The sequence below is a fragment of the Citrobacter sp. RHB21-C05 genome, assembly GCF_013889015.1.
Classification (GTDB): domain Bacteria; phylum Pseudomonadota; class Gammaproteobacteria; order Enterobacterales; family Enterobacteriaceae; genus Citrobacter_A; species Citrobacter_A sedlakii.
Window position 1 is genome coordinate 4,479,450 of sequence record NZ_CP057611.1, and the last position, 57,671, is coordinate 4,537,120.

48 protein-coding genes, 2 tRNA genes, 3 rRNA genes and 1 pseudogene (2 of these 54 cut by a window edge) are annotated in these 57,671 nt (G+C 53.4%); 14 read left to right on the top strand and 40 right to left on the bottom strand.

What is annotated here, in order from left to right:
- From fabY to yihU, 11 genes are all read right to left on the bottom strand, one after another.
- A protein-coding gene (gene fabY / locus HVX72_RS21275) for a fatty acid biosynthesis protein FabY (protein ID WP_042292459.1) crosses the window boundary here: on the bottom strand, positions 1–788 show its 5' portion. It extends 154 nt beyond the left edge of the window; the window shows 788 of its 942 coding nt (coding positions 1–788); it begins with the start codon at positions 786–788; its stop codon lies beyond the left edge, outside the window.
- Between the two features lie 44 nt (positions 789–832).
- Positions 833–1,270: a D-aminoacyl-tRNA deacylase gene (gene dtd, locus HVX72_RS21280; protein WP_181822237.1), complete on the bottom strand. Its 438-nt coding sequence runs from the start codon at positions 1,268–1,270 to the stop codon at positions 833–835.
- Complete coding sequence (locus HVX72_RS21285) at positions 1,267–2,139, bottom strand: virulence factor BrkB family protein (RefSeq protein WP_042292454.1); 873 nt, start codon at positions 2,137–2,139, stop codon at positions 1,267–1,269. The genes dtd and HVX72_RS21285 overlap by 4 nt, the downstream gene beginning before the upstream one ends.
- Entirely contained in the window at positions 2,133–2,732 is a 600-nt protein-coding gene (gene yihX, locus HVX72_RS21290; RefSeq protein ID WP_042292451.1) for a glucose-1-phosphatase, read from the bottom strand. The genes HVX72_RS21285 and yihX overlap by 7 nt, the downstream gene beginning before the upstream one ends.
- A 184-nt stretch (positions 2,733–2,916) precedes the next feature.
- Positions 2,917–5,661, bottom strand: coding sequence for an autotransporter outer membrane beta-barrel domain-containing protein (locus HVX72_RS21295; protein WP_181822238.1), 2,745 nt, complete (start codon positions 5,659–5,661; stop codon positions 2,917–2,919).
- 505 nt (positions 5,662–6,166) lie between these two features.
- The gene (locus HVX72_RS21300; protein ID WP_042292447.1) at positions 6,167–7,057 is read right to left on the bottom strand and encodes an aldose epimerase; all 891 of its coding nucleotides are present in this window, start codon (positions 7,055–7,057) and stop codon (positions 6,167–6,169) included.
- Positions 7,047–8,414: an MFS transporter gene (locus tag HVX72_RS21305; RefSeq protein WP_181822239.1), complete on the bottom strand. Its 1,368-nt coding sequence runs from the start codon at positions 8,412–8,414 to the stop codon at positions 7,047–7,049. The genes HVX72_RS21300 and HVX72_RS21305 overlap by 11 nt, the downstream gene beginning before the upstream one ends.
- A 102-nt stretch (positions 8,415–8,516) precedes the next feature.
- The gene (locus tag HVX72_RS21310) at positions 8,517–9,950 is read right to left on the bottom strand and encodes an MFS transporter (RefSeq protein WP_042292442.1); all 1,434 of its coding nucleotides are present in this window, start codon (positions 9,948–9,950) and stop codon (positions 8,517–8,519) included.
- Positions 9,951–10,019: 69 nt separating this feature from the next.
- Complete coding sequence (locus tag HVX72_RS21315; protein WP_181822240.1) at positions 10,020–11,030, bottom strand: alcohol dehydrogenase catalytic domain-containing protein; 1,011 nt, start codon at positions 11,028–11,030, stop codon at positions 10,020–10,022.
- Between the two features lie 32 nt (positions 11,031–11,062).
- Positions 11,063–11,950 carry an aldolase gene (locus HVX72_RS21320; protein ID WP_042292440.1) on the bottom strand — a complete coding sequence of 296 codons (888 nt, stop codon included), beginning with the start codon at positions 11,948–11,950 and terminating at the stop codon, positions 11,063–11,065.
- A 26-nt stretch (positions 11,951–11,976) separates the two neighbouring features.
- Complete coding sequence (gene yihU / locus HVX72_RS21325) at positions 11,977–12,867, bottom strand: sulfolactaldehyde 3-reductase (RefSeq protein WP_181822241.1); 891 nt, start codon at positions 12,865–12,867, stop codon at positions 11,977–11,979.
- Positions 12,868–13,038: 171 nt separating this feature from the next.
- Between yihU and HVX72_RS21330 the strand changes: the two genes are divergently transcribed.
- Together HVX72_RS21330 and HVX72_RS21335 are read left to right on the top strand one after the other, a co-directional pair.
- A complete protein-coding gene (locus tag HVX72_RS21330) occupies positions 13,039–13,935 on the top strand; it encodes a sugar kinase (RefSeq protein ID WP_042292434.1) in 897 nt (298 codons plus the stop codon).
- Positions 13,936–13,973: 38 nt separating this feature from the next.
- The gene (locus tag HVX72_RS21335; protein WP_042292431.1) at positions 13,974–14,762 is read left to right on the top strand and encodes a DeoR/GlpR family DNA-binding transcription regulator; all 789 of its coding nucleotides are present in this window, start codon (positions 13,974–13,976) and stop codon (positions 14,760–14,762) included.
- Between the two features lie 117 nt (positions 14,763–14,879).
- On the opposite strand, the gene typA is transcribed toward HVX72_RS21335, so the two are convergent.
- The gene (typA, locus tag HVX72_RS21340; protein ID WP_042292429.1) at positions 14,880–16,703 is read right to left on the bottom strand and encodes a ribosome-dependent GTPase TypA; all 1,824 of its coding nucleotides are present in this window, start codon (positions 16,701–16,703) and stop codon (positions 14,880–14,882) included.
- A 377-nt stretch (positions 16,704–17,080) separates the two neighbouring features.
- Here typA and glnA point away from each other — a divergent pair, with 377 nt between their 5' ends.
- The 4 genes from glnA to HVX72_RS21360 all read left to right on the top strand — a co-directional run bounded on the left by glnA (position 17,081) and on the right by HVX72_RS21360 (position 21,396).
- A complete protein-coding gene (gene glnA, locus HVX72_RS21345) occupies positions 17,081–18,490 on the top strand; it encodes a glutamate--ammonia ligase (RefSeq protein ID WP_042292427.1) in 1,410 nt (469 codons plus the stop codon).
- A 213-nt stretch (positions 18,491–18,703) separates the two neighbouring features.
- On the top strand, positions 18,704–19,753 hold the full coding sequence (gene glnL / locus HVX72_RS21350; RefSeq protein WP_042292424.1) for a nitrogen regulation protein NR(II): 1,050 nt from the start codon (positions 18,704–18,706) through the stop codon (positions 19,751–19,753).
- 10 nt (positions 19,754–19,763) lie between these two features.
- Positions 19,764–21,173, top strand: coding sequence for a nitrogen regulation protein NR(I) (gene glnG, locus HVX72_RS21355; RefSeq protein ID WP_042292676.1), 1,410 nt, complete (start codon positions 19,764–19,766; stop codon positions 21,171–21,173).
- A gap of 112 nt (positions 21,174–21,285) precedes the next feature.
- The gene (locus HVX72_RS21360; RefSeq protein WP_090050632.1) at positions 21,286–21,396 is read left to right on the top strand and encodes a YshB family small membrane protein; all 111 of its coding nucleotides are present in this window, start codon (positions 21,286–21,288) and stop codon (positions 21,394–21,396) included.
- Positions 21,397–21,448: 52 nt separating this feature from the next.
- On the opposite strand, the gene hemN is transcribed toward HVX72_RS21360, so the two are convergent.
- The 3 genes and pseudogenes from hemN to HVX72_RS22355 form a co-directional block, all read right to left on the bottom strand.
- Positions 21,449–22,822 carry an oxygen-independent coproporphyrinogen III oxidase gene (gene hemN / locus HVX72_RS21365; RefSeq protein ID WP_181822242.1) on the bottom strand — a complete coding sequence of 458 codons (1,374 nt, stop codon included), beginning with the start codon at positions 22,820–22,822 and terminating at the stop codon, positions 21,449–21,451.
- 187 nt (positions 22,823–23,009) lie between these two features.
- Positions 23,010–23,519 carry a Der GTPase-activating protein YihI gene (gene yihI, locus HVX72_RS21370; protein ID WP_042292418.1) on the bottom strand — a complete coding sequence of 170 codons (510 nt, stop codon included), beginning with the start codon at positions 23,517–23,519 and terminating at the stop codon, positions 23,010–23,012.
- A 112-nt stretch (positions 23,520–23,631) separates the two neighbouring features.
- Positions 23,632–23,884: pseudogene (locus HVX72_RS22355) on the bottom strand (hypothetical protein).
- 212 nt (positions 23,885–24,096) lie between these two features.
- Here HVX72_RS22355 and yihA point away from each other — a divergent pair.
- Complete coding sequence (gene yihA / locus HVX72_RS21375) at positions 24,097–24,729, top strand: ribosome biogenesis GTP-binding protein YihA/YsxC (RefSeq protein ID WP_042292415.1); 633 nt, start codon at positions 24,097–24,099, stop codon at positions 24,727–24,729.
- A gap of 333 nt (positions 24,730–25,062) precedes the next feature.
- Here the strand turns inward: yihA and polA are convergent, their stop codons facing one another.
- Positions 25,063–27,849: a DNA polymerase I gene (polA, locus tag HVX72_RS21380; RefSeq protein WP_060570967.1), complete on the bottom strand. Its 2,787-nt coding sequence runs from the start codon at positions 27,847–27,849 to the stop codon at positions 25,063–25,065.
- A gap of 363 nt (positions 27,850–28,212) precedes the next feature.
- On the opposite strand from polA, the gene HVX72_RS21385 reads away from it, so the two are divergent.
- Positions 28,213–29,148: an acyltransferase gene (locus tag HVX72_RS21385; protein WP_181822243.1), complete on the top strand. Its 936-nt coding sequence runs from the start codon at positions 28,213–28,215 to the stop codon at positions 29,146–29,148.
- A 12-nt stretch (positions 29,149–29,160) separates the two neighbouring features.
- Here HVX72_RS21385 and dsbA read toward each other — a convergent pair whose 3' ends face one another.
- From dsbA to HVX72_RS21400, 3 genes are all read right to left on the bottom strand, one after another.
- A complete protein-coding gene (dsbA, locus tag HVX72_RS21390) occupies positions 29,161–29,784 on the bottom strand; it encodes a thiol:disulfide interchange protein DsbA (protein WP_042292408.1) in 624 nt (207 codons plus the stop codon).
- 14 nt (positions 29,785–29,798) lie between these two features.
- Positions 29,799–30,785, bottom strand: a complete 987-nt coding sequence (locus HVX72_RS21395; RefSeq protein WP_181822244.1) for a serine/threonine protein kinase — start codon at positions 30,783–30,785, stop codon at positions 29,799–29,801.
- 76 nt (positions 30,786–30,861) lie between these two features.
- A complete protein-coding gene (locus tag HVX72_RS21400; RefSeq protein WP_012133952.1) occupies positions 30,862–31,131 on the bottom strand; it encodes a YihD family protein in 270 nt (89 codons plus the stop codon).
- A 69-nt stretch (positions 31,132–31,200) separates the two neighbouring features.
- Here HVX72_RS21400 and mobA point away from each other — a divergent pair, with 69 nt between their 5' ends.
- Positions 31,201–31,785 carry a molybdenum cofactor guanylyltransferase MobA gene (mobA, locus tag HVX72_RS21405; protein WP_181822245.1) on the top strand — a complete coding sequence of 195 codons (585 nt, stop codon included), beginning with the start codon at positions 31,201–31,203 and terminating at the stop codon, positions 31,783–31,785.
- Positions 31,767–32,306, top strand: a complete 540-nt coding sequence (gene mobB, locus HVX72_RS21410; RefSeq protein ID WP_181822246.1) for a molybdopterin-guanine dinucleotide biosynthesis protein MobB — start codon at positions 31,767–31,769, stop codon at positions 32,304–32,306. The genes mobA and mobB overlap by 19 nt, the downstream gene beginning before the upstream one ends.
- Positions 32,307–32,406: 100 nt before the next feature.
- On the opposite strand, the gene rrf is transcribed toward mobB, so the two are convergent.
- The 9 genes from rrf to pepQ form a co-directional block, all read right to left on the bottom strand.
- Positions 32,407–32,522: ribosomal RNA gene (rrf, locus tag HVX72_RS21415) — 5S ribosomal RNA — on the bottom strand.
- A 128-nt stretch (positions 32,523–32,650) separates the two neighbouring features.
- A 23S ribosomal RNA gene (locus HVX72_RS21420) occupies positions 32,651–35,555 on the bottom strand.
- A gap of 172 nt (positions 35,556–35,727) precedes the next feature.
- A tRNA-Ala gene (locus HVX72_RS21425) sits at positions 35,728–35,803 on the bottom strand.
- A 111-nt stretch (positions 35,804–35,914) separates the two neighbouring features.
- A tRNA-Ile gene (locus HVX72_RS21430) sits at positions 35,915–35,991 on the bottom strand.
- 69 nt (positions 35,992–36,060) lie between these two features.
- Positions 36,061–37,602, bottom strand: a 16S ribosomal RNA gene (locus HVX72_RS21435).
- Together the 16S, 23S and 5S rRNA genes with 2 tRNA genes alongside form the textbook arrangement of a ribosomal RNA operon.
- Positions 37,603–37,977: 375 nt before the next feature.
- Complete coding sequence (gene hemG, locus HVX72_RS21440; protein ID WP_042292697.1) at positions 37,978–38,523, bottom strand: menaquinone-dependent protoporphyrinogen IX dehydrogenase; 546 nt, start codon at positions 38,521–38,523, stop codon at positions 37,978–37,980.
- 11 nt (positions 38,524–38,534) lie between these two features.
- Complete coding sequence (gene trkH, locus HVX72_RS21445) at positions 38,535–39,986, bottom strand: Trk system potassium transporter TrkH (protein WP_060570174.1); 1,452 nt, start codon at positions 39,984–39,986, stop codon at positions 38,535–38,537.
- Positions 39,987–40,023: 37 nt separating this feature from the next.
- Complete coding sequence (locus HVX72_RS21450; RefSeq protein WP_042292704.1) at positions 40,024–40,638, bottom strand: IMPACT family protein; 615 nt, start codon at positions 40,636–40,638, stop codon at positions 40,024–40,026.
- The gene (pepQ, locus tag HVX72_RS21455) at positions 40,638–41,969 is read right to left on the bottom strand and encodes a Xaa-Pro dipeptidase (RefSeq protein ID WP_042292707.1); all 1,332 of its coding nucleotides are present in this window, start codon (positions 41,967–41,969) and stop codon (positions 40,638–40,640) included. Before pepQ ends, HVX72_RS21450 begins: the two co-directional genes overlap by 1 nt.
- A 189-nt stretch (positions 41,970–42,158) precedes the next feature.
- On the opposite strand from pepQ, the gene fadB reads away from it, so the two are divergent.
- Positions 42,159–44,348 (top strand): fatty acid oxidation complex subunit alpha FadB, encoded by a 2,190-nt coding sequence (fadB, locus tag HVX72_RS21460; RefSeq protein WP_181822247.1) that lies wholly within the window; start codon positions 42,159–42,161, stop codon positions 44,346–44,348.
- A 9-nt stretch (positions 44,349–44,357) separates the two neighbouring features.
- Positions 44,358–45,521 (top strand): acetyl-CoA C-acyltransferase FadA, encoded by a 1,164-nt coding sequence (fadA, locus tag HVX72_RS21465; RefSeq protein ID WP_042292712.1) that lies wholly within the window; start codon positions 44,358–44,360, stop codon positions 45,519–45,521.
- A 119-nt stretch (positions 45,522–45,640) separates the two neighbouring features.
- On the opposite strand, the gene fre is transcribed toward fadA, so the two are convergent.
- Together fre and ubiD are read right to left on the bottom strand one after the other, a co-directional pair.
- Positions 45,641–46,342, bottom strand: coding sequence for an NAD(P)H-flavin reductase (gene fre, locus HVX72_RS21470; RefSeq protein ID WP_042292715.1), 702 nt, complete (start codon positions 46,340–46,342; stop codon positions 45,641–45,643).
- A 40-nt stretch (positions 46,343–46,382) separates the two neighbouring features.
- A complete protein-coding gene (ubiD, locus tag HVX72_RS21475) occupies positions 46,383–47,876 on the bottom strand; it encodes a 4-hydroxy-3-polyprenylbenzoate decarboxylase (protein ID WP_181822248.1) in 1,494 nt (497 codons plus the stop codon).
- 179 nt (positions 47,877–48,055) lie between these two features.
- On the opposite strand from ubiD, the gene rfaH reads away from it, so the two are divergent.
- On the top strand, positions 48,056–48,544 hold the full coding sequence (gene rfaH, locus HVX72_RS21480) for a transcription/translation regulatory transformer protein RfaH (protein WP_042292718.1): 489 nt from the start codon (positions 48,056–48,058) through the stop codon (positions 48,542–48,544).
- A gap of 24 nt (positions 48,545–48,568) precedes the next feature.
- On the opposite strand, the gene tatD is transcribed toward rfaH, so the two are convergent.
- The 9 genes from tatD to udp form a co-directional block, all read right to left on the bottom strand.
- Entirely contained in the window at positions 48,569–49,351 is a 783-nt protein-coding gene (gene tatD, locus HVX72_RS21485) for a 3'-5' ssDNA/RNA exonuclease TatD (protein WP_042292721.1), read from the bottom strand.
- Between the two features lie 41 nt (positions 49,352–49,392).
- Positions 49,393–50,184: a Sec-independent protein translocase subunit TatC gene (tatC, locus tag HVX72_RS21490; RefSeq protein ID WP_042292723.1), complete on the bottom strand. Its 792-nt coding sequence runs from the start codon at positions 50,182–50,184 to the stop codon at positions 49,393–49,395.
- 2 nt (positions 50,185–50,186) lie between these two features.
- The gene (tatB, locus tag HVX72_RS21495; protein WP_181822249.1) at positions 50,187–50,753 is read right to left on the bottom strand and encodes a Sec-independent protein translocase protein TatB; all 567 of its coding nucleotides are present in this window, start codon (positions 50,751–50,753) and stop codon (positions 50,187–50,189) included.
- A gap of 3 nt (positions 50,754–50,756) precedes the next feature.
- Positions 50,757–51,011 (bottom strand): Sec-independent protein translocase subunit TatA, encoded by a 255-nt coding sequence (gene tatA, locus HVX72_RS21500; protein WP_042292727.1) that lies wholly within the window; start codon positions 51,009–51,011, stop codon positions 50,757–50,759.
- Between the two features lie 79 nt (positions 51,012–51,090).
- Positions 51,091–52,731, bottom strand: coding sequence for a ubiquinone biosynthesis regulatory protein kinase UbiB (gene ubiB / locus HVX72_RS21505; protein WP_042292730.1), 1,641 nt, complete (start codon positions 52,729–52,731; stop codon positions 51,091–51,093).
- Positions 52,728–53,333 (bottom strand): ubiquinone biosynthesis protein UbiJ, encoded by a 606-nt coding sequence (gene ubiJ / locus HVX72_RS21510; RefSeq protein ID WP_042292733.1) that lies wholly within the window; start codon positions 53,331–53,333, stop codon positions 52,728–52,730. The genes ubiB and ubiJ overlap by 4 nt, the downstream gene beginning before the upstream one ends.
- A 13-nt stretch (positions 53,334–53,346) precedes the next feature.
- On the bottom strand, positions 53,347–54,102 hold the full coding sequence (gene ubiE, locus HVX72_RS21515) for a bifunctional demethylmenaquinone methyltransferase/2-methoxy-6-polyprenyl-1,4-benzoquinol methylase UbiE (protein ID WP_042292737.1): 756 nt from the start codon (positions 54,100–54,102) through the stop codon (positions 53,347–53,349).
- 94 nt (positions 54,103–54,196) lie between these two features.
- Positions 54,197–55,624, bottom strand: a complete 1,428-nt coding sequence (gene rmuC / locus HVX72_RS21520; protein ID WP_181822250.1) for a DNA recombination protein RmuC — start codon at positions 55,622–55,624, stop codon at positions 54,197–54,199.
- Between the two features lie 139 nt (positions 55,625–55,763).
- Positions 55,764–56,525, bottom strand: a complete 762-nt coding sequence (gene udp / locus HVX72_RS21525; protein ID WP_042292742.1) for a uridine phosphorylase — start codon at positions 56,523–56,525, stop codon at positions 55,764–55,766.
- 261 nt (positions 56,526–56,786) lie between these two features.
- Here udp and HVX72_RS21530 point away from each other — a divergent pair, with 261 nt between their 5' ends.
- Positions 56,787–57,599 (top strand): dienelactone hydrolase family protein, encoded by an 813-nt coding sequence (locus HVX72_RS21530; RefSeq protein ID WP_181822251.1) that lies wholly within the window; start codon positions 56,787–56,789, stop codon positions 57,597–57,599.
- Between the two features lie 62 nt (positions 57,600–57,661).
- On the opposite strand, the gene metE is transcribed toward HVX72_RS21530, so the two are convergent.
- A protein-coding gene (gene metE, locus HVX72_RS21535) for a 5-methyltetrahydropteroyltriglutamate--homocysteine S-methyltransferase (RefSeq protein ID WP_181822252.1) crosses the window boundary here: on the bottom strand, positions 57,662–57,671 show its 3' end. 2,252 nt of this gene lie beyond the right edge of the window; the window shows 10 of its 2,262 coding nt (coding positions 2,253–2,262); the start codon falls outside the window, past its right edge; its stop codon occupies positions 57,662–57,664.

The following is a 57,671-nucleotide window of genomic DNA, read 5'->3' on the forward strand; positions in this document are numbered from 1 at the left end:
AGATCGCCGCTCAGTGAGCCGAGATCGGCTACCGCGCTGGGTCTGCCGCTGATGGGCTTGCTGTAGCGAATATGGGCGTCGGCAAGAATAATGGTGCCGCCGAGGTGGCGCTCACGCAGCATCAGCCAGATAAGCCCCCAACCGGTGAGTGTCGCCAGCGAAAACAGACTTCCGGCGAACAGCGTGTGGTGCGGGTTTTGATTGCCCGTCTCCGGCATGGTGGTAATGAATTTTTGCCCGGTGTACTGCTGAATACGTACGCCCATTTTCTCGCTTAGCGGGATATGTTCATACCAGGCCTGCTGTAGCTGTCCGCACCAGTCGCCGCGATGCAATATGTCATCGAGCGAAGCGACAGGCTTAATCATCAAAAAATGGCGTACTGGCGTGGTTTGCGGCGTGGTAATTTCGCCCTGATTCACAAAGCCCAGCTTGGCGAAGAAGTCGACCGCGTCCTCTCGAGCGCTACAGGTCACTCGCTTAACGCCCTCCTGACGCGCCACCGACTCCAGCGTCATCGCCATCAGCGTCCCCAGTCCTTTTTCCTGTACTGCGGGATCAACGGCCATAAAGCGGATAGAGGCTTCGTTATCGGCATTAATGTACAACCGTCCCACGGCAACCAAGTTACCGTCTTCATCCACGACCATCTGATGATGCGCCATCGCGTCCCAGGCGTCACGTTCGGAACCTTTTGGCTGATGCAGCGGTTTACGCAGCATTTCCCAGCGAAACTGATAGTAACGCTCTAATTCTTCTTCTGTTTGCGGTACACGAAGGTGATACATAGCCGTACTCTCTCTTGTTACCCGCGGCCACGCCGGAAGCTGATTCATACCTGAAGCCAGAACGTCACGGGACCATCGTTGACCAGCGCAACCTGCATATCCGCAGCGAAGCGTCCGGTTTGCGTGTTCATTTCCTGCTGGCGGCAGCGCCCGACGAAATAATCGTACAGCGCCTCAGCACGTTCCGGCGTTGCCCCTTTGGAGAACCCGGGACGCATGCCGCGTTCCGTATCGGCCGCCAGCGTAAACTGCGATACCACCAGCACGCTTCCGCCCACCTGCTGCACGTTTAAGTTCATCTTGCCGTCAGCATCGCTAAAAATACGGTAGCCCAGTACGCGCTCGCATAAGCGATTCGCTTTCTGCTCGTCGTCATCCTTTTCGACACCTAATAAGATTAAAAGTCCGTTGCCAATTTCACCCGTCACCTCTCCCTCCACGGTGACGCTGGCACGGGTTACGCGCTGAATGAGTGCAATCATGGTTGGTCTGCTTCTTCTTGTTCTGCGGCTTGTTTGAGTTTGCGGTATTCCCCGAGAGTGACAGTTATTTCCGCGCCAAGCAAGACGATACACCAGGTCCAGTATACCCAGACAAATAAAATCGGGATCACCGCCAGCACGCCATAAATGAGCTGATAAGACGGAAACATGGTGATATAAAGCGCGAAACCTTTCTTTCCTGCTTCGAACAGCACCGCAGCGACAAATGCGCCGACAACGGCATCACGATTGGGTACGCGCGTAGTCGGCACAATACTGTAAAGCAACCAGAAAGAGAGCCAGGAAAGGATCAGCGGGAAAATGCGCAGGACATCATCAATCACCGAATTGAGATCGCTTGCCCAGCGCAATGAAAGTAAATATGAGCTGATGGCAAGACTCGCCCCGGCCAGTAGCGGCCCGAGCGTCAGGATCATCCAGTACACGGCAAAAGAATAGACCTTTGGCCGCGTACGCTTGCTGCGCCAGATGGTATTGAGGGCGCTGTCGATGGCGTACATCAGCAGCAGCGCGGTAACGATCAGCCCACACGCCCCGACGGCGGTCATTTTGTTGGAATTCGCCACAAACTGTTCGATATAGCGCTGAATCACATCGCCTGTGGCGGGGATAAAGTTGGCAAAAACAAAGTGCCGGAGCTGAACGCTGACTTCGGAAAACATGGGAAAGGCGGCAAACAGCGCAAAAACAACCGCGATCAACGGCACTAAAGAGAGCAACGAGACGTAGGCGAGATTTCCTGCCAGCGTTGTCATATTGTCTTCATCAATGCGCCGCCAGAGCAGCTTTAGCCAGGCCCGGATCGGACGCGTATGGTGCCTGGCTTTTTGATGCGCGGTTTTTAGCATAACAGCGTCGCGAAATAATCAGGAATGGTGGATTTATCGGTCACCAGAATGCTGGTCATCCCAACCTGGTTAGCCCCTTCTATATTATCGGCGTTATCGTCAAAAAAGACCGCATCGCTCGCGGAAAATCCTTCCTGCTGGAGAACGTGCTGATAGATACGCGTTTCCGGCTTGCGCATACCGAGATCCTGAGAAAGATAGATATGATCCGCCGCCTGGCGAATCTCAGGGTACTCTTCCGGCCAGAACGTGGTATGCAGACGGTTAGTGTTCGACAGAACAACCACGCGATGTCCCTGCTCACGCAGTTTATGCATGATGTCGATCACCTCAGGCCGCAGCGCGACAAACACCGCTTGCCAGCCGTGAGAAAATTGCTCATAGCTCAGCGACAGTTCCATCTCCTGACACAGCGCTTCGGCAAACGCTTCGTCAGTGATTTCTCCGCGCTCATGCTGGTGGAAGACGTCTCCCATCGTAAAACTTTGCTTTAATGACGCCAGCGGTACACGGCTCAAATCACTCCATGCCCCTAACACGCGGTTGAAGTCGATATCGACAATCACATTACCTAAATCAAAGATATAGAGCATGTTCATCTCCTTACTCGCCGTGGATGAATAACTGTAGCGGGAAAGGCGAAGTTTGACTATCCGTCTGACTGGGAAGATCAGCGAAAAAAAAGGCGATGCATTTTCAGCATCGCCTCTGGTGACATCACCCGATTATCGGGCCTGTGGTTTCAATCTTTACAACGATTTATGGCAGCCTGTCGTATCAGAAAGTGTACTTCACGCCAAGCATCGCGGAGGTATCGCTGTAGCTGTTATCGCCCACCTGCTGCGCAACGTTACCCCAGACCTGCAGTCGTGGCGTCACCTGCCCTTCCACACCCACTTTTAGTTCGCCAATATTGCGCGTGCCGCTGATTTCATCCGTGATGGAGCCCATCTGCACAGCCTGGTTATTGGTATTGTGGATCCAGTTTGCCTCTACAAACGGCTGGAACTCACGCCCTTTACCGGCGTCTTTTTCCGCGTGCCCTTTCAGGTAAGCGCGAACGCCAAGACGGGTCATCAGATTGCCGTCAGTTTTATCTTTGACAACCGTTCCGTTATTTTCACGGTGGGTATCAGCCTGCACATCCATCCAGATAACCTGGGCTTTCGGCTGGATCCAGTAAGTTGCGTTCTCACTTTCACCGACCAGGAAGCTGTAACCGCCTTCCACAGACGCCGTGATACCGTCGGATTTGTAGCTTTCGCTGGCCAGATGGTCACCGCGAACGGTGTTATCGAACCAGTTGTACAATACCCAGCTGTCCAGGTAGGTGCCGGTTTTATCGGCTTCGTTCGCATACCAGGTGGCGTACAGGCCAACGCTATAACCGTCTACGGAACCGCGAGAGGCATAGCCTGTCTGGCTATTACGGGTTTTGCTTTTCTGGTTGGCATAGCCCGCCATCGCGCCGAGATGCCAGCGGTCAAGGCCGTCACTGCTCCATTGCGCCAGGTCGCCGCCAATTTGCAGGACGTAGCGGTTTGCCGTGGTTTTCAACTGCCCGCTGGCGTCGTCGAAGCGAGTATGACCGCCCTCGTTGCGCATCCACATACTGGTGACTTTTTCTTCTCCGGTCAGCACGTCGGTGTACTGCGTCTCACCCAGACGGTCGTGCAGTCGGGTGATAAACATCGTGTTGGCTGCGTAATTGTTCGCCAGATAGCTGCCAAATTCCGGACGATACTGGTGCTCAACCGGCGTGGGTTCAGGCGCAGGCGGCGTCGGTGGTGTTGGAGGCTCCGGCGGCTCAGGAGGGTCAACCGGATCGACCGGGTCTGGCGGTGTCGGAGGCTCTGGCGGATCGACCGGATCGGGATCCGGTTCTTCCGGCGGATCCACAGGCGTCAGCTCACTGGTCAGGTACCAGTCACTGGCTTTTTTCACCACATCGTAGTCATAAGCGCCCGCGACAATACGTCCGGCTTTGGTGAAGGTACCGTCAGAGTTCCCTGCGACCTCAACGATTTTGATACCGTCAACAGTCAGCTCGCCCATGCCGCCAATGTTGTTAATGCCGACGTTGGTATTGCCGGAGGTATCGCCCTGTACAATCAGCTTATCGGTAAATGAACTGTCGCCTTCCAGAACCGTGTTCAGTACCAGCAACGCGTTAGTACCAATATAGTTACCCATCACGGTCAGGGTCTTGAAGGTGGACTGATCGTCGCGGGATACGCCGTCAGGGCTGTAGCGCAGCGTCGCCTGATCCAGCGTCAGGTTAGTCAGCGTGGAGTCTTTGGTCATCGTCCACAGGCTGTCGCCGCCTTTCATGTTCAGGTTAACTTTTGACGTGGCGTCTACGCTGGACGAGCCGACGAACAGGGAAGTATCTGCCATATTCAGCGCCACGGTACCGCCATTGATGGCGTTGATATTGCCTTCAATATCAAACACGCCTTCGCTGTCAGTCAGCGCCGTTCTGTCGATGTTTAACCGGTCGGTCCTGAGATACGTATCGGCAATCTCCGGCACTGCCAGCGCCTGGCTGGCAATGATTGAATCAACGCCGTTGGCCTGAATCACATCGGCGCTGTCAGCCACTCTCAGCTTCGCGCCTCCCGCCAGATACACCGTACCCGGACGGATATTATCCGTGTAGGTACCTTGCTGTTCCGTAGAGGCGTAAATAGCGAATGCGTTGGTTCCCGTGGTTGAAATATCCACCCCGTCACCTAGCTGGATAAGGCCGCCCTTATTGGCGTAAACAGCATGCCCCGCTTTGGTGGTGGTAGAAATTTCAGAGTCATCGCCGATAAAGACATACGCATTACCTTTGGTGTTATGGCTTTTCCCTTGCAGAATATCCACAATCCCCATGCCGTTGGTATCTCTGTCCCGGTTACCGGCGTAAACAGCGTAGCCTTTACTGTCTGCCACATTCGCCGCAGTACCCGTGCCTGTGACTTTCAACACGTTTTTTCCGGCCAGGACAATAATGCTGTTTGCTCCCGCGTTCTGGAAGTTATTCGCCCGGACGGCAACGCCATCTTTTACCGCAATATTCGCAGATTCAGAGACATAAATCAGAGAGTCGTAGTTATTATTAAAATCGGACGCCGCATTAATGCCGTCAGCCGACGACCCCGTGGTTTCAATTGTTAAATTTCTGGCTTTAAAAAAGACCGCTTCGCTGTTGCCCCTAATCGCATCGGCAGCAGAACCGGACGTTTTAATAGTAATGTCTTTCAGACTTGGCGCATTCATGCCGTTCGTCTGTAGATAAACACCAAAGCCCCCGAGCGGGGATGTAGCGCCTGTCCCGGTGGTTGTGACGTTAATCAGATCGTAATCACCAAGGGGAGTAGCACCTGCGTAATAATAAAGTACGTTGTTATGGTCCAGCGTCAGCTCCGCGTCTGCTATCGGAACATGGCCGCCTACAGCAATAAGCGCAACGGCAATGCTTAATGCCGTCTTATTAAAAAGCGCGCTCTTTTTCAGATCTTTATTCATGGTTTTCATATTTCCACCTTTTCCTTAACGTTTGTTTTTACACGTACTCGTCAGGAATCAGGACTCCGTTTTCTAATGAAAATAACTGCTTGAAAAAACCAAAGGTAAAAGGACCGCGCTCTTTAAATTAAAGCGACGCCGAACTTAAAAATTTATGCACCTTACCTTTTACGGCATAAATATCTTTAATTAATCGGGCTGTCAATGGGTCTTAAATAACGTAAATTAATATTCAGGAGGATTTTTTCTTAATTATTTGCATTATTCCTGGGCGTTTTTTTAGCCAAAATAGAAACAACGTTCCTAAAGCCAAATCAGCAAATAAATCAAAGAGTAAAAAAAGCATTTTTTGTAAAAAGAAGGGCGTTTTAGGAGTAATGTTTTTGACACCAGGATAATTATCAAAATCTGATTTTTGTGATAAAAAACCGCCGGGACGGCGGCGATTTTTCAGTAGTGTCTTCCGGAATGCTTACGTTCAAAACGGCTAACAGGATTTATCCCCAGCGGAATGTCAGGCTTCGCCTTGAAACTGCCATCGGCTCTCAATCACCAAAGGTGAATCCACACAGACTAACTGCGGAGTACGGTTAATGCCATCAGGAGCCTGCGTAAGTGGATTGACACAGGTCGCATCTGGCTGTTTATCAAACACCACAAGACTCTGCGCAGCAGATGTCATCAAAATACTTAACTTTCCGGGCCATTTCAGTCTGACGTTTACCCCGGACGTAAAACCAAAACAGTCATCCCATGGCCCTTCACGTGGGGGGATTCTGTTGCCTGTTGGCAGTTCATCATCGCCAGGCTCTTCCTGCCAGTCTGGCTGGAAAAGAACCTGTAATTCTTCGTCTTCGCGATGAGACGTTAGCCGTTTAGCAAACCAGGGATGCCACCCGGCAGACGCCGGAAACGTTTCTGATGCTGTGCGAATTTCCAGACGCAAAATCAGGGCATCCTCTTCCAGAGCGAGCGTTTGCAAAACTTCGCCTTGCCATGGCCATGGTGAGCCAAGCAGCATAGCGAGTTTTAAGGTATCTGCGGTTTGCTCCATCACCTTCCAACAGGAATAACAAGCCATTCCATGCAGTGCATGGGGCGGTTTATTGGCAGGTAATGTATAACTCTGCTCACCCACATTTATCGTGGCGTTACCCAGCCGCCCTGCCCAAGGAACCATCGGGAAACAACCATACTGAAACGCTCTTCGTTGCGGTTCCCACTGGCGCAGCACTTCATATCCAAATGCCTGTAATGATGTCATTCTGGCACCATCATGTGGATAAACCTGTAGACGGATGTTTCCTTTGTTCAGCGTGATAACATCGCCTACCGGTCCTGGCCATAGAGCATCAAAAGCCTGTTGCAACGCTTGTTGATGCGCGTGATTGCATTTATTTTTCATGAACTTGTTCTCTGATATAGCGGTAAGAAGAAAATCGTTTCTTAGCGTCTTTTTTATTGGGTGAATGCGGCTTAATGAGCCAGACGCAAATAAAAGAGAGGGCAGAAATGGCAAAAAGGAACAGAGCAACATACCAGGGTTTGCCGTTCCCCATCGCCAAAAGAGTGGAGGCAATAAGCGGGCTCATTCCCCCCAGAATAGCTGAGAATTGATACGCAAATGAAAGCCCGGTGTAACGGACGCGGATACCAAACATGCGGGTAAATAATGTCGGCTGAACCGCAAACATCATCGTCGGGCCTAAGTTATAGCCCAGGATCATACAGCACCAGATAATAAGCGTACTCTTCGTGTCCAGCAGGAAGAAAAATGGAAACGCAAACAGAACGCAAAAACCCGCGCCAAACAGATACATTTTCCGCTGCCCAACGCGATCAGAGATCCAGCCAACCAGTGGGCAACACACGATGCCAATCGCCGAAGCAATAAGCATACCGGTTAAAGGGATATCACTTGATAAGGCCAACTGGCTGGAGATATAGACTATGCCAAAGGCATTGATGATATTGGACGAGACGCTCTCTGCCAGTCTGGCCCCCAGTGCCAGCATGATATTCCGCGGATGCTTGCGAAAGAGCTCAATGAGAGGCGGTGCCGATTTCTCAGACGAGGTCGCCGTATTATGCTTTTTAAAATCCAGTGTTTCTTCTGTATGTAGTCGTATAAACATGCCGACGATTAACATCACAGCGGATAACCAGAAAGGAATACGCCAGCCCCAGGAAAGAAATTGTTCCTGCGTCAGAAAATGATTACAGAGCGCAAATACGCCCGTTGCCAACATAATGCCCACCGATGCCGCTGTTTGCGGCAATGAGCCTAAAAACCCACGTTTATGTTGGGGAGCAGACTCAATGGTCATTAATGCCGCGCCACCATATTCTCCTCCCAAGCCAAATCCCTGAATCAGACGCAGAATCATCAACGTAACAGGAGCCCAAATGCCGATCTCCTGATACGTTGGGATAAAGCCGATCAAAAACGTCGAGCTATCGACAATGCCCAATGTCCAGATAAGCGTTATTTTTCGCCCAACTTTATCGCCGAAGTGGCCAAAAACAATGCCGCCTAAAGGACGCGTCAGAAAACCCACACCAAAGGTTGCGAAGGCCGCAATCAAACCAATAAAAGGATCGCTGTCAGGGAAAAACAACGGTGCAAAAACCAGTCCTGCTGCCGTACCGAAAATAAAAAAGTCGTACCATTCCATTAGCGCACCAGCAAAACTGCCAAGCACAACGCGCCTCATGGCTTTGCCAGATAACCCTTCTTTCGGTACCAGTAATTCTTTAGCCATAATTTTCCTCTCCGGGTCGGCGAGAAAGCTACGGAACAAACCACGTCAAAGGTGGAGAGCGTTATTTATAAGCGCGTCGACGCTGGCCGACGCGCCTGATAATTATTTCTCCAGTTCTGCCAGTACCTCGGCATCTTCGGCATCAACGTTAGTCCCAAGAGGTTCCCACTTAATCAGTACGCAGGTCAGGAATCCAAGGAATGGCACCATGGCCAGCCAGTAGAAAGCCTCTGTCTTCAAGGCTCCCCACAGCATAGGCCAGAAGATTAGCCCGGCAATCGCCCCTGTTCTCATGATGGCCCTTGCAAATCCTACCCCCGTCGGGCGGATAGTCGGTGGATACGAGAGCGTGGCGATCGTCATCCCTAACCCGCCTGGCCCTGCGGAATGGAAGAAAATAATCGCCCCCAGAAGGGCCAAAGAAAGCCAAGGATTTGTGGTTGCCAGAGTACCGAGTGCCAGCAAGGCAATGGTCACGAGTGCAAACCCGTACATTGATTGCAAGCGTGTTCCCAAACGCTGGAGGATCAGCGAACCAATCATCCCCCCGGTGATGCCACACAGAGCATTCACGACAGCGGAGCCCGTTAGAGCACCGGTTAACCCGCCGCTCAGAATACCGGCCAATGTCAGCGGTAAATAAACACCCACCGCGTTATACTGCCAGGCCTGCATTGTGGCAACGACGCAACCCAAGATGGTGCGCTTGCGATAGCGCGAGTTGAACAGAATGCCATATCCCCCACGCAGCTTATTTTCCGTCTTTTCTGAAGTCTGGTTCTGCATGAGTGAGGGTGCGGCGACGCGTGCCTGAACACCATAGCGTTTGGCCAGAATGTCGCAGGCCTCTTCATATCGTCCTACCCGCGCCGCCCACATCGCGGACTCGCCAATAAAGAAGTAGCGGAGGAACATGATAATGACGGCAAAAATAGCGCCAATGAAGATCCCATAACGCCAAAGCTGCTCTTCTGCAATGCCAGAGAGAAGCAGCGGCAACAGAACGAGATAGACCACCGTGGTGGAGACATACCAGGCCATTTGCCAGAGATTAACGGATGAGCCTGTTTTCTTCGACGTAGACCCGCGAAGTTCCGCAACTGCATTTGTCGCCAGAGGGAAATCTATTCCCAGGCCAAATCCCATAATTACGCGGCATACCAGCACCCACCAGATATTGGGGGCTATTGCTACCGCCGCTGCGCCTATCGTGCATAAACCCATTCCGATGATAAATGCGCGTTTTTGCCCAAAACGGTTTATTACCCGGTTGGCTAATAAACCGCCAATCAGCGCCGCAACTAAAACAGAGGCGTTAACGGTGGCGGCGAGGCCAGGGGAAATACCGAATTGCGCCGCGATGTATTTGTTACCAAATCCGACCATCGCAGCCTGATAAGCGTCAATGAGAATGCCACCCAGCGCGATAAAAATAACGCCAGCACTGGTATTGACTGCTGAATTTTTATTAACAATATCAATCACATCCTGAGGACGACTGATTGAATAAGGTGCAGGACTGGTGATGTCACTCATCGCAGTATCCTTTTTCATTGTTGTAGGGTGGCGCTGCTGTGATGCAGCGCCAGACAGAGGCTTAAGGTATTAATCTTCAGCAAATTGCAGCATGACTTTTATTGAGTCATTTTGCTGCGCACGTTCAAATGCTTTGGCAGCCTCGCCAACCGGGAACAGATCCGTCACCAGTTCACGGGTATCAAAGCGACCATCCGCAAGCCACTCAATCACGACATCAAAATCTTCCGGGATGTACATACCGGAATTGAGCAGATCGCGTTCGAAACGCTGCATCATCGGCAAAGGAATCTCACGAGGACCACTTGGTACGCCCATGCAGACGACCGTTCCACCCGCATAAACACGCGTACAGGCATCATTCAGGGTGGTCTGCGCGGCAACCACATCGATCGCCCCGGTGAAACGAACCTGTGGGTCAAGCTCACCTGGAGCCCAGACTTCTGCTGCCCCCAGTTTTTGTGCAAGCGCACGTTTAGCCGTATCCGGTTCAATGACGGTGATTTTCCCGGCCCCCATGATGCGCAGAGCCTGAACAATGGAAAGCCCGATTGTGCCTGCACCAATCACTAATACGCTCTCCAGCGAGGCTTCAGGCATACGATTGACGCAATGACGGGCACAGGCTGCGGGTTCAGCGAAGGCCAGAACTTTCAGGGGCAGAGAGGCAGGGGCGACATGGCAATTTCGGGCCGGAACAATATGCTGCGAGCGTGCAAAACCTGGTGCACGAAAACCCGCGACCTGCGGGGGTTCACAGAGATTGAAACGACCCGCTTTACAGGCACGGCATTCCATGCAAGCCATAATCGGATCGACTACGACATGATCGCCCGGTTTCACGTTCGTCACTTCACTTCCGACTTCCGTTACGCGTGCCGCAATTTCGTGCCCCGGCACAACAGGCGGTTTTGCGAACGGATGCCCCCCTTTCAGGACATGCAGGTCTGACCCACAAATACCATAGAACACCGGGGCAATGCGGACTTCATGGGGATTAAGCTGCTGGTGTGGCGCTTCGACATATTGGGTAGTGACTTTCCCAATATCAGAAAACAAAACCTGAGTAATTTTATCCATAATCATTCTCCAAATTCGTTATGAACTGGTGATTAGCGTTGAGTCATCCCTTCATCCACGATCTCCGCTAAACGTTGTAACCGTGGAACAGATACATCACGCAACATAGTTTGAGGATCCTGGGCGCCGATGACCGAAGCCCATACGGCACGCCCTGCAAGGAATCCGCTCGCGCCACCTTTAATTGCAATACGAACTGCGCGGCCAAATATATCCGCATCAACACCAGAGGAGAGAATGACCCATGGCATTTTCATTTGATCGTTCAGTTTTTGACACGCCGCCAGAAGCATCTGTTCGTCCCCTTTGCCGCCTAATGGCATCTCTGCTTTGTAGAGATCGGCGCCGGTGCCGCCTAACTCAGCCGCAGCAGCCACAATGGCGTTTTCCCTATCAAACTCCCAGCCACGACGCGGTGGACGCACGACGGGTTCAATAATGCTGACCAGACCAGCGCTGCGGCAGCGCTGTACGAATTCATTCACCATATCAAGACGCGCTTGCGCAGGTTCGTCTTCACGCCAAAGTACCAGCAGCTTCATTGCTTTTGCGCCCATTTTACGAGCCTGTTCGGGGTCAACAGCGGTATCAATTTCAACACTATCAACCGGTATACCATTGCCCGGTACGAAATGGTCAGCCGCTACGATCAGGCCACATGTATCCGCTACAGCCCCCTGCGCAACAATTTGATCGAGGCAGAATTGTTTATCAGCGAGAACAGCGGAAGCATAAGGAGACAGGATGCGCGTTGCCGCAACCTTAAAGTCCGTCAATACGCTATCGGCAACGGGTGTGGGATGTCCGGCTGCTGCAAACATCAGGCGCATCGCTTCACGCTGATCAACCGCCAGCATGGCGAATCCACCACCGGGGCGGGAAATATCTTTCAGCGTGTATGGGGTGTTATGGGAAGACATAGTAACTCCTGTGAATGTTTATAGCCTTAAAGTGAGTCCGGGCGGCCCGCCTGCTGACGAACCTGAGATAACAATGCGCTCCAGTCCTGACGACCCCTGCCGTTTTCGCTGGCACTGGCATAGTAGGTTTCTGCTGCTACGCCCATATTGAGCGGCGCACCTGTCTGATGAGCGACATCAACTGCGATACGCAGATCCTTCAACGCAAGATCCACCATAAATGCCGGACTAAGGTCTCCTTTCAGTACTTTCCCCGGCCATGTGGTAGTAAAATGTCCTTTGCCTGCGGCGGTACCACTCATCACCTTAATTGCCACATCGAGGCTTAGCCCCAGAGACTCACTAAGGACAGCGGCCTCTGCTGATAAGGCATTCAGTGCAATGCTCATGTAGTTATTGATAAGCTTCACGCGGATCCCCATGCCTGGGCCACCCGCCTCTACCAGTTCATTACCCATACACAGTAGAATGGGGCGCGCGCGTTCGACCTGCTCAGGTGTACCACCAGCCAGAATTAACAGTGTGCCGTCAATGGCGTTAACGGATGTCCTGCCAACAGGTGCATCCATCATGCTGATGCCCCTCTCTTTCATCTCGTGAATCAGCGCATCGGTCTGCAATGGGTGAATAGTGGACATATCAATGACCAGCGCATCATCAGACAGGGATTCGCATACTCCCTCTTCCCCAAACAGAACTTGCCGAACGACGTCGCCATTTGGCAGCATGGTGATCACAACAGCAGCATCTTTGGCGGCGTCAGCTGGCGTTTGCGCCGCAATGGCCCCTTTTTTCACCGCCTCCTCCACAGCCTGCGGATTCAGGTCAAACACACGTAAGGTATGTCCTTTCTGTAAGAGATTGCTGGCCATTGGGCTACCCATCTGCCCCAACCCTAAAAATGCGATAGTTGTCATGAACGCTCTCCAGTCTCTGGTTGGCAAAATAATTACACATAAAGTTCTTTTTCGTCTATTTTTGAGCATATTTGTAATTTATGATGAAAAACGAGACTAGCGTCACCAATTTGATCATTTATGTCATTAAAATAAACAAAAGACGACAGCCTTACACAGGACTAAACAGATATGACCAGAATCGCATGCGTTGGGATCACCGTTCAGGATCGGATTTACTCTCTTAATCACCTGCCTGAGGGTGGAGGGAAATATCAGTCAAATCACTATATGGAGACCGGAGGCGGCCCGGCAGCCACGGCGGCGGTAGCTATTGCCAGGCTCGGCGTTGAAGTGGATTTTATCGGGCGAGTGGGTGACGATAGTTGTGGGAGTACGTTACTTAATGAGCTTCAGGGTTGGGGAGTAAATACCACATATTGCCGTCAGTACCCGAATGCCCGTTCTTCGCAGTCAGCCATTCTGGTTGATCAAGATGGCGAGCGGATCATCGTGAACTATCCGAGCCCTGACCTGAAAACCGATGCGCAATGGCTGGAATCGATCGATTTCACACGTTACGACATTGTTCTGGCTGATGTTCGCTGGCATGAGGGAACGTTAAAAGCTTTTACTCTGGCTCGTGCAGCGGGCGTCATGACCGTCCTGGATGCGGATATGACGCCGCAAGACATCGCCCCACTGGTCGCTCTCGCCGATCATGCCGTATTTTCTGCGCCTGGACTGAAGCGAATGACCGGACGGGAAGATGCCGAACAAGGGCTGAAACACGCGGCGAAACATACCGACGGCAAAGTCTATGTCACACAGGGTAATGAAGGATCGTTATGGATTGAAAATGAGCGTTTGTGTCATCTTCCCGCCTTTTCTGTCAAGGTTGTCGACACGACTGGCGCTGGGGACGTGTTTCATGGCGCAATGGCAGTAGCATTGGCGGAAAAAATGCCGACTGAACAGGCTATTCGCTTCGCCAGTGCGGTCGCCGCAATGAAATGTACACAGGCGGGTGGACGGGCCGGAATTCCTAATCGTGAGCAAACCGAATCATTTTTGTCACTTTATGCGTAAAATAGCCTGCATCGACGAAGAGACGTACAGGAGTATTCATGAGCATCACTGAAGTCACCGGGAACCCACGACACGATCAGCTTATTCATTACATTGCAGAACGCGGCTATATGAATATCGAAGAGTTAGCACAGTTGCTGGATGTGTCCACGCAAACCGTGCGCCGGGATATTCGTAAGCTAAGTGAGCAAGGGCTCATCACTCGCCATCATGGTGGGGCAGGACGGGTTTCCAGCATCATGAATACGGCTTTTGAACAACGGGAACTCTCACTGACACAGGAAAAGCGAGCGATTGCAGAAGCCGTTGCAGACTATCTTCCGGAACGTTGCACCGTATTTATCACTATTGGTACGACGGTAGAAGCCGTTGCCCGCGCCTTGCTCCATCGCCGTGATCTTCGCATCATTACAAACAGCCTGCGGGTGGCGCAAATCCTGTATAAAAACCAGGATATTGAAGTGATGGTGCCCGGTGGGACATTACGCGCGCATAATGGCGGGATTGTGGGGCCGGGTGCTGAGAATTTTATTGCTGGATTCAGAGCCGACTACCTGATTACCAGTATCGGGGCTATCGAACAGGACGGAACACTGCTGGAATTTGATGTTAATGAAGCCCTTGTGGCGAAGACGATGATCAAGCATGCGCGAAATACCTTGCTGGTTGCCGATCATACTAAATTCACCGCATCTGCCGCAGTGTCTATCGGTAATGCACGCCACGTGCGGGCTTTTTTTACAGATGCCCCACCGCCAAATACTTTCAAGCATCTGCTCAATGAAGAGAACGTTGAGCTGGTCATTGCCGAACAGGATGATGCCTGATTTTACAGAGATAAAAAAAAGCCGCTGAATTTCAGCGGCTTTTTTTCATTTTTGCTTGCCGGACGATGCCCGGTTTACCCATTACACGCCCGATGCGCTAGCAGACATTTGGCGGGATTACTCTTCTTTCGGACCACGCATCGCGCGACGGCGATCGTTTTCCGTCAGATGACGCTTACGAATACGGATAGACTGTGGCGTCACTTCTACCAGTTCGTCATCATCGATGAATTCCAGCGCCTGCTCAAGCGTCATCTTAACCGGCGGAACCAGAACCGTTGCTTCGTCCGTACCGGACGCACGCATGTTGGTCAATTTCTTACCGGTCAGGCAGTTTACCGTCAGGTCGTTGGAACGGCTGTGAATACCGATGATTTGGCCTTCATAAACTTCCGCACCGTGTCCCAGGAACAGCTTACCGCGATCCTGCAGACCGAACAGCGCAAACGCCACCGCCTTACCCTGACCGTTGGAGATCAGTACGCCGTTGTTACGCTGGCCCACTTCACCCGGACGCACGTCGTCGTAGTGGCTGAAGGTGGAATACAGCAGACCGGTACCGGACGTCATGGTCATGAATTCGGAACGGAAGCCGATCAGGCCACGGCTTGGGATCACGTAGTCGAGACGCACGCGGCCTTTGCCATCCGGATTCATGTTTTTCAGGTCGCCTTTACGCTCGCCCAGCGCCTGCATCACGGAACCCTGGTGCTGTTCTTCAACGTCCAGCGTCACGTTCTCGAACGGCTCTTGTTTACGGCCATCGATTTCACGGAAGATAACTTTCGGACGGGAAACCGCCATTTCGAAACCTTCACGACGCATGTTTTCGATAAGAACGGACAGGTGCAGTTCACCGCGACCGGATACACGGAACGCGTCCGCATCTTCGGTTTCTTCAACGCGCAGCGCAACGTTGTGTACCAGTTCTTTGTTCAGGCGGTCAAGGATCTGACGAGAGGTAACGTATTTACCTTCTTTACCACAGAATGGCGAGGTGTTGACGTTGAAGAACATGGTGACAGTCGGTTCGTCAACAGACAGCGCAGGCAGCGCTTCCACATTCTGCGGATCGCAAATGGTGTCAGAGATGTTCAGCTCACCCAGACCGGTGATAGCAATGATGTCGCCTGCTTCCGCCAGATCGCTGTCGATACGCTCCAGACCCAGGTGAGTCAGCACTTTACCGACTTTACCGTTACGGGTTTTACCTTCGCTATCAATGATAGTGATCTGCTGGTTCGGCTTCACTTTGCCGCGTTTGATACGGCCAATGCCGATAACGCCAACGTAGTTGTTGTAGTCGAGCTGGGAGATCTGCATCTGGAACGGACCGTCAAGGTCAACGTCCGGCGCAGGTACGTGGTCAACGATCGCCTGGTACAGCGGAGTCATGTCTTCCGCCATATCTTCGTGATCCAGACCAGCGATACCGTTCAGGGCGGATGCGTAAATGATCGGGAAGTCCAGCTGTTCGTCGGTCGCGTCAAGGTTTACAAACAGGTCGAATACCTGATCGACAACCCAGTCCGGACGCGCGCCAGGACGGTCAACTTTGTTGATAACCACGATAGGCTTCAGGCCATGAGCAAAGGCTTTTTTGGTCACGAAGCGCGTCTGCGGCATCGGGCCGTCAAATGCGTCAACCACCAGCAGCACGGAGTCGACCATGGACATGACACGCTCAACTTCACCACCGAAGTCTGCGTGCCCAGGGGTATCAACGATGTTGATACGGTAATCATTCCATTTAATAGCGGTGTTTTTCGCGAGGATAGTAATCCCACGCTCTTTCTCCAAATCGTTGGAGTCCATCACACGCTCTTGAGTTTCGGCACGAGAGTCGAACGTACCGGATTGCTGCAGCAGCTTATCAACCAGGGTAGTTTTACCATGGTCAACGTGCGCGATGATGGCGATGTTACGCAAATTTTCGATCACAACTTTGCCTCAGGCATTAGAAATAGCGCGTTATTGTACACGGATTAATCGCACTACAAAACAGGATCACAAACATCCTCCGCAAACAAGTATTGCAGAGTTTCTTTGTGATCGCTTTCACGGAGCGTTAAAAGGGTTATTCATTGTGCATTGCACCAACATGGTGCTTAATGTTCACATTAAAGCACTATTTTGGTGCAACATACGCAGTATGGTGCAGCCCTTTTGCACGATGGTGCGCATGATAACGCCTTTTAGGGGCAATTTAAAAGTTGGCACAGATTTCGCTTTATCATTTTTACGGCGACACGGCCAAATGATGAAAGAATTGAACACCTCGTTTCCACGACGACCATGACCAATCTGGAGAGTTAAGTATGTCCGCTGAACACGTTTTGACGATGCTGAATGAGCACGAAGTGAAGTTTGTCGATCTGCGCTTCACTGATACCAAAGGTAAAGAACAGCACGTCACAATCCCTGCTCATCAGGTGAATGCCGAATTCTTTGAAGAAGGCAAAATGTTTGACGGCTCCTCGATTGGTGGCTGGAAAGGTATCAACGAATCTGACATGGTGCTGATGCCGGACGCCTCTACTGCGGTTATCGACCCGTTCTTCGCAGACTCTACCTTGATCATTCGTTGTGACATCCTGGAACCGGGTACGCTGCAGGGCTATGACCGCGATCCGCGTTCTATCGCCAAGCGCGCGGAAGACTACCTGCGTTCTACCGGCATCGCCGACACGGTGCTGTTCGGGCCAGAACCGGAATTCTTCCTGTTTGACGACATCCGTTTCGGCAGCTCTATCTCCGGTTCCCATGTCGCTATTGACGATATCGAAGGCGCCTGGAACTCTGCCACCCAGTATGAAGGCGGCAACAAAGGCCACCGTCCGGCAGTGAAAGGCGGTTACTTCCCGGTCCCGCCAGTAGACTCCGCTCAGGATATCCGTTCTGAAATGTGCCTGGTGATGGAGCAGATGGGTCTGGTCGTTGAAGCGCACCACCATGAAGTGGCAACCGCAGGTCAGAACGAAGTGGCAACCCGCTTCAATACCATGACCAAAAAAGCGGACGAAATTCAGATTTACAAATATGTGGTTCACAACGTTGCGCACCGCTTCGGTAAAACCGCGACCTTTATGCCAAAACCGATGTTCGGTGATAACGGTTCCGGGATGCACTGCCACATGTCGCTGTCGAAAAACGGCACCAACCTGTTCTCTGGCGACAAGTATGCCGGTCTGTCCGAGCAGGCGCTGTACTACATCGGCGGCGTGATCAAACACGCGAAAGCGATCAACGCGCTGGCGAACCCGACCACCAACTCCTACAAGCGTCTGGTTCCGGGCTACGAAGCGCCAGTCATGCTGGCCTATTCCGCGCGTAACCGTTCCGCATCTATCCGTATCCCGGTAGTGGCTTCTCCGAAAGCGCGTCGTATCGAAGTGCGCTTCCCGGACCCGGCGGCGAACCCGTACCTGTGCTTTGCCGCCCTGCTGATGGCGGGTCTTGACGGTATCAAGAACAAGATCCACCCAGGCGAAGCGATGGACAAAAACCTGTACGACCTGCCGCCGGAAGAAGCGAAAGAGATCCCGCAGGTTGCTGGTTCTCTGGAAGAAGCCCTCAACGAGCTGGATCTGGACCGCGAGTTCCTGAAAGCGGGTGGCGTCTTTACCGATGAAGCTATCGATGCCTACATCGCCCTGCGCCGCGAAGAAAACGACCGCGTACGCATGACGCCGCACCCGGTAGAGTTTGAGCTGTACTACAGCGTTTAATCGTTTTAAGTTGCCGTGGAAACTTTTGCCTGCTCCGGCAGGTTTAAGACTGATGTCGACCCTCATCGCCGCCATTTGGCGTGAAGGTTGTCAGCAATCTGTAGCCCATCATCTGATGGGCTTTTTTCTCCGCCAACAACCTGATCCTTCGCGCTTTTTCTGCGTAAAAGCTATAATGCACTAAAATGGTGCAGACTGTCAGGAGACTGCTGTATGGCAACAGGCACGCCGCCCGATGCTGGGCAGATCCTCAATTCGCTTATCAACAGCATCTTGCTGGTCGACGATGAGCTGGCGGTACACTACGCCAACCCGGCTGCTCAGCAGTTGCTCGCTCAAAGCTCACGCAAACTGTTTGGTACGCCGCTTCCTGAACTCCTGAGCTACTTCTCCTTAAATCTTGAACTCATGCGTGAGAGTTTAGAGGCGGGACAAGGTTTTACGGATAACGAAGTGACGCTGGTGATTGACGGGCGTTCGCATATTCTTTCCGTCACCGCGCAGCGTATGCCGGACGGCCAGATTTTACTGGAGATGGCGCCGATGGATAATCAGCGCCGTCTGAGCCAGGAGCAGCTTCAGCACGCTCAGCAGGTCGCCGCACGCGATCTGGTACGTGGGCTGGCCCATGAGATAAAAAACCCGCTCGGCGGCTTACGCGGCGCGGCGCAACTGTTGAGTAAAGCCCTGCCTGACCCGGCGCTGCTGGAATACACCAAAGTGATCATTGAGCAGGCCGACAGGCTGCGTAACCTGGTCGACCGGTTGTTAGGCCCGCAGATGCCAGGCACCCATGTCACAGAGAGTATTCATAAGGTGGCGGAGCGTGTGGTAGCGCTGGTGTCGATGGAGCTACCGGATAACGTCACGCTGATCCGCGATTACGACCCCAGCCTGCCGGAGTTGCCGCACGACCCGGAGCAGATAGAACAGGTGCTGTTGAATATTGTTCGCAACGCATTACAGGCGCTGGGACCGGAGGGCGGAGAGATCGTGCTGCGCACCCGTACCGCCTTCCAGCTTACGCTGCACGGCGAGCGCTACCGTCTGGCGGCGCGTATTGACGTGGAAGACAACGGGCCGGGGATCCCTTCCCATTTACAGGACACGTTGTTTTATCCGATGGTCAGCGGTCGCGAAGGCGGCACCGGGCTGGGCTTATCCATCGCCCGCAATTTGATCGATCAACATTCCGGCAAAATTGAATTTACCAGTTGGCCAGGGCACACCGAGTTTTCGGTTTATCTGCCTATCAGGAAATAAGGTGACGTTTATGCAACGAGGAATAGTCTGGGTAGTCGATGACGATAGTTCCATCCGTTGGGTGCTTGAACGTGCTCTCGCTGGGGCGGGTCTGAGTTGCACCACATTTGAAAACGGTAACGATGTACTGAACGCACTGGCGAGTAAAACGCCGGACGTATTGTTGTCCGACATTCGGATGCCTGGCATGGACGGGCTGGCGTTGTTAAAGCAGATCAAGCAGCGCCATCCAATGCTTCCGGTCATCATAATGACCGCGCATTCTGATCTGGATGCCGCCGTCAGCGCCTATCAGCAGGGCGCGTTTGATTACCTGCCAAAACCGTTTGATATCGACGAGGCCGTCGCGCTGGTTGAGCGCGCCATCAGCCATTATCAGGAACAGCAGCAGCCGCGCAATATTCAGATCAACGGCCCCACCACCGATATCATCGGCGAAGCGCCCGCCATGCAGGACGTGTTCCGCATTATCGGGCGGCTGTCCCGTTCTTCTATCAGCGTGCTGATTAATGGTGAGTCCGGGACCGGTAAAGAACTGGTCGCCCACGCGCTGCATCGCCATAGCCCACGGGCGAAAGCGCCGTTTATCGCGCTGAACATGGCGGCGATCCCAAAGGACCTGATTGAATCCGAGCTGTTTGGTCATGAAAAAGGGGCGTTTACCGGCGCGAACACCATTCGTCAGGGTCGCTTTGAGCAGGCCGATGGCGGTACGCTATTTCTTGATGAGATCGGCGATATGCCGCTGGATGTGCAGACACGCTTGCTGCGCGTGCTGGCTGACGGTCAGTTTTACCGCGTAGGCGGCTATGCGCCGGTGAAGGTGGATGTGCGAATTATCGCCGCCACGCACCAGAACCTCGAACAGCGGGTACAGGAAGGCAAATTTCGTGAAGACCTGTTCCACCGTTTGAACGTGATACGCGTTCATTTGCCGCCGCTGCGCGAACGGCGGGAGGACATTCCACGACTCGCCCGCCACTTCCTTCAGGTCGCGGCGCGTGAACTTGGCGTTGAAGCTAAACTGCTGCACCCGGAAACCGAAGCCGCGCTGACGCGTCTGGCGTGGCCGGGCAACGTTCGACAACTGGAAAATACCTGCCGTTGGTTAACGGTGATGGCGGCCGGTCAGGAGGTGTTGATCCAGGACCTGCCAGGCGAGCTGTTTGAAGCGACAGTGCCAGACAGCCCTTCCCACTTGCAGCCAGACAGTTGGGCGACCCTGCTGGCGCAGTGGGCGGATCGGGCGCTGCGTTCCGGTCATCAAAACCTGCTATCTGAAGCGCAGCCGGAAATGGAGCGCACCCTGCTGACAACTGCGTTGCGCCACACCCAGGGGCATAAGCAGGAAGCCGCGCGACTGCTCGGCTGGGGTCGAAATACCCTGACGCGGAAGTTAAAAGAGCTGGGAATGGAGTAAGCGTCGGCGCGCGCGTGTAAAGATTAATAATTGAGCGCAAATTGCCGTTATTTTGCGCTTTACTGTTCCGATGAGTTGAGTATGATCGTGCCCGGCAAACGGGGGACACATTATGCTGGAATCGATTATAAATCTGCTATCAAGCGGAGCGGTCGACAGCCATACGCCACAAACTGCGGTCGCCGCAGTACTGTGCGCGGCGCTGGTTGGGCTGTTCAGCTAACGGAGTGCCGGATAACGCTTACGCTTATCCGGCTAACTCTTTACTGTTCGGCTTAAATCACCCGCGAGAATTGCTGCATCCGCGCTTTCTGACGTAGATAAGCATCGAAGCACATGCAAATGTTGCGAATCAGCAAACGGCCTTTCGCCGTCACCTTAATCCCTTTCGCATTCACATCCACCAACCCATCTTTCGCCAACGGCGCCAGCAGTTTCAGATCTTCCGCGAAGTAGTCGGCGACATTGAGATCCCATTGCTGTTCAACGGCAGAATAGTCGAGACGGAAATTGCAAATCAGCGACTTGATGACGTCACGACGAATACAGTCGTCACGCGTCAGGGCTATGCCGCGCCACAGCGCATTTCCCTGTTCATCCACTTGCTGATAATAGTGCTTAAGCTCTTTCTGGTTCTGCGCATAGCAGTCGCCAATCATACTGATGGCGGAAACGCCCATCCCCAACAGGTCAGTATCGCCCTGGGTGGTGTAGCCCTGGAAATTACGATGCAAAACACCTTCACGCTGGGCAATCGCCAGCTCATCGTCCGGACGGGCAAAGTGATCCATGCCAATGAACTGATAGCCGCTCTCTGTCAGCGAGGCGATGGTCTGCTGGAGAATATCCAGCTTCTGCTGAGCACTCGGCAGATCCGCGTCTTTAATCTTACGCTGGGCGGCAAACAGCGTCGGCAGATGCGCGTAGTTAAAGACGCTCAGCCGATCCGGATTCAGTTCCGCCACCCGCTTCAGAGTAAAAGCGAAGCTTTCCGGCGTTTGTTTCGGCAAACCATAAATCAGGTCAATATTGGTGGAGGTAAAACCGATTTCACGGGCATGGTGAAGCAGCGCAAAGATAAACTCTTCGTCCTGTTCGCGGTTGACCAGACGCTGCACCTCTTTATTGAAGTCCTGCACCCCCATGCTCAGACGGTTAAAGCCTTCCGCACGTAAATGATCGAGCACATCCAGTTCAATTTCGCGCGGATCAACTTCGATCGAGATTTCCGCATCGGCGTTGAAATGGAAATTATCGCGCAGCAGGATCATTAAGCGGCTGATTTGCGCTTTATTCAGATAGGTTGGCGTACCGCCGCCCCAGTGCAGCTGGCTAACCTGCCGACCAGCAAACAAGGGCGCGCGGTGCAGAATTTCCTGTTCCAGGGCATCCAGATACTGATCGGCTTTGTGCTGCTGGCGGGTGACAATCTTATTGCAACCGCAGAAGTAACAGAGTTTGTGGCAAAACGGAATGTGGACGTACAGCGAGAGCGGACGCTCAGGATAACGCGCAACGGCCTGCAAGAATGCCTGCTCATCAAACGCTTCAGAAAACTCGAGCGCGGTCGGGTACGAGGTATATCGTGGCCCGGAATAGTTATATTTCTGGATCAGGGCCAGATCCCAGTCTATTTGTTGTTCAGACATGCTCACTCCTTCCGATGGCGTCTCTGGCGGGTACGGCGTACCGGCCTCACTCCACTGCGAGTGATAAGCCGGTTGCGCAGCCACTTTTGTCGCCGCGACAACCGTTGTAGTTTAACGAATAACCACACCAGATAACATATAACCGGAAGGGTTATAAGCAGGACGGGAAGGCCCACGGTGTAAACCGTCAGTTACCCCCGCGAAGCAGGCGCATCATATCTTCCTGCTGCTCGTCTTCTTCCTCTTCTTCGTCATCATCGTAGGAGAGGCCCAGCTTCTGCATCAGTTCGTCGATGCGATCCAGTTTGGCATCCACCCAGCTCTGATCTTCGGCGCTCAGGGTTTCGCCAGCTTCCAGACGTTCTAACAGCGCATCCAGGCGCTCATCCGTTTCCAGTAAATCCAACTCAGCCTGCGGTGAAAGCATAGGTTTCTCGCTCTTCGGTTTGTGCTGTTTGGTGACTTTTTCCGTCACGCCCAATGGAATGGGGGTTTTACTGCCAATACGTGGATCTTTTGCTTTTTTCTGGTTTTTTGCGCCCGTCGCCGCGTCGCCACCCGTCGCACGACTACCCGCCGCGTGACCACGGTGTTTTTTCTGGCGCTTGCGGTCGCGAGCTTCCTGATTCAGCTCTTCGCGGGTTTTACGGCGCGCCTTTGCAGGCCCTTTGCCGCGTGGTGTAGATGTGGATTTCATAGTGATTCGTCTTTGGCTGTTTTATTCAGTATACATTTGCGCCGGAATCTAGCAGAAATAAAGAAAAAAGGCGACAGATTGCTCTGTCGCCTTTTAACCTGACTCACAACCCTTAACGGGTTCTACATTCCGTGTCGGCTCTCAACGCACCCTGTTTTTCCTTCAGCCTGGAACGTTCCGTGTCTTTTCCATTTCCGTAATCTCAACGTCTCCGGACGTCTGTCTTCCTGACAATCCTGTGTCTTCGCCTCCTGGCGCTCCTGACCCTCATCCTGAGTCGTTTATCCTTCCAGCGTCCTCGCTATAAGTAATACTCTACTCTTTTGACGAAAACAGACAAGCCATCGGGCGTGTAATACAGACATTTTCAGATTATTACACAACGTTAATAGATTGATTTAGTTAATTTAATTGATTTTCAGCCCTGCAATTATGCCTAAATTTCGTATAAGAATTGTCGGCAATGTCTCACAAAGCACAGGGTTTTTGCTTACAGACGTCGCGCGCCGAAAAATCCGTCTTTTGCTGCCGTTCAGGTATAATCGCCGCAAAGCTTTGACTGACGGAGACGACCGCTTTGATTAACTTGAATTATCAACAGACGCATTTTGTGATGAGTGCGCCTGATATTCGCCATTTACCTTCCGACACCGGAATTGAAGTGGCTTTTGCTGGCCGTTCTAACGCAGGCAAATCCAGTGCGCTGAATACGCTGACCAATCAGAAAAGCCTGGCGCGGACCTCAAAAACGCCTGGCCGTACCCAGCTTATTAACCTGTTTGAAGTGGTCGACGGCAAACGCCTCGTTGACCTGCCTGGCTATGGCTACGCCGAAGTACCAGAGGAAATGAAGCGTAAATGGCAGCGCGCGCTGGGTGAGTATCTTGAAAAACGTCAGAGCCTGCAGGGTCTGGTTGTGCTAATGGACATTCGCCATCCGCTGAAAGATCTCGATCAGCAAATGATTCAATGGGCGGTTGAAAGCAATATCCAGGTACTGGTTCTGCTGACCAAAGCGGACAAACTGGCAAGCGGCGCGCGTAAGGCGCAGTTAAATAAAGTACGCGAAGCAGTGCTGGCTTTTAATGGCGATGTACAGGTTGAAGCGTTTTCGTCGCTGAAGAAACAGGGCGTGGATAAGTTGCGGCAGAAACTGGACAGTTGGTTTAGCGATTTGGCGCCGGTAGAAGACGTACAGGACGAAGCGTAAGTTTCGTCATGCCGGATAGCGGCGTGAATGCCTTATCCGGCCTACGGACTCATCTTAACAGCAGAAAGAACGCAATAAAAAACGCCCCAGTCATAAACTGACTGGGGCGGCTAAAATATTCAGCCAAATCCGATTACGTGAAGTAAAAGGTCTGAAAGATAGAACATCTTACCTCTGTACCCTACGCGAATAACTTTACTCTTTTTTAAGCAGCTCAGAAAGCACTTTTTGTAATTTTTTTTCATTCTTTACATAAGGAATTCCAATACTCATCACAAAATGCTTCCGCTTATGTTGCTTACTTACGAAAAAGGTGAGTTATTCCGCGTCCTCTTAGTGCGCCTGATCCCAGTTTTCACCGCTACCGACTTCCACCAGCAACGGTACGTCAATGCGCGTACAGTTTTCCATCAATTGGTGGATCTGCTTCGACACGGCATCCAGGTCGTCTTTATGCACTTCGAACACCAGTTCATCGTGCACCTGCATGATCATGCGAACGCGCGGCTGCTCGCTTTCCAGCCAGGCATCAACGGCAATCATCGCACGTTTGATGATATCGGCGGCGGTGCCCTGCATCGGGGCGTTGATCGCTGCACGCTCAGCACCTGCGCGGCGCGCGCCGTTGCTGGACTTAATATCCGGCAGATAGAGACGGCGGCCCTCCAGCGTTTCAACGTAGCCCTGCTCTTTCGCCTGGGCACGCGTACGCTCCATATACTCCAGAACGCCAGGATAACGCTCGAAGTAGAGATCCATATACTTCTGCGCTTCCTTGCGCGGAATGTTGAGCTGGCGCGCCAGACCAAAGGCGCTCATGCCGTAGATCAGGCCAAAGTTGATCGCTTTCGCGCTGCGACGCTGTTCATTCGTCACGGTGTCCAACGGCAGGCCAAACACTTCCGCCGCGGTGGCGCGGTGGATATCTTTGCCTTCTGCAAACGCGGTCAGCAGCCCTTTGTCACGCGACAGATGCGCCATAATGCGCAGTTCAATCTGCGAATAGTCGGCAGACACAATAACGTAGTCCTTCGGCGGGATGAACGCCTGACGGATACGACGTCCTTCTTCGTTACGTACCGGAATATTTTGCAGGTTCGGGTCGGTGGACGATAAACGCCCGGTTGCGGTGACGGCCTGATGATACGACGTATGTACGCGCCCGGTTTTCGGGTTAATCATTAACGGCAGTTTGTCAGTGTAGGTCGATTTCAGCTTCGCCAGGCCACGATACTCCAGTATCACCTTCGGCAGTGGGTAATCCAGCGCCAGCTCTTCCAGCACCTCTTCCGACGTTGACGGCGCGCCTCCTGGGGTTTTCTTCAACGGCTTGATCCCCTGTTTTTCAAACAGGATGGTTTGCAGTTGTTTGGTTGAAGAAAGATTAAACGCTTCTCCTGCGATGTCGTGCGCTTTCTGCTCCAGCTCCGCCAGACGCAGCGTAATCTCTTCTGAATGCTTGTGCAGAACCGCCGGGTCGATCATCACACCGTTGCGCTCAACGCGGGAAAGCACCGGCACCAGCGGCATTTCGATGTTTTCAAAAACGTTCAGCGGTCCTTTATGCTGCTGAAGTTCTGGCCACATTTTCAGATGCAGTTGTAACGTGACGTCCGCATCTTCTGCCGCGTAGCGCCCCGCCTCTTCCAGGGCAATCTGGTTAAAGGTCAGCTGATTTTTGCCTTTGCCAGCAATCTCTTCGAAGGTGATGGTTTTGTGTTTCAGCCAGCGATCGGAGAGACTGTCCATATCGTGACGTCCGGCCACGCTGTTCAGGATGTAGGACTCCAGCATAGTATCAAAGGCAATGCCGCGCAGTTCGATGCCATAGTTCGCCAGAATGCCGCGATCGTATTTCAGGTTTTGCCCAACCTTGCGGACATTTTCATCTTCCAGCAGCGGCTTGAGCAGTTCCAGCGCGCGGTCACGGGCGATCTGATCCGGCGCATCCAGATAATCATGCGCAACCGGAACATACGCCGCCACGCCGGGTTCAATAGCAAACGACAGTCCCACCAGATTGGCGGTGAGGTTATCAAGGCTGTCCGTTTCAGTATCAAAAGCGAACACTGGCGCTTTTTTCAACTTCGCGATCCACGTTTTCAGCGTCGCTTCATCAAGGATGGTGACGTAGTTGTCATAAGAGAGCGCGGCGGCAGGCACGTCAGCGGCTTCATCAATCACAATCGTCTCTTGCGGTTTAGCCGCAGGCTTCGCGCCCTTCGCTTGCAGCCATTTTCCAGCCTCGACATCGGCGGTCCAGCGTTTGAACTCGTATTTGCGGAACAGGCCCAGCAGCTCATCGGCAATCGGCTGCTGTACAGCCAGTTGTTCACAGGTCAGTTCCAGTTCGACGTCGGTTTTAATGGTTGCCAGCTGGTAAGAGAGATAAGCAACTTCTTTATTTTGCTCAAGTTTACCCGCCATCGTTTTCGCCCCGCGAAAGGTCAGTCCGGCGATTTTCTCCGGCTCGGCATAGAGAGTATCAAGTCCTCCCAGCCCCTGGAGCAGCGCCTGGGCGGTCTTCTCGCCGACCCCCGGTACGCCCGGTATGTTGTCCGAGGAATCGCCCATCAGCGCCAGAAAGTCGATGATAAGCTCTGGCGGTACGCCATATTTATTGACCACTTCCTCCGGGCCCAGAATCGTGTTGGTCATGGTGTTGATCAGCGTAATATTGGGCGTAACCAGCTGCGCCATATCTTTATCACCGGTACTGATCAGCACCGGACGGCCCACCTTCTCGGCCTCGCGCGCGAGGGTGCCGATCACATCGTCCGCTTCCACGCCCGATACAGCCAGTAATGGCAGGCCCATCGCTTTCACCATCGCGTGCAGCGGCTCGATTTGCGCACGCAAGTCATCCGGCATCGGTGGGCGATGCGATTTGTAATGCTCGAATAACTCGTCACGGAAGGTTTTGCCTTTAGCATCAAACACCACTGCGGCATGCGTTGGCTGATACTGCATGATCAGGCTGCGCAGCATGTTGAGGACGCCATACATCGCGCCTGTCGGCTCCCCCGCGCTGTTGGTCAGCGGCGGGAACGCATGGTATGCGCGATAAAGATAAGAGGAGCCATCTACAAGGATAAGTGGGTTTTCTGGGATCTGAACCATAATGTCCGTGCCTGTTTATCAGATTATGGGTAAAGGATGCCACAGACGGGATGAAAACATCAGTTTTTCGCCGCATTTGTAGGAATTCTTTTGTCGATCTTCGGGATCGCTCGCAACATTATCTGTGGATAACTTTGTGCATAATTAGTTTTCTTCGATTTAATTTCAAATGCATATTTTTGCGATAACTCATTTTACATATTATTTTCAATAAGTTATAAAATTAACCAGGAATTTTCCTCACCTTTTCAGTGAAATATGAAATGTGGATAGATAAGCCGTCTTTTTTGAATCAGCGAAGAACCGTCATTTGGATCGTTTTCTGATAAAATCAGCCACCTTGCGCATTTAAGCGCACTGTTTATGGCTAATCCTTTGAATACATTATTGATGACGAGATTGCTCGCTTCGCTGACGTTATTGCTGAGCATCGTACTGACCATTTTAGTCACTATTATCTGCTCTGTGCCGATCATCCTTGCCGGGATCGTAAAGCTTCTGCTCCCCGTCCCCAGCGTTTGGCGCAGGGTCTCCCTGTTTTGTAATTTTATGATGTACTGCTGGTGCGAAGGGCTGGCGCTGCTGCTACATCTAAATCCCTGGCTGAAATGGGATGTGGAAGGTCTGGAAGGGCTGAGCAAGAAAAACTGGTATCTGCTGGTTTGTAATCACCATAGCTGGGCAGATATCGTGGTACTTTGCGTACTCTTTCGTAAACACATTCCCATGAATAAGTACTTTCTCAAGCAGCAGTTAGCATGGGTACCTTTTATTGGCCTCGCCTGCTGGGCGCTGGATATGCCGTTTATGAAGCGCTATTCGCGCGCTTATTTGCTGCGCCACCCGGAGCGGCGCGGTAAAGACGTGGAAACGACCCGCCGCTCGTGCGAGAAATTTCGTGCGCATCCGACAACCATCGTAAATTTTGTCGAAGGTTCCCGCTTTACTGAAGAAAAGCGCCAGCAAACCCGTTCACCGTATAAGAATCTGCTGGCGCCTAAAGCCGCGGGGATCGCAATGGCGCTAAACGTGCTGGGCGCCCAGTTCGACAAATTGCTTAATATCACATTGTGCTACCCGGAGAATGACCAGACGCCCTTCTACGACATGTTGAGAGGTAAGCTGACGCGCATTGTGGTTCGCGTGGATATGCAGCCCGTTACCCGGCAACTGCACGGGGACTACGTTAACGATAAAGACTTTAAGCGCCATTTCCAGCGCTGGCTGAATACGCTGTGGAGTGAAAAAGACGCCCAAATAGAGGCAATAAAAGCTGAAAATAATAAAGCCGGTCAGTGACCGGCTTTATTATTATTTTTTGCTGACCAGATATTTCACGGTATCTGCGTACTGCTGTACAAAGATATCCATGCTGCTGGTGTCCATCCCCTGCGGATTCACCTGATATTTGCCGTTAACAAACATCGCCGGAACGCCACTCAGTTCCAGGTCGGCCGCCGCTTTTTCCTGCTGTGCGACCAGTGATTTCACCACAAAGCTGTTCCACGCCGCGTCGTAGTCTTCACCCTTAACGCCAGCATCAACGAACACTTTACGAATATCCGCTACGCTTTGTACTGTCTGGTTTTTCTGTACCGCTTCGAACATCGGCACGGTTACTTTATCTTCCACACCCAGCGCCATCGCTACGGCCCACGCCTGGGTCAGATCTTTACCCAACGGGCCGAGGAATTCGACGTGGTATTTGGTCATTTTGACGCCTTCCGGCAGTTTTTTCTTCACGTTATCAGAAACATGAAGCACTTCTTCGAACTGGTAGCAGTGTGGGCAATAAAAAGAGAAGAATTCCAGCACCTGCGGTTCACCGGCAACGGGCTTTTCCAGTGTGGAGTACTGCTTGCCATCCTGGAATTGCGCTGCCGATGCGCTAAAAGCTAAAACCATACCAGCCAGCGCCAGCCAAATCTTTTTCATGATTGCGTCTCCGATTAATACATAGGTGTTAATTGTAATGGGGGTTCGTGCAGGATTTTAGTCTGCTCGATGAACGTCGCGGTCTGACGCTGCCAGTAATCTTCCCCAGTTAACCACGGGAAATTCTTAGGAAAGGCAGGATCGTCCCAACGACGCATCAGCCAGGCCAGATAATAAACTAAACGCATCGCGCGTAAAGGCTCTATTAGCCCGATTTCAGCCGGATTAAATTCACTAAATTCTTCATACGCTTCGATAATCGCTTCCAGCTGCATGCGCTGTTCCGCTTTGTCTCCATTCAGAAGCATCCAGAGATCCTGTATAGCCGGACCATTACGGGAATCATCTAAATCCACAAACAGGGGTCCATCGCGCCAGAGAATGTTCCCGGCATGACAGTCGCCGTGTAGTCGCAGCATGTCAAACGATGTATGCCAGCGATCCGTCACCGCTGCGATCAGCGCATCGGTCGCTTTCAGGAAGGCCGCTTTCTGTCCGGAGGGAATAAGTACGGCATGCTCAAACAGTTTGCGCGGTTCAGTGAGGTATTCTTCCAGACCGATGGTGGGGCGGAACGTAAAAGGCTGACGTCGTCCGGTACGGTGCATACGCCCAAGATAGCGGCCAACTGACTCCATCTGCTCGATATTATCCGCTTCAAACTGTCGGCCGCCTACGCTCGGGAAGATGGCGAAGTGGAATCCCTGATGATGCAACAGCGTCTGGCCATCAAAGGCCAGCGGTGCGGCCACCGGGACATCATCATTCACCAGTTCCTGCGCAAAATGATGCTCTTCCAGGATCTGTTCAACGGACCAGCGCTCAGGGCGATAGAATTTCACAACAAAACGCTGGCGATCTTCATCCTGAAACTGATAGACGCGGTTTTCGTAGCTGTTCAGCGGGGTCAGTCCGGAATCCACCCGGATCCCCTGTTCAAACAGCGCATCCATGATGGTATCCGGGTGTAATGTCTGGAAAGTAAAAGCGTTATCGTTCATCCCATCATCCGGAAAATGCTTTGAATGATTCAGGATATCATTTCATGACGGTTTCGGTTGCGCCGCTTACAAGCTTTTACTCTTTAATTACGCCGCGTGCGCGCAGCAGCGCCGTTTTGAAATCTTCCTCGTAGTCTTTCTGAATCCCGGGAATAACGGCGTCTTTGGCAGAGTCGCGCATTTTCAGGTGATAGATCAGAATGTCGTCAGTTAAATCCGCCAGCTCGCCGTCAAAACCTGACTCTTTGGCCAGTTTCTGCAAAAATTGCAGCAGGTTCAGGTCTGGCTCCTTTTGCCAGGCAGGCTGGAGGAGTTCAATAACTTCATTCAGACGTTTACATTTCATGGTAGTGCTCCTTACTCTTGAGACAGACACGTTAGCAGGGTCAATCCCACAATAAAAGAGGCGATATCAGTGAATGAGGATAGTGCAATAACAGGGGTTGTGCTGGCGGGCGGAAAAGCCAGGCGAATGGGCGGAATAGATAAGGGGTTACTTGAACTACAAGGGAAGCCGCTGTGGAAACACGTTGCCGATACGCTCTTATCGCAACTGGATAGTGTGATGGTGAACGCAAACCGCCATCTTGATCGCTATCGCGCCGGTGGGCTGAAGGTTATCACCGATTCACTGGAGGATTACCCTGGTCCGCTCGCCGGTATGCTTTCCGTTTTTCAGCAGGCGGAAGGCGACTGGTTTCTGTTTTGCCCGTGCGACACGCCGTTTATTCCTGATGATTTGGTCGCTCGCTTGCGACATCAGCGACACAATGCGCCAGTGGTATGGGTTCACGATGGCGAGCGGGATCATCCTACCATCGCGCTGGTAAACCGCTCGGTTCAGCCATTTTTGCAGCAGTATTTGTGCTCTGGTGAGCGCCGGGTAATGGTTTTTATGCGCCAGGCAGGCGGACATGCCGTTGATTTCAGCGATTGCAAAGAAGCTTTCGTAAACGTGAATACACTTGAGGAACTTGCCAGATGGCAGGACAAACCATAATCCCTTTACTGGCGATAGCTGCATGGAGTGGAACCGGAAAAACCACGCTGTTAAAAAAGCTGATTCCAGCGCTTTGCGCCAGCGGCGTCCGTCCGGGTTTGATCAAGCACACCCATCATAATATGGACGTGGATAAGCCAGGCAAAGACAGTTATGAACTGCGTAAAGCAGGAGCCATGCAAACCCTGGTCGCCAGCCAGCAGCGTTGGGCTCTGATGACTGAAACGCCAGAAGAAGCAGAGTTGGATTTAGCGTATCTGGCAAATCAGATGGATGCTTCTAAGCTGGACCTGGTGCTGGTAGAAGGGTTCAAGCATGAAACAGTGGCGAAGATCCTATTATTCCGCCAGGAATGCGGCCACGGGGTGGATGAACTGGCTGTAGACGAGCATGTCATTGCGATCGCCAGTGATGTGCCGCTTGACGTGAGCGTACCCGTTCTGGATATAAATGATATACCGCAGATCGCCACCTTTGTTTTGGACTGGCTGAAGGGGAATTCCTCGCCGTCGCCCGAATAAAGCAAAGCCGCCATCCCGTGCCGGATGGCGCTGCGCTGAGATGGCCTGTACCAGAAACGCAAAAAGCCCATCCGTCAGGATGGGCTTTCACTTGTTTGATGCCTGGCAGTTCCCTACTCTCGCATGGGGAGACCCCACACTACCATCGGCGCTACGGCGTTTCACTTCTGAGTTCGGCATGGGGTCAGGTGGGACCACCGCGCTACGGCCGCCAGGCAAATTCTTTGTGCTCTGTACGCAATACTTTATCGCATCAGCAGCGCTGGCTGCGCAAACTATTGCGTACTTAACTCTGAATCAATGCTGAAAATCTCTCAATTCCGCCAAAACATCTTCGGCGTTGTAAGGTTAAGCCTCACGGTTCATTAGTACCGGTTAGCTCAACGCATCGCTGCGCTTACACACCCGGCCTATCAACGTCGTCGTCTTCAACGTTCCTTCAGGAGACTTATAGTCTCAGGGAGAACTCATCTCGGGGCAAGTTTCGTGCTTAGATGCTTTCAGCACTTATCTCTTCCGCATTTAGCTACCGGGCAGTGCCATTGGCATGACAACCCGAACACCAGTGATGCGTCCACTCCGGTCCTCTCGTACTAGGAGCAGCCCCCCTCAGTTCTCCAGCGCCCACGGCAGATAGGGACCGAACTGTCTCACGACGTTCTAAACCCAGCTCGCGTACCACTTTAAATGGCGAACAGCCATACCCTTGGGACCTACTTCAGCCCCAGGATGTGATGAGCCGACATCGAGGTGCCAAACACCGCCGTCGATATGAACTCTTGGGCGGTATCAGCCTGTTATCCCCGGAGTACCTTTTATCCGTTGAGCGATGGCCCTTCCATTCAGAACCACCGGATCACTATGACCTGCTTTCGCACCTGCTCGCGCCGTCACGCTCGCAGTCAAGCTGGCTTATGCCATTGCACTAACCTCCTGATGTCCGACCAGGATTAGCCAACCTTCGTGCTCCTCCGTTACTCTTTAGGAGGAGACCGCCCCAGTCAAACTACCCACCAGACACTGTCCGCAACCCGGATTACGGGCCCACGTTAGAACACCAGCCATTAAAGGGTGGTATTTCAAGGGCGGCTCCACGCAGACTGGCGTCCACGCTTCAAAGCCTCCCACCTATCCTACACATCAAGGACCAGTGTTCAGTGTCAAGCTATAGTAAAGGTTCACGGGGTCTTTCCGTCTTGCCGCGGGTACACTGCATCTTCACAGCGAGTTCAATTTCACTGAGTCTCGGGTGGAGACAGCCTGGCCATCATTACGCCATTCGTGCAGGTCGGAACTTACCCGACAAGGAATTTCGCTACCTTAGGACCGTTATAGTTACGGCCGCCGTTTACCGGGGCTTCGATCAAGAGCTTCTCCTTACGGATAACCCCATCAATTAACCTTCCGGCACCGGGCAGGCGTCACACCGTATACGTCCACTTTCGTGTTTGCACAGTGCTGTGTTTTTAATAAACAGTTGCAGCCAGCTGGTATCTTCGACTGATTTCAGCTCCATGAGTAAATCACTTCACCTACATATCAGCGTGCCTTCTCCCGAAGTTACGGCACCATTTTGCCTAGTTCCTTCACCCGAGTTCTCTCAAGCGCCTTGGTATTCTCTACCTGACCACCTGTGTCGGTTTGGGGTACGATTTCGTGTTACCTGATGCTTAGAGGCTTTTCCTGGAAGCAGGGCATTTGTCACTTCAGCACCGTAGTGCCTCGTCATCACGCCTCAGTGTTAAAGTGAACCGGATTTACCTGGAACACACACCTACACGCTTAAACCGGGACAACCGTCGCCCGGCCGACATAGCCTTCTCCGTCCCCCCTTCGCAGTAACACCAAGTACAGGAATATTAACCTGTTTCCCATCGACTACGCCTTTCGGCCTCGCCTTAGGGGTCGACTCACCCTGCCCCGATTAACGTTGGACAGGAACCCTTGGTCTTCCGGCGAGCGGGCTTTTCACCCGCTTTATCGTTACTTATGTCAGCATTCGCACTTCTGATACCTCCAGCATGCCTCACGACACACCTTCAACGGCTTACAGAACGCTCCCCTACCCAACAACACATAGTGTCGCTGCCGCAGCTTCGGTGCATGGTTTAGCCCCGTTACATCTTCCGCGCAGGCCGACTCGACCAGTGAGCTATTACGCTTTCTTTAAATGATGGCTGCTTCTAAGCCAACATCCTGGCTGTCTGAGCCTTCCCACATCGTTTCCCACTTAACCATGACTTTGGGACCTTAGCTGGCGGTCTGGGTTGTTTCCCTCTTCACGACGGACGTTAGCACCCGCCGTGTGTCTCCCGTGATAACATTCTCCGGTATTCGCAGTTTGCATCGGGTTGGTAAGCCGGGATGGCCCCCTAGCCGAAACAGTGCTCTACCCCCGGAGATGAGTTCACGAGGCGCTACCTAAATAGCTTTCGGGGAGAACCAGCTATCTCCCGGTTTGATTGGCCTTTCACCCCCAGCCACAGGTCATCCGCTAATTTTTCAACATTAGTCGGTTCGGTCCTCCAGTTAGTGTTACCCAACCTTCAACCTGCCCATGGCTAGATCACCGGGTTTCGGGTCTATACCCTGCAACTTAACGCCCAGTTAAGACTCGGTTTCCCTGCGGCTCCCCTATTCGGTTAACCTTGCTACAGAATATAAGTCGCTGACCCATTATACAAAAGGTACGCAGTCACCCCATAAAGAGGCTCCCACTGCTTGTACGTACACGGTTTCAGGTTCTTTTTCACTCCCCTCGCCGGGGTTCTTTTCGCCTTTCCCTCACGGTACTGGTTCACTATCGGTCAGTCAGGAGTATTTAGCCTTGGAGGATGGTCCCCCCATATTCAGACAGGATACCACGTGTCCCGCCCTACTCATCGAGCTCACAACCGGTGTGGTTTTGTGTACGGGGCTGTCACCCTGTATCGCGTGCCTTTCCAGACACTTCCACTACCACACTGGCTGATTCAGGCTCTGGGCTGCTCCCCGTTCGCTCGCCGCTACTGGGGGAATCTCGGTTGATTTCTTTTCCTCGGGGTACTTAGATGTTTCAGTTCCCCCGGTTCGCCTCGTTAACCTATGTATTCAGTTAACGATAGTGTGACGAATCACACTGGGTTTCCCCATTCGGACATCGCCGGGTCAAAGGTTCATATCACCTCGCCGACGCTTTTCGCAGATTAGCACGTCCTTCATCGCCTCTGACTGCCAGGGCATCCACCGTGTACGCTTGGTCGCTTAACCTCACAACCCGAAGATGTTTCACTTCTGATTGCGATAATTGAGAGACTCACGAACAACTTTCGTTGTTCTGTGTTTCAATTTTCAGCTTGATCCAGATTTTTAAAGAGCAAAACTTCGCAGTGAACCTTTTCAGGTACACTCTGAAGTTTTCTTACGTAAACGTTCTACAGAATGGTGGAGCTATGCGGGATCGAACCGCAGACCTCCTGCGTGCAAAGCAGGCGCTCTCCCAGCTGAGCTATAGCCCCATACAGTGTAGTTAAACCTCATTACCCGTAATTTTTGGTGAGGCAAGGCGTGGTGACACGAAGCATACTTATGTATGTGAGTGTCGCCGCAACGCAGCATCAGCAAAAATTTGGTAGGCCTGAGTGGACTTGAACCACCGACCTCACCCTTATCAGGGGTGCGCTCTAACCACCTGAGCTACAAGCCTGTAGAGGTTTTACTGCTCGTTTTTCATCAGACAATCTGTGTGAGCACTACAAAGGCAGGTTCTTTAAGGTAAGGAGGTGATCCAACCGCAGGTTCCCCTACGGTTACCTTGTTACGACTTCACCCCAGTCATGAATCACAAAGTGGTAAGCGCCCTCCCGAAGGTTAAGCTACCTACTTCTTTTGCAACCCACTCCCATGGTGTGACGGGCGGTGTGTACAAGGCCCGGGAACGTATTCACCGTGGCATTCTGATCCACGATTACTAGCGATTCCGACTTCATGGAGTCGAGTTGCAGACTCCAATCCGGACTACGACATACTTTATGAGGTCCGCTTGCTCTCGCGAGGTCGCTTCTCTTTGTATATGCCATTGTAGCACGTGTGTAGCCCTGGTCGTAAGGGCCATGATGACTTGACGTCATCCCCACCTTCCTCCAGTTTATCACTGGCAGTCTCCTTTGAGTTCCCGGCCGGACCGCTGGCAACAAAGGATAAGGGTTGCGCTCGTTGCGGGACTTAACCCAACATTTCACAACACGAGCTGACGACAGCCATGCAGCACCTGTCTCACGGTTCCCGAAGGCACAACCGCATCTCTGCAGTCTTCCGTGGATGTCAAGACCAGGTAAGGTTCTTCGCGTTGCATCGAATTAAACCACATGCTCCACCGCTTGTGCGGGCCCCCGTCAATTCATTTGAGTTTTAACCTTGCGGCCGTACTCCCCAGGCGGTCTACTTAACGCGTTAGCTCCGGAAGCCACGCCTCAAGGGCACAGCCTCCAAGTAGACATCGTTTACGGCGTGGACTACCAGGGTATCTAATCCTGTTTGCTCCCCACGCTTTCGCACCTGAGCGTCAGTCTTCGTCCAGGGGGCCGCCTTCGCCACCGGTATTCCTCCAGATCTCTACGCATTTCACCGCTACACCTGGAATTCTACCCCCCTCTACGAGACTCAAGCCTGCCAGTTTCGAATGCAGTTCCCAGGTTGAGCCCGGGGATTTCACATCCGACTTGACAGACCGCCTGCGTGCGCTTTACGCCCAGTAATTCCGATTAACGCTTGCACCCTCCGTATTACCGCGGCTGCTGGCACGGAGTTAGCCGGTGCTTCTTCTGCGGGTAACGTCAATGACTGCGGTTATTAACCACAATCCCTTCCTCCCCGCTGAAAGTACTTTACAACCCGAAGGCCTTCTTCATACACGCGGCATGGCTGCATCAGGCTTGCGCCCATTGTGCAATATTCCCCACTGCTGCCTCCCGTAGGAGTCTGGACCGTGTCTCAGTTCCAGTGTGGCTGGTCATCCTCTCAGACCAGCTAGGGATCGTCGCCTTGGTGAGCCGTTACCTCACCAACAAGCTAATCCCATCTGGGCACATCCGGTGGCAAGAGGCCCGAAGGTCCCCCTCTTTGGTCTTGCGACGTTATGCGGTATTAGCTACCGTTTCCAGTAGTTATCCCCCTCCACCGGGCAGTTTCCCAGACATTACTCACCCGTCCGCCACTCGTCAGCAAAGCAGCAAGCTGCTTCCTGTTACCGTTCGACTTGCATGTGTTAGGCCTGCCGCCAGCGTTCAATCTGAGCCATGATCAAACTCTTCAATTTAAGTTTGATGCTCGTGAATTAAACTTCGTAATGAATTACGTGTTCACTCAGAGACTTGGTATTCATTTTTTGTCTTTCGACATTAAGAATCCATGTCACTTTGAGTGCCCACACAGATTGTCTGATAAATTGTTAAAGAGCAGTGCCGCTTCGCTTTTTCTCAGCGGCGCGGGGTGTGCATAATACGCTTTCCCGCTTGAGAGTCAAGCATTTATTTTTGCTTTTCTCCGAGAGGTTCTGGTCTGAACCCCGCTGACCCGGCGGCTTGCGTGCCGTTGTTCCGTGTCAGTGGTGGCGCATTATAGGGAGTTATTTCGGGCTGACAAGAGGAAATTTAAAATAATTTATCAACCGCGCAATTTTTATTCTTTACGTTTATTTAACCGGCGATTTGACGGTTAACTGGGCGATTTCCCGGGCAAAACCTGCAACCTGCTCCCAGTCGGTATAGATCACTTCTTTATTGGTGTCCGTTTCGCCGCCTGACATTTTCATAATCAGTTTGATCATTATGCGGTCATACCAGCGATAGCGCGGGTAAAGCAACGCGCCGGCGATCACCGCACAGCGGTCAGGGCGCCACTGCGAGCTCATTAAAAATTTACGCGCGTAACTGTTAGTCTGCGGCGTGCGCTTTTCCGGTTTACGCGCCACCAGATTTACGGAATAGAACGCGCTCGGCATCCCGTTCAGCCGCGTCGCATGTTTTTTTACGAACTCCTGAAAGGCTGTATGGTAATGCCCGTAACGTATAGACGCGCCAATAACCACGCGATCGTAGCTGTCCCATTCAGGTTCTTCGGTACGGTGCAAATTCACGACGTCTGCCCAGATGCCCAGTTCTTTCAGTTCTGACGCCAGATACGAAGCGATTTCGCGCGTTTGTCCATCCCGGGTTGAAAAAAGAATCAGTGTTTTCACGTGTTACTCCATTATTCACGCCAGAAGGTCGGGGTAAAAAGTACCAGCAAAGTGAAGACCTCAAGACGGCCAAACAGCATATTGGCAATCAGGATCCATTTCGCCACCGGATTCATACTGGCAAAGTTGTCCGCGACGACACCCAGCCCGGGTCCAAGGTTGTTAAGTGTAGCCACCACGGAGGCAAACGCGGAAAAGTCGTCCACGCCAGTCGCGATAATCGCCAGCATACTGACAATAAATACCAGAGCATACGCCGAGAAAAAACCCCAAACCGCTTCGAGGATACGTTCCGGCAGCGCACGGTTCCCCAGCTTAATACTGTAGACCGCATTCGGATGCACCAGTCGCTTCAGTTCTCGGTTCCCTTGTTTGAACAACAGGAGGATACGGATCACCTTCAGCCCCCCGCCTGTCGAACCGGCGCAACCGCCGATAAACGCGGAGCACAACAGCAGCACTGGCAGGAACAGCGGCCAGCGCGCAATACTGTCGGTAGTGAAGCCCGCCGTCGTCGCCATCGACACCACCTGGAAAAAGGCCTGGTTGAGCGTCGTTAGCGCAGAGTTATAAACATCATGGAACCACAGCACGATCGTGCAGATGACCACCAGCGTAAGCTGCACGCCAATAAACATGCGAAACTCCGGGTCACGCCAGTACACTTTGAGGCTACGTCCGCTTAACAAAGAGAAGTGCAAACCATAGTTACAGCCGGAGATTAATAAAAAGATAGCGATAATCGTGTTAATCGTTGGGCTGTCAAAATAGCCCACGCTGGCGTCGTGCGTAGAAAACCCGCCGATGGCGATAGTGGCGAAGCTGTGCCCGATAGCGTCAAACGCGGGCATCCCGGCAAACCATAGCGCCAGCGCGCAGGCCACGGTCAGCAGGACGTAGATCAGCCACAGCGTCTTTGCCGTCTCCGCAATACGCGGGCGCATTTTGTTGTCTTTTAGCGGCCCGGGCATTTCAGCGCGATACAGCTGCATCCCCCCGACGCCAAGTATCGGCAGAATCGCCACCGCCAACACGATGATCCCCATCCCGCCAAACCACTGCAGCATCTGGCGATAAAAAAGAATCGCGTGCGGTAACGAATCCAGACCCACCAGTGTGGTGGCGCCCGTTGTGGTTAAACCGGAAAATGATTCAAAAAACGCATCGGTAATGGTGAGGTTCGGGCTTTCCGAGAAAATAAACGGTAACGCACCCACGCTACCCAGCACGGTCCAGAACAACACCACAATCAGAAACCCTTCGCGCGATTTCAGTTCACCTTTCTCGCGGCGGTTAGGCCACCACAGCATTGAGCCTATCGCCAGCGCGACAAAGAACGTTTGCGTAAATGCACGTCCCGCCCCATCACGATAGATGAGGGCTACCAGTCCGGGAATAATCATCGTCCCCGAAAATAAGATGACCAGTAGTCCAACGATTCGGGTAATGGCGCGAAAATGCATCTCTGCCGCTTCCTTAGTTCTTCAAAATGAGGGGGGATTATTCTTCAATCGCTAACAAATGCAATGAACCGCGGCTAAAATCCGCCAGCCTTGCTGAAAATTCGGCCACTTTCGCATAAGGAAGCGCCACCCTGAGCCGAACGAACGCCTGGTATTCACGCGTGACGATGTTGCCGTCATGCTGAGCCAGTAGTGTTTCCACGCCAGCCAACTGCGCGTATTCACACTGCAAAGTATATTCGGTTAACGGCGTCTTGCGCTGTGTTGTTAGCTGACGCAGCGCCTGATTGACGCCGCCGCCGTACGCTTTCACCAATCCACCTGTTCCGAGCAGGATCCCACCGTAATAGCGCACCACCACGGCGGTGATTTCCCCAACGCCGCAGCCCATCAGTTGGGCAAGCATTGGCTTGCCCGCCGTGCCCGCCGGTTCGCCATCGTCGGAAAACCCCAATTGCTGCGAATCATCCGGCGCGCCTGCCACCCACGCCACGCAATGGTGACGGGCATCCGGATGCGCCGCTTTCACTGACCCGACAAAGGCTTTCGCCGCCTCAACGCCATCGGTATGCGCCAGAAGCGTAATAAAGCGGCTTTTTTTGATCTCCTCGACTACAGTGACCGGCGCCGCAGGAATTAACCAACTGTCCATTACGCCAGTTTCAGATCCCGCGTCATGTTTTCCACGCCGTTATCATGAATCACCACGTTATCTTCGATACGAATGCCGCCGAACGGTTTCAACGCTTCAATTTTCTGCCAGTTGAAATGCTTGCTGTACTGCCCTTCGCGCCACGGCGCCAGCAGCGACTCGATGAAGTAAATCCCCGGTTCAATGGTCAGGACCATGCCAGGCTGGAGCACGCGGGTACAGCGCAGGTACGGATATTTTGACGGCGCGGCAAGATGCGTACCGCTGTCATCCTGCATAAATCCGCCAACGTCGTGTACCTGTAACCCCAACTGATGGCCGATTCCGTGCGGCATAAACGGCCCGGTAAGATTATTCTCCACCATCGCTTCTTCGCTCATATCCGTAACAATCTGGTGCTTACGCAACAGCTTGGCGATGCGTTGATGGAACTGGATGTGATAATCAACGTAGCTGACGCCCGCCTTCATGGTGGCGATCAGCGACAGCTGTTCATCGTTAACGTCTTTTACCAGCTGCGCATAATCGTTGTCGCTTTTCGCCGACCAGGTACGTGTGAGATCTGCCGCGTAACCGTTATACTCCGCGCCCGCATCCAGCAAAAAGCTGCGGATTTCAGATGGCGCCTGATGATCCAGTTTGGTGTAATGCAGTACAGAGGCGTGTTCATTGAGTGCGACGATATTGCCGTAAGGCACATCGGTATCACGATGTCCGGTGGCGGTCAGGTAGGCCAGATTAATGTCGAACTCGCTCATGCCGGAACGGAAGGCTTCCTCTGCGGCACGATGACCATTCACCGCCATTTTCTGCGCTTCACGCATACAGGCCAGCTCATAGTCTGTTTTATAAGCGCGATAATAATGCAGGTAATCAATCACCCCTTTCGGGTTGATATTGCTGGCCGCAATATCCAGTTGCAGCGCGCGCTCCGGAACCGGGCCAATATAGCCGATATTGCCGCGTGCAGCAGGCAGTTGGCTACCAATGCCCTCCGCTTTTGGCAGCGCAATGACTTCAATTTCTTCTGTCCAGAAGGAGGTCGGCAGCGGTTCCACATTGTGCCAGTAATCCACCGGTAAATAGAACCACAGTTTCGGTTTGTTTACGCCATCCACCAGCAGCCAGCAGTTCGGCACCTGCGTCACTGGCACCCACGCCTTAAACTGCGGATTCACTTTAAACGGATAGGGATGATCGTCGAGGAAGACGTTAACCAGCTCGCCGGAATGAATAAGTAACGCATCGAGTTTGAAGCGCGCCAGCGCGTCACGTGTCCGTTCCTGTAGGGTAACGATATGATTTTTATAGAGTGCGGCCAGTGATTCCATTTTCTATCCTTCTGCTTTTTTGACCTCAAGTCTCCGCATCTTAGCACAACGACCCGAAAGAGCGTGATTTCTGCCGACCGTGATCGGATCGGCATTTTTTTAATCACTTGTTTGCATTTTTTTAACACAAAATACACACTTCGATTCATCTGGTACGACCAGATCCCCATGCGGATTCAGGAGACTGACATGCTTTACAAAGGCGACACCCTGTACCTCGACTGGCTGGAAGATGGCATCGCCGAACTGGTGTTCGATGCCCCCGGCTCAGTCAATAAACTCGACACTGCGACCGTCGCCAGCCTCGGCCAGGCGCTGGATGTACTGGAAAAGCAGACAGATTTAAAAGGGCTGCTGCTGCGTTCTGAGAAAGCAGCCTTTATTGTCGGTGCGGACATCACCGAATTTCTTTCACTGTTTCTGGTTCCCGAAGAACAGTTAAGCCAGTGGCTACATTTTGCCAACAGCGTCTTTAACCGTCTGGAAGACCTGCCGGTCCCTACCCTTTCCGCCGTCAACGGCTATGCGTTGGGCGGCGGCTGCGAATGCGTGCTGGCGACCGATTACCGTCTGGCGACGCCCGATCTGCGCATCGGTCTGCCGGAAACGAAGCTGGGCATTATGCCAGGCTTTGGCGGCTCCGTCCGTATGCCGCGCATGCTGGGCGCCGACAGCGCGCTGGAAATTATTGCAGCCGGTAAAGACGTTGGCGCAGAGCAGGCGCTGAAAATCGGCCTGGTCGATGGTGTGGTGAAGGCGGAAAAACTGACGGAAGGCGCAATAGCGGTACTGCGCCAGGCGATTAACGGCGATCTGGACTGGAGAGCGAAACGTCAGCCAAAACTGGAACCCCTTAAACTCAGTAAGATTGAAGCCGCCATGAGCTTTACCATCGCCAAAGGCATGGTCGCACAGACGGCGGGAAAACATTACCCGGCCCCTATGACAGCGGTGAAAACCATTGAAGCGGCGGCGCGCTTTGGCCGCGAAGAAGCGCTGAACCTGGAAAATAAGAGCTTTGTTCCATTGGCGCATACCAACGAAGCGCGCGCGCTGGTTGGCATCTTCCTGAACGATCAGTTCGTAAAAGGCAAAGCGAAGAAGCTGACCAAAGACGTTGAGACGCCAAAGCAGGCTGCCGTGCTGGGCGCGGGTATTATGGGCGGCGGTATCGCTTATCAATCGGCATGGAAAGGCGTGCCGGTGATCATGAAGGATATCAACGACAAATCGCTGACGCTGGGAATGACCGAAGCCGCCAAACTGCTGAATAAACAGCTGGAGCGCGGCAAGATTGACGGTCTGAAGATGGCGGGGGTGATTTCGACGATTCATCCGACGCTCGACTACGCTGGCTTTGATCGCGTGGACGTGGTTGTGGAAGCCGTTGTGGAAAATCCGAAGGTGAAAAAAGCCGTGCTGGCGGAAACAGAAGAAAAGGTCCGCCCGGATGCTGTGCTGGCGTCAAACACGTCCACGATTCCCATTAGCGAACTGGCAAGCGTACTGAAGCGTCCGGAAAACTTCTGCGGGATGCATTTCTTTAACCCGGTGCACCGTATGCCGCTGGTCGAAGTGATCCGTGGCGAACAAACGTCTGACGACACCATCGCCAAAGTGGTGGCGTGGGCCAGCAAAATGGGCAAAACGCCCATCGTCGTTAACGACTGCCCGGGCTTCTTCGTGAACCGCGTGCTGTTTCCGTACTTTGCCGGATTCAGCCAGCTGCTGCGCGACGGCGCGGATTTCCGCAAAATCGACAAAGTGATGGAAAAGCAATTTGGCTGGCCGATGGGTCCGGCGTATCTGCTGGACGTCGTGGGCATTGATACCGCCCACCATGCGCAGGCAGTGATGGCCGCAGGTTTCCCGCAGCGTATGCAGAAAGATTATCGCGACGCGATCGACGCCCTCTTCGACGCCAACCGTTTTGGTCAGAAGAACGGTCTGGGTTTCTGGCGCTATAAAGAAGACAGCAAAGGTAAACCGAAAAAAGACGACGACGCGGCCGTGGACAGCCTGCTGGCGGACGTCAGCAACGCGAAGCGTGATTTCAGCGACGACGAAATTATCGCCCGCATGATGATCCCAATGGTCAACGAAGTGGTGCGTTGTCTTGAAGAAGGCGTCATCGCCAGCCCGGCGGAAGCCGATATGGCATTGGTGTACGGCCTGGGCTTCCCGCCATTCCACGGCGGCGCGTTCCGCTGGCTGGATACGCTCGGCAGCGCGAAGTACCTCGACATGGCGCAACAGTATCAGTCTCTCGGTCCGCTGTATGACGTGCCGGAAGGGCTGCGCAACAAAGCGCGCCATAACGAACCCTACTATCCAGCAGTTGAGCCAGCCCGTCCGGTTGGCGAGCTGAAAACGGCTTAAGGAGTCACAATGGAAAAGGTTGTCATTGTTGATGCGATTCGCACCCCGATGGGCCGTTCAAAAGGCGGCGCGTTCCGTAACGTGCGCGCGGAAGATCTCTCCGCGCACCTGATGCGTAGCCTGCTGGCGCGTAACCCGGCGCTGGATCCTGCCGCGCTGGACGATATTTACTGGGGCTGCGTACAGCAGACCCTGGAGCAAGGTTTCAACATCGCCCGCAACGCGTCGCTGCTGGCGGAGATCCCGCACTCGGTTCCGGCAGTTACCGTTAACCGCCTTTGCGGTTCGTCAATGCAGGCGCTACATGACGCCGCACGGATGATCATGACCGGCGATGCGCAGGCCTGTCTTGTCGGCGGCGTGGAGCATATGGGCCATGTGCCGATGAGCCACGGCGTGGATTTCCATCCGGGTCTGAGCCGCAACGTCGCCAAAGCCGCGGGTATGATGGGGCTGACCGCAGAGATGCTCTCCCGCATGCACGGCATCAGCCGTGAAATGCAGGACGCGTTTGCCGCGCGCTCGCACGCCCGAGCCTGGGCGGCAACCCAGTCTGGCGCGTTTAAGAATGAGATCATCCCGACCGGCGGTCACGACGCGGACGGTGTGCTAAAGCAATTGACTTACGACGAAGTGATCCGTCCGGAAACGACCGTCGAAGCGCTGTCCACCCTGCGTCCGGCGTTCGATCCGGTCAGCGGTACGGTAACGGCAGGCACTTCGTCAGCCCTTTCCGACGGCGCAGCCGCGATGCTGGTGATGAGCGAGAGCCGTGCGCGGGAACTGGGCCTGAAAATACGCGCCCGCGTACGTTCAATGGCGGTGGTGGGGTGCGATCCCTCGATCATGGGCTACGGTCCGGTTCCGGCGTCGACGCTGGCGCTGAAGAAAGCCGGGCTGACCGCCAGTGATATCGGCGTGTTTGAGATGAACGAAGCGTTTGCCGCGCAGATCCTGCCGTGCATTAAAGATCTTGGGCTGATGGAGCAGATTGACGAGAAGATCAACCTGAACGGCGGCGCGATCGCCCTCGGTCATCCGCTCGGCTGTTCAGGCGCCCGCATCAGCACGACGTTAATCAATCTGATGGAACGTAAAGATGTGGAATTTGGTTTGGCGACAATGTGTATCGGCCTGGGGCAGGGCATCGCGACAGTATTCGAGCGTGTCTAGGTGAGTTCAAGGCCCGGCACGCTCCGGGCCACCAGAAAAATCACCGGAGGGCGTCTCCCTTCACCGGGCATTATTTAGTTGCCGTTCTTCCCGCCTGTCAGGGGCGGGTTTTTTATTGCTTAAATGAAAGCGAACGCATCGCCAAACAGACGATCGGCTCGCGCGCTGCGCTCGTTGCAGAACAGGTCGCGTGCAATTTTCGCCATCTCAAAGCGACCCGCAATATAAATATCATGTTCTGCCAACGTACCGTGATCCTGCAACACGGCGGTTAATACCGTCCCGGTGCGCCCACGCCAGCCCGCTTCAGGCTGTTCAACCACCGGCTCCACGCGCAGGTTCGGGTGCTTCAGCGTCAGCGCTTCCAGCTCTGAGAGATCGTAGAGATGCTTTTCTTCGCGGCCACCCCAGTAAATGGTCACCTCACGGTTCGGGTTGCGCGCCAGGGCCGTCAACAGTATTGAACGCGCGTAAGAAAATCCGGTACCGCCGGCAATCAGGATCAGCGGGCGCTCTTCATCGTCGCGCAGCCACGCTTCACCGTGCGGAATATCAACGACGATCTCATGATCTTTAAGAATGCGATCCATCACCGCTTTGGCATAGAGGTTAATTTCAGACGCGCCAATATGAAGCTCAATAAACCCCTGTTCGTCCGGCGTTGACGCCATTGAGAACGGACGTTTATCCCGTTCGTCCATCACCACCATCAAATACTGACCGGCACGAAAGGAAAATGCCGCGTCGGGCACTAAACGAACGCGGTATACGGTATCGGTGATAGCTTCTACCGAGGTCACTTTACAGCTTAAGGTTGTCATGCGCTCCCTCTATGGGTCTATAGGGCAAAACGTTCGCGCCTCAGGCGCCTTTACCGTGATTAAAGATGGCCAGTTCATCCCAGATCGCATCAACACGCGCGATAACATCCGGGTCTTTTTTAATGGGACGCCCCCACTCGCGTTGGGTTTCACCTGGCCATTTGTTCGTGGCATCCAGCCCCATTTTTGAACCCAGCCCGGAGACCGGCGAAGCAAAATCCAGATAATCGATTGGCGTGTTCTCGACCAGCACCGTGTCCCGTGCAGGGTCCATACGGGTGGTGATCGCCCAGATGACGTCGTTCCAGTCGCGAGCGTTGACATCGTCATCGCAGACGATAACAAACTTGGTGTACATAAACTGGCGTAAAAATGACCAGACCCCCATCATGACGCGTTTAGCATGTCCCGCGTACTGTTTTTTCATCGTCACAACGGCCAGACGGTATGAACAGCCTTCCGGCGGCAGGTAAAAGTCGACAATTTCCGGAAACTGCTTTTGCAGAATGGGGACAAAGACTTCGTTCAACGCTACGCCAAGTACCGCCGGTTCATCCGGTGGACGACCGGTATAAGTGGAGTGGTAAATGGCGTCTTCACGCCGGGTAATATGCGTGACGGTAAAGACCGGGAAGCTGTCCACCTCGTTGTAATAGCCGGTATGGTCGCCGTATGGGCCTTCCGGCGCCATCTCGCCGGGCTCAAGATACCCTTCCAGTACGATCTCCGCGCTGGCTGGCACTTCGAGATCGTTAGAAATACATTTAACCACTTCGGTTTTTGTACCGCGCAGCAGACCGGCAAAAGCATATTCGGACAGCGTATCCGGCACTGGCGTCACTGCGCCAAGAATCGTGGCCGGATCGGCCCCCAGCGCCACGGAAACCGGGAAGCGTTCGCCAGGGTGCGCCGCACACCACTCCTGATAATCAAGTGCGCCGCCGCGATGCGACAGCCAGCGCATGATGAGCTTATTTTTACCAATCAACTGCTGACGATAAATGCCCAGATTCTGCCGCTCTTTATGCGGCCCACGGGTCACGGTAAGCCCCCAGGTAATGAGCGGCGCAGCATCTTCCGGCCAGCAGGTCATAATGGGAATGCGGTTCAGATCGACGTCATCACCCGTAATAATCTTCTGCTGACAGGGCGCGCCACGAAGGCGCTTCGTCGGCATATTCAGCACCTGTTTGAACTGCGGAAGTTTGTCAAAGAGATCGCGAAAGCCCCTCGGCGGTTCCGGTTCTTTCAGAAAGGCCAGCAGCTTACCCACTTCACGCAGTGCGGAGACATCATCCTGCCCCATCCCCATCGCGACGCGCTTTGGCGTGCCAAACAGGTTACAGAGCACCGGCATGGAATAGCCTTTAGGATTTTCAAACAGCAGCGCGGGTCCGCCAGCACGCAGCGTGCGGTCAGCAATTTCGGTGATTTCCAGGTGCGGGTCAACTTCAAGCGTGATGCGTTTAAGTTCGCCCTGTTGTTCAAGCAGCGTCAGGAAGTCGCGTAAATCGTGATATTTCATGGCGTCCATTATAGCCTCTGGGTAAGCGCCTCATTATACGGCGTTCATCATCGTGATGCTGTATTTTTGTTAAATTAGCGTGAACTCAGGCAGCCAACAAAGAAGCAGCCGGAATTACGCCGGGTATAATTAACTTAGCGCATAGCTTTTGCTATGCTTGCGCCCCGAACAAGCGGATAAGAGTCATTATGCAATCCTGGTATTTACTGTACTGCAAGCGCGGGCAACTTCAGCGTGCCCAGGAACACCTCGAAAGACAGGCGGTCAATTGCCTGACGCCGATGATCACCCTGGAAAAGATGGTGCGTGGAAAACGTACCGCAGTCAGCGAACCGCTGTTCCCCAACTATCTGTTTGTGGAATTTGATCCGGAAGTGATTCATACCACAACGATTAACGCCACGCGAGGCGTCAGCCACTTCGTTCGTTTTGGCGCTTCCCCGGCCACCGTGCCCCCCAGCGTCATCCATCAGCTCTCCGTGTATAAACCGGAAGGCATTGTGGATCCGGAGACGCCTTACCCGGGTGACAGCGTGATCATCACCGAAGGCGCCTTTGAAGGGCTTCAGGCAATCTTCACCGAACCAGACGGCGAAGCGCGCTCTATGCTGCTGCTTAACCTGCTGAATAAAGAGGTGAAGCAGAGTGTGAAAAACACGGGTTTCCGTAAGCTATAACGCTCTTGCCGACCCGCATCCGGTTCACAGCGCGATGCCGAACAGCGTTCTGACATTGGTATCCGTTGTGGCGGCAAGCCACTGCGGATCGTCCCCGCGCCAGTGCGCGATACGCGCGAAGATATGCGGCAGATGCGCCGGTTCATTGCGCCGCGACGCCGGTTTCGGCGACAGATCGCGCGGCAATAAATAAGGTGCATCGGTTTCGATCAGCAGCTTATCCGCAGGAATAAACGGCAGTATTTCACGCAACGCCAGCCCGCGGCGCTCATCACACACCCAGCCCGTAATGCCTATGTATAACCCTCTGTCGATGCACGCCTGCATCTCCTGGCGTGTGCCGGTAAAACAGTGCAGCACAGCGCCCGGGAGCTTATCCAGCCACGGATCGAGCAGCGCCAGGAAACGCGTATGTGCGTCACGGCAATGCATAAAAACCGGCATCTGTAATTCGGCGGCTATCCGCAACTGTGCGTCGAAAGCTCGCTCCTGCTCTTCTGGCGTGGAAAAGTTGCGATTGAAATCAAGACCGCACTCGCCAATCGCCACCACCTCCGGTAACGCCGCCAGGGCGACAATGGCTTCCTCTGTTGACGGTTGCCATTGGCTACTGTCGTGCGGGTGAACGCCGGCGGTGGACCAACATTGGGGATAATGTTGCGCAAGACGCTGTGCCTGCTGACTTTCATGGAGATTCGTGCCGGTAAGAAGCATGCCGTTCACGCCAGCGGCAAGCGCTCGCGCCACCACCTCGTCCCGGTCTCTGGAGAACTGCGAACTGGTCAGGTTTACGCCAATATCAAACATGGTTCTCTCCATATGAAAACCGCCCTGACGGGCGGTTATATTTAATCTTCGGTCTTTCCGGCTCTTGCAGCGTCTGCTTCTGCTTCCGCCTCGTTATCTTCATCCCGCGTCTGTCGTTTGCCGACGTAAAAACGCGAAAAGAAAACACCGACTTCAAACAGGCAGTACATAGGTATTGCCAGCAGCGTTTGAGAAAAAACGTCCGGCGGCGTAAGCAGCATGCCAATTACAAAGGCGCCAACCAGCACGTAGGGACGTTTTTTACGCAGATCGTCAGGCGTGGTAATACCTACCCAACACAACAATACGATGGCAACCGGCACCTCAAAGGAAATACCAAACGCCATAAACAGCGCCATGACAAAGCTGAGATAGCTGGCAATGTCGGTCGATACCTGTACGCCTTCCGGCGCAGTGTTAGCCAAAAAGCCAAACGCCAGCGGGAACACCACGAAATAGGCGAACGCCATACCAATATAGAACAGCAGCGAACTGGAGATCAGCAGCGGTACCACCAACCGACGCTCATGTTTATACAACGCTGGTGCAATAAACGCCCAGACCTGATACAGGATCACTGGTGCTGACAGGATCAGCGACACCATGAAGGTCAGTTTGATTGGCGTGAAAAAGGGTGATGCGACGTCCGTCGCGATCATGGTCGCACCCTGCGGCAGCTGTTTTATCAGCGGCGCGGAAACCAGGTGATAGATGTCATTAGCAAAATAGACCAATGCCAGAAAAATCACGATAACCGCAATGATGCAGTTAAGCAGGCGTTTGCGCAGCTCGATCAGGTGCGTGATAAGCGGTTGAGTATCTTCTACAGCCATGTTTACGGTTTATCACTCGACGTGGTGGAGGCGCCTGCAGCAGGCGCAGCGGATTTCGGTTCAGCGTCTATCACGCCAGCGACAGGCTTCTCCGCCGCCACAGGTTTTTTATCCTCGGCAACCGCAGCCGTTTCCAGAGCCTCTGGGGCCTGTTCAGGCGCGCTGGCCTGGACTTCTGCCGTCGCCGGGGTAACCCCTTCATGCTGCTCTTCGTTCCCTTTGACTATCGGGTTATGGATAGTATGCGCTTCATCACTCGCCTTTTCCGGCTCGTTAGCGCTGTAGGAACGTTTCATCGACTCTGCCGCCTGACGCAGTTCGTCCATTGAGGCCTTCAGCTCAGGCGTCAGGTTTTCGAGGCTCGCTTTCTCAACTTTTTTCAGGCTGTCCTGAAACTCCTGGAGCTTCAGTTCCTGCGTCAGTTCATTCTGAACGGTCGTGGCGAGAGAGCGCAGCGCGCGAACCCAGCCCGCTATCGTTTTGACGGCTACCGGCAGTCGCTGCGGCCCCAGCACGACGAGGCCGATAATAAATACCAGTAACAGTTCGCTAAAACCGATATCAAACACGAATTACACCTGCTCTTTATCGTGGCGCTTGGCGTCTTCTGTTTTAGCGTCTGCGGGTTTGTCAGTGATTGACTTCGCGGTGAAGTCAGCATCCTGACTGGTTTTTTCCTGTTTCGCATCATCATCACTCATGGCTTTTTTGAAGCCTTTAATGGATGCGCCGAGATCGGAACCGATAGAACCGAGCTTTTTGGTGCCAAACAACAGGACAACGATGACGGCAATGATCACCAACTGCCAAATACTGATACCACCCATACATGTTCCTCAGTGATAGATGATGAAATAATTAGGCCCGTAGTATACGTTACATAGCCCGCGATGAGCGATGAAAAAATCAGCGAGTTTTGCGCCAGCCAACGATCCAGGCGACGAGGCCGCCCGCCATTAACCAGCCGGGCATATAGCCCCATTCAGGACGACTAATCAGCAGGAAGGTCCCACTCAATAGCAGCGTGGCGCCAATACCGAATAAATAACGGGACTGACCCTGACGGACATGGTTCTCATGAAGCTCGCGCGCAATCTTATCAACACTGTGCTGTAAATATTTGCCCTGGCGCAAACTGTCGTACACCAGTTCAGGCAGTTCCGGCATTTTTTCGACCCAGAACGGCGCTTTTTCCTTAAAAGCTCTGACCAGAGCAGGAATACCGACCTGATCTTTGATCCAGGATTCGAGAAAAGGTTTCGCCGTTTTCCAGAGATCGAGCTGCGGATACAGCTGACGACCCACGCCTTCAACGTACAACAATGTCTTCTGCAATAATACCAGTTGCGGCTGCACTTCCATGTTGAATCGACGCGCCGTATTGAAAAGGTTTAACAACACGTGACCAAACGAGATCTCCGCCAGCGGCTTTTCAAAGATAGGCTCACAGACCGTGCGGATAGCGAACTCAAACTCTTCGACGTTGGTATCCGGCGGAACCCAGCCTGAATCGACGTGTAATTCCGCCACTTTGCGGTAATCACGGTTAAAGAAGGCGATGAAATTTTCCGCCAGATAACGTTTATCTTCTTTGTTTAACGAGCCGACAATACCGCAATCAATACCTATATACTGCGGATCTTCCGGGTGCTCATAGCTCACGAAGATATTGCCGGGGTGCATGTCCGCATGGAAAAAGCTGTCGCGAAACACCTGGGTGAAGAACACTTGCACACCGCGTTCTGCCAGCAGTTGCATGTTGGTGCCGTTCTTTTCCAGCGCCACGACATCGGAAACCGGAATACCGTAAATGCGCTCCATCACCATCATGTTCTCACTGCAATAGTCAGAATACACTTCCGGGACGTAGAGCATCGGGCTGCCTTCAAAGTTTCGGCGCAGCTGGATAGCATTAGCCGACTCGCGCAGCAGGTTCAACTCATCGATTAGCGTCTTCTCGTACTCGCGTACCACTTCCGTTGGACGCAGACGACGACCATCCGGCAGCAAGCGGGGCACCCAGCGCGCCAGGCGGTAAATAAGCTTAAGATCCGCTTTGATGATCGGCAAAATGTCCGGGCGGATAACCTTAATGACCACCTCTTTGCCGTTCGATTTCAGCCTGGCCGTATGCACCTGGGCGATGGACGCTGACGCCAGCGGCTTGATCTCAAAATCGTCAAACCAGGCTTCAACGGGCAGTCCGCCCATCGCCGCTTCGATTTGCGCTTTCGCCAGTTTGCCGTCAAATGGCGCGACTTTGTCCTGCAACAGCGCAAGCTGGTCAGCAATTTGCGGCGGGAAGAGATCGCGGCGGGTAGAGAGCATCTGTCCGAACTTGATCCACACTGGCCCTAACTCTTGCAGTGCCAGTCTCAGCCGCTCTCCCAGCAGTTTGTCTTTATGACGGTTTGGCATCCAGAACAGGCCATATCGCCATAACCGTAGCGGCAGCGTGATCCGCATTCTGGGGATGAGCTCATCAAGTCCGTAGCTTAAAAAGGTGCGAATGATGAAATATAGGCGCCGTACTTCACCTGGCGTCATTTAGCCTCCAGTTTTTCCAGCCGCTTCGTCAGCGCATCAACAGCGCGTTCCACCGCTGCCGTTTCTTCCGCAAACCAGGCGACCTCAAGGGGTCCGGGCGCCATTCGCCACTCTTCCGTGATTGCTTCGGCGACATAGCGCTGTTGGCGTTGAATGCCGTGACGGAGAAATCTGGCCCCACCGCGCAGGGCTTTACCGATCCCTTCCGCCGCGATATCGCCAGTGTAGGGCGCGATCAGCTCGGCAGGATCGAATTCCGCTAAATCGGCAAGGGCGACAAAATTCTGAACGACCTGAATATCACCCTGAACTTCCAGTTCGCCACTGCGAATCAGCGCGGTGAGCTGCTGACGGTCGCGCAGTTCAGGCAGCACGCTGGCGTAGGTAATGACGGTGCAATCAGCCTCGCCCGCCCACTCACCCAGCACGTCAACCTGACGCTCGCTGAAAACCAGAATCAATGATGTCGAAAAGCCTTTTAGTTCCACGCGCAGCACTTTACCCAGCAGGCGCGTTCGCGCGGTTTTCAGCGCTGGTGAACGGTACAGGAACGTATTGAGCAGACTTTCCATTCCTGCGGTCACTAAGGGTTTAAAAGGCATCCCCGCTCTCCTGTCAGAACTTATAGCCGCGATGCAGCGCTACCACACCCGCCGTCAGGTTGTAATAATCGACGCTTTCAAACCCGGCGTCCTGCATCATCGCTTTCAGCGTGTCCTGATCGGGATGCATACGAATAGATTCCGCTAAATAGCGGTAGCTGTCCGCATCGTTCGCCACCATGGAACCGATACGTGGTAGAACGTGGAAAGAATAGGCATCGTAGGCTTTGCTCAGCGGCTCGATAATCGGCTTAGAAAATTCCAACACCAGCAGGCGTCCGCCGGGTTTCAGCACGCGGAACATGGAGCGCAGGGCTTTGTCTTTGTCCGTGACGTTACGTAGACCGAAGGAAATGGTGATACAGTCAAAGGTGTTGTCCGGAAAGGGCAGCGCTTCCGCGTTAGCCTGAACGTATTCGACGTTGCCGATAACCCCGATGTTACGCAGTTTTTCACGGCCCATCTTAAGCATGGAGTCATTGATATCCGCCAGGATCACCTTGCCGGTTTCACCGACCAGGCGAGAGAACTTGGCCGTCAGATCGCCCGTCCCTCCGGCCAGATCAAGCACCGTCTGACCGCGGCGAACGCCGCTGCAGTCGATAGTGAAGCGCTTCCACAAGCGATGAATGCCAAATGACATTAAATCATTCATGACATCATATTTTGAGGCCACAGAATGAAAAACGTGGGCCACCATGTCTGCTTTCTGTTCTTTAGCGACAGTCTGAAAACCAAAGTGCGTCGTTTCTTGTGAATTATCCACCATCTCAGTGCCTGCTCATCAAAAAATTGTTCGAGAAGTGTAACAGATTGGGGCTATTTGCCCTACCCTTCTACCCGTTCCGGCGACGCCAAACGGGCTAAATCGATTGCTGTTTGACGCCGCTATCGTCTGAATGAAGCGTGTTTTCAGGTGCTTCGGGCACCGCGCGCAAACGGTATTCTTCATCCTGCGACGTCGCCTGTTCGGCCAGTTCCGGATTAATCTCGCGTTTGATTTCCACGCCTAACCCCCGAAACGCTTCTGCCTGCGCCAGCACGTTGCCGCGCCCCGACGTCAGTTTTTTCATCGCCTGACGGTAGTTGTCCTGCGCTTTCTCGAGGCTTTGCCCGACAGACGACATATCATCCACAAACAGCCGCATCTTGTCGTACAGTTTACTGGCTCGTTCGGCAATTTGCTGCGCATTGCGGCTTTGATGCTCGTAGCGCCACAGGTTGGCGATGGTCCGTAACGCCACCAGCAACGTCGTAGGGCTGACCAGCATAATGTTATTTCTCAATGCCTCGGTAATCAGTTCGGGCTGTCTGTCCAGCGCCAGCAAAAAAGCAGGCTCGACGGGGATAAACATCAGCACATAGTCCAGCGAGCGCAGCCCTGGAAGCTGCTGGTAATCTTTACGCCCAAGCAGGCGAATATGGTTACGCACGGAAGCGATATGCTCCTGGAGCGCGCTCTCACGAGTGACGTCATCTTCCGCGTTGAAATAGCGCTCATAGGCCACCAGCGTCATTTTAGCGTCGATCACGACATCTTTGCCCTGCGGTAAGCGGACAATCACGTCGGGCTGCATCCGCGAACGGACATCATTTTCTATGCTGACCTGTGTTTCGTACTCATAGCCTTCGCGCAGGCCGGAAGCCTCCAGCACGCGGGTAAGCACCACCTCACCCCAGTTGCCCTGGGTTTTATTGTCGCCTTTCAGCGCGCGCGTGAGATTGACCGCTTCCTGCGCCATCTGCGCATTGAGCTGTTGCAGATTACGAATCTCATGCGCCAGCGTATGCCGCTCGCGCGCCTCCTGACCAAAGCTGTCCTGAACCTGGCGGCGAAAACCGTCCAGTTGCTCACGCAACGGCGTGAGCAGGCTGTTAAGGCTCTGTCGGTTTTGCTCGTCGACCCGGCGGTTGCTTTGCTCAAAAATCCGGTTCGCCAGGTTTTCGAACTGCTCGCTGAGGCGCTGTTCGCTGTTGATCATCTGACGAATTTTGTCTTCCGCATGCTGCTGCGTCGCTTCCATTCGCGTCGTGACTTCCCGCAGATCCGCTTCCAGCGAGGTGTTAATACTGCGCAGACTGCGAAGCTCATTGTTCAGCAGTTCGCACTCGTCGCGCCACTGATCGCTTTGGGCAAGTTCCTGTCTGGCCGCGCTTAGCGCCGCCACCATCTCTTCACGCTCGGTAAGCTGATCGGCTTTTTGCTGTGCATGTTGATAACTGGCGATCAGCCAGCCCAGCGCAACACCTACCAACGCTATCACTGCATAAATTATGAGAGAGATATCCAAAATGCCTCCTGCCGCAACCACTCACCAGCACAAAATAGAATTGTGCTGTATAAACGTCCAGTTTGAAAGGGATTTCCTGCGAGGCGTTACGCAAAATAAAAAGGCCGAACGCGTCGGCCCTGGGGGGAAAAACAGAAAATTAGATCAGGCGACGCGCCGCTTCCACCACGATTTTCACCGCATGGCTTTCGGTTTGCTTCATGGTCTCGGCGTTCGGTATCTCTTGCTGAGTACGGTTGACGATAACCCCGGCAACCATTCCCGCACGCAGGCCCTGGCTGGCGCACATGGTCAGCAAAGTGGCGGACTCCATCTCATAGTTCATGACGCCCATCGCCTGCCATTCTTCCATCGAGCCTTTAAAGCGGCTCACAACGCGACCAGAATAGGTGTCGTAACGCTCCTGCCCTGGATAGAAAGTGTCAGAGGACGCGGTTACGCCTACGTGCGTAGTCGCCCCTATTGATTTCGCCGCCTCGACCAGCGCGGTGGTACAGTCAAAATCTGCCACCGCCGGGAATTCCATCGGCGCGAAGTGCAGGCTTGCACCGTCGAGACGCACAGATGCCGTGGTCACCAGAACATCGCCCACATTGATATGCGGCTGAATCGCGCCGGTGGTACCGATACGCAGGAAAGTACGAATGCCCAACTGCGCCAGCTCTTCTACGGCGATGGAGGTGGACGGGCCGCCGATACCGGTCGAGCAGACAATCACAGACTTGCCGTCCAGCTCTGCGCGCCAGGTCGTAAATTCGCGATGCGATGCCAGCTTAACCGGCTTATCCATCAGCGCGGCGATCTTTTCCACACGCTCCGGATCGCCTGGAACGATTGCAAGCGTAGCCCCTTGTAAATCGCTTTTGGTGAGGCCGAGATGAAAAACATCAGACTTGGACATATAAAACTCCTCTGTGATTCGGTTTTAGTCAGAAGAAGCAAAAAGATACTCTACCGAAGGATGCAGGTGATTTTCGTGACCATCATCACCATGAGGGAAAGCAGTTGCATTGAATTACGCCGATTAAGTGATGCCTATCACAATTAGTTGTCAACCCTGCCTTCCATTGCACAAAAATTGAGCCAATTCAGGCAGTGTGCTTTAGTGAAGGCTGTCTATAGTTAACATTGCGCTATGTATTTTAAGGGTACGGAGAATACCATGACCTCAACACAACAAACGGGCTTTGCACCTGCGGCCTCTCCCCTCTCCTCTACAACGGTTCACACTCCGGACGACGCCATTATTGCCGGTTTTACCTCCATCCCTTCTCAGGGAGAAGATATGCCGGCTTATCAGGCGCGACCAAAACAAAACGATGCGCCCCTGCCAGTGGTCATTGTAGTGCAGGAAATTTTTGGCGTGCATGAACACATTCGCGATATTTGCCGCCGGCTGGCGCTGGAAGGGTATCTGGCTATTGCGCCAGAGCTCTATTTTCGCGAGGGCGATCCGAATGATTACAGCGACATCCCGACGCTGTTCAGCAATCTGGTCAGCAAAGTGCCGGATGCACAGGTGCTGGCCGATCTTGACCACGTCGCCAGTTGGGCGGCCCGCAACGGCGGCGATCCGCACCGTCTGATGGTGACCGGTTTTTGCTGGGGGGGACGCATTAGCTGGCTGTACGCCGCGCATAATCCACAGCTCAAAGCTGCCGTCGCCTGGTATGGGAAACTGATGGGTGAAAAGACCCTGAACTCACCGAAGCATCCGGTCGATATCGCCACGGATTTAAATGCGCCAGTGCTGGGGCTGTATGGTGGTCAGGATACGGGGATCCCGCTCGATACGGTTGAGACAATGCGCCAGGCGCTGCGGGCGGCAAACGCGAAAGCAGAGATTGTAGTCTATCCGGATGCCGGACACGCATTTAATGCCGATTACCGTCCGAGTTATCATGCGGAATCCGCGAAAGATGGCTGGCAGAGAATGCTGGCGTGGTTCAGCCAGTACGGCGGGAAGAGAGCGTAATGATTAAAAGCCCGGTGGCGGCTACGCCTTGCCGGGCCTTTGTCACAGGGTTGGCAAAGGTATTAACCCTGA

Coding starts and splice junctions, on each gene's coding strand:
- dtd (WP_181822237.1), bottom strand. CDS start 1,270: ATGATTGCACTCATTCAGCGCGTAACCCGTGCCAGCGTCACCGTGGAG.
- HVX72_RS21285 (WP_042292454.1), bottom strand. CDS start 2,139: ATGCTAAAAACCGCGCATCAAAAAGCCAGGCACCATACGCGTCCGATC.
- yihX (WP_042292451.1), bottom strand. CDS start 2,732: ATGCTCTATATCTTTGATTTAGGTAATGTGATTGTCGATATCGACTTC.
- HVX72_RS21295 (WP_181822238.1), bottom strand. CDS start 5,661: ATGAAAACCATGAATAAAGATCTGAAAAAGAGCGCGCTTTTTAATAAG.
- HVX72_RS21300 (WP_042292447.1), bottom strand. CDS start 7,057: ATGAAAAATAAATGCAATCACGCGCATCAACAAGCGTTGCAACAGGCT.
- HVX72_RS21305 (WP_181822239.1), bottom strand. CDS start 8,414: ATGGCTAAAGAATTACTGGTACCGAAAGAAGGGTTATCTGGCAAAGCC.
- HVX72_RS21310 (WP_042292442.1), bottom strand. CDS start 9,950: ATGAGTGACATCACCAGTCCTGCACCTTATTCAATCAGTCGTCCTCAG.
- HVX72_RS21315 (WP_181822240.1), bottom strand. CDS start 11,030: ATGGATAAAATTACTCAGGTTTTGTTTTCTGATATTGGGAAAGTCACT.
- HVX72_RS21320 (WP_042292440.1), bottom strand. CDS start 11,950: ATGTCTTCCCATAACACCCCATACACGCTGAAAGATATTTCCCGCCCC.
- yihU (WP_181822241.1), bottom strand. CDS start 12,867: ATGACAACTATCGCATTTTTAGGGTTGGGGCAGATGGGTAGCCCAATG.
- HVX72_RS21330 (WP_042292434.1), top strand. CDS start 13,039: ATGACCAGAATCGCATGCGTTGGGATCACCGTTCAGGATCGGATTTAC.
- HVX72_RS21335 (WP_042292431.1), top strand. CDS start 13,974: ATGAGCATCACTGAAGTCACCGGGAACCCACGACACGATCAGCTTATT.
- glnA (WP_042292427.1), top strand. CDS start 17,081: ATGTCCGCTGAACACGTTTTGACGATGCTGAATGAGCACGAAGTGAAG.
- glnL (WP_042292424.1), top strand. CDS start 18,704: ATGGCAACAGGCACGCCGCCCGATGCTGGGCAGATCCTCAATTCGCTT.
- glnG (WP_042292676.1), top strand. CDS start 19,764: ATGCAACGAGGAATAGTCTGGGTAGTCGATGACGATAGTTCCATCCGT.
- HVX72_RS21360 (WP_090050632.1), top strand. CDS start 21,286: ATGCTGGAATCGATTATAAATCTGCTATCAAGCGGAGCGGTCGACAGC.
- hemN (WP_181822242.1), bottom strand. CDS start 22,822: ATGTCTGAACAACAAATAGACTGGGATCTGGCCCTGATCCAGAAATAT.
- yihI (WP_042292418.1), bottom strand. CDS start 23,519: ATGAAATCCACATCTACACCACGCGGCAAAGGGCCTGCAAAGGCGCGC.
- polA (WP_060570967.1), bottom strand. CDS start 27,849: ATGGTTCAGATCCCAGAAAACCCACTTATCCTTGTAGATGGCTCCTCT.
- HVX72_RS21385 (WP_181822243.1), top strand. CDS start 28,213: ATGGCTAATCCTTTGAATACATTATTGATGACGAGATTGCTCGCTTCG.
- dsbA (WP_042292408.1), bottom strand. CDS start 29,784: ATGAAAAAGATTTGGCTGGCGCTGGCTGGTATGGTTTTAGCTTTTAGC.
- HVX72_RS21395 (WP_181822244.1), bottom strand. CDS start 30,785: ATGAACGATAACGCTTTTACTTTCCAGACATTACACCCGGATACCATC.
- HVX72_RS21400 (WP_012133952.1), bottom strand. CDS start 31,131: ATGAAATGTAAACGTCTGAATGAAGTTATTGAACTCCTCCAGCCTGCC.
- mobB (WP_181822246.1), top strand. CDS start 31,767: ATGGCAGGACAAACCATAATCCCTTTACTGGCGATAGCTGCATGGAGT.
- trkH (WP_060570174.1), bottom strand. CDS start 39,986: ATGCATTTTCGCGCCATTACCCGAATCGTTGGACTACTGGTCATCTTA.
- HVX72_RS21450 (WP_042292704.1), bottom strand. CDS start 40,638: ATGGACAGTTGGTTAATTCCTGCGGCGCCGGTCACTGTAGTCGAGGAG.
- pepQ (WP_042292707.1), bottom strand. CDS start 41,969: ATGGAATCACTGGCCGCACTCTATAAAAATCATATCGTTACCCTACAG.
- fadB (WP_181822247.1), top strand. CDS start 42,159: ATGCTTTACAAAGGCGACACCCTGTACCTCGACTGGCTGGAAGATGGC.
- fadA (WP_042292712.1), top strand. CDS start 44,358: ATGGAAAAGGTTGTCATTGTTGATGCGATTCGCACCCCGATGGGCCGT.
- fre (WP_042292715.1), bottom strand. CDS start 46,342: ATGACAACCTTAAGCTGTAAAGTGACCTCGGTAGAAGCTATCACCGAT.
- ubiD (WP_181822248.1), bottom strand. CDS start 47,876: ATGGACGCCATGAAATATCACGATTTACGCGACTTCCTGACGCTGCTT.
- rfaH (WP_042292718.1), top strand. CDS start 48,056: ATGCAATCCTGGTATTTACTGTACTGCAAGCGCGGGCAACTTCAGCGT.
- tatD (WP_042292721.1), bottom strand. CDS start 49,351: ATGTTTGATATTGGCGTAAACCTGACCAGTTCGCAGTTCTCCAGAGAC.
- tatC (WP_042292723.1), bottom strand. CDS start 50,184: ATGGCTGTAGAAGATACTCAACCGCTTATCACGCACCTGATCGAGCTG.
- tatA (WP_042292727.1), bottom strand. CDS start 51,011: ATGGGTGGTATCAGTATTTGGCAGTTGGTGATCATTGCCGTCATCGTT.
- ubiB (WP_042292730.1), bottom strand. CDS start 52,731: ATGACGCCAGGTGAAGTACGGCGCCTATATTTCATCATTCGCACCTTT.
- ubiJ (WP_042292733.1), bottom strand. CDS start 53,333: ATGCCTTTTAAACCCTTAGTGACCGCAGGAATGGAAAGTCTGCTCAAT.
- ubiE (WP_042292737.1), bottom strand. CDS start 54,102: ATGGTGGATAATTCACAAGAAACGACGCACTTTGGTTTTCAGACTGTC.
- udp (WP_042292742.1), bottom strand. CDS start 56,525: ATGTCCAAGTCTGATGTTTTTCATCTCGGCCTCACCAAAAGCGATTTA.
- HVX72_RS21530 (WP_181822251.1), top strand. CDS start 56,787: ATGACCTCAACACAACAAACGGGCTTTGCACCTGCGGCCTCTCCCCTC.